This window comes from Streptomyces sp. NPDC007164, from assembly GCF_040634135.1.
GTDB classification, from domain to species: domain Bacteria; phylum Actinomycetota; class Actinomycetes; order Streptomycetales; family Streptomycetaceae; genus Streptomyces; species Streptomyces sanglieri.
Genome location: NZ_JBEYFB010000031.1, coordinates 57,672 through 109,896, shown reverse-complemented (window position 1 = coordinate 109,896; position 52,225 = coordinate 57,672). Strand labels below are relative to the sequence as shown.

At 71.6% G+C, this 52,225-nt stretch carries 43 protein-coding genes and 1 riboswitch; of the genes, 32 read left to right on the top strand and 11 right to left on the bottom strand.

Going from position 1 to position 52,225, the window contains the following annotated elements; genetic code table 11:
* From ABZ622_RS30070 to ABZ622_RS30010, 13 genes are all read left to right on the top strand, one after another.
* On the top strand, positions 1-244 hold a 244-nt coding region (locus tag ABZ622_RS30070; protein ID WP_360548469.1), incomplete at its 5' end, for a hypothetical protein.
* A 105-nt stretch (positions 245-349) separates the two neighbouring features.
* The gene (locus tag ABZ622_RS30065) at positions 350-2,176 is read left to right on the top strand and encodes a beta-N-acetylglucosaminidase domain-containing protein (RefSeq protein ID WP_360548467.1); all 1,827 of its coding nucleotides are present in this window, start codon (positions 350-352) and stop codon (positions 2,174-2,176) included.
* A 200-nt stretch (positions 2,177-2,376) separates the two neighbouring features.
* Entirely contained in the window at positions 2,377-3,345 is a 969-nt protein-coding gene (locus ABZ622_RS30060) for an NADPH:quinone oxidoreductase family protein (protein WP_360548465.1), read from the top strand.
* Positions 3,342-4,529, top strand: coding sequence for an acyl-CoA dehydrogenase family protein (locus tag ABZ622_RS30055; protein ID WP_360548463.1), 1,188 nt, complete (start codon positions 3,342-3,344; stop codon positions 4,527-4,529). Before ABZ622_RS30060 ends, ABZ622_RS30055 begins: the two co-directional genes overlap by 4 nt.
* On the top strand, positions 4,526-5,656 hold the full coding sequence (locus ABZ622_RS30050; RefSeq protein WP_360548461.1) for an acyl-CoA dehydrogenase family protein: 1,131 nt from the start codon (positions 4,526-4,528) through the stop codon (positions 5,654-5,656). The genes ABZ622_RS30055 and ABZ622_RS30050 overlap by 4 nt, the downstream gene beginning before the upstream one ends.
* 166 nt (positions 5,657-5,822) lie before the next feature.
* Positions 5,823-7,424, top strand: a complete 1,602-nt coding sequence (locus tag ABZ622_RS30045; protein WP_360548459.1) for an ABC transporter substrate-binding protein — start codon at positions 5,823-5,825, stop codon at positions 7,422-7,424.
* A 23-nt stretch (positions 7,425-7,447) separates the two neighbouring features.
* Positions 7,448-8,413 (top strand): ABC transporter permease, encoded by a 966-nt coding sequence (locus ABZ622_RS30040; protein ID WP_266920641.1) that lies wholly within the window; start codon positions 7,448-7,450, stop codon positions 8,411-8,413.
* Entirely contained in the window at positions 8,406-9,263 is an 858-nt protein-coding gene (locus ABZ622_RS30035; protein ID WP_360548457.1) for an ABC transporter permease, read from the top strand. The genes ABZ622_RS30040 and ABZ622_RS30035 overlap by 8 nt, the downstream gene beginning before the upstream one ends.
* A 152-nt stretch (positions 9,264-9,415) precedes the next feature.
* Positions 9,416-10,333, top strand: a complete 918-nt coding sequence (locus ABZ622_RS30030) for an ABC transporter ATP-binding protein (protein WP_360548475.1) — start codon at positions 9,416-9,418, stop codon at positions 10,331-10,333.
* Positions 10,326-11,021 carry an ATP-binding cassette domain-containing protein gene (locus ABZ622_RS30025; RefSeq protein ID WP_360548455.1) on the top strand — a complete coding sequence of 232 codons (696 nt, stop codon included), beginning with the start codon at positions 10,326-10,328 and terminating at the stop codon, positions 11,019-11,021. The genes ABZ622_RS30030 and ABZ622_RS30025 overlap by 8 nt, the downstream gene beginning before the upstream one ends.
* 72 nt (positions 11,022-11,093) lie before the next feature.
* Positions 11,094-11,243 (top strand): RICIN domain-containing protein, encoded by a 150-nt coding sequence (locus ABZ622_RS30020; protein ID WP_360548453.1) that lies wholly within the window; start codon positions 11,094-11,096, stop codon positions 11,241-11,243.
* 134 nt (positions 11,244-11,377) lie between these two features.
* Positions 11,378-12,262: a phosphatidylinositol-specific phospholipase C/glycerophosphodiester phosphodiesterase family protein gene (locus tag ABZ622_RS30015; RefSeq protein WP_360548451.1), complete on the top strand. Its 885-nt coding sequence runs from the start codon at positions 11,378-11,380 to the stop codon at positions 12,260-12,262.
* Between the two features lie 166 nt (positions 12,263-12,428).
* The gene (locus ABZ622_RS30010) at positions 12,429-12,623 is read left to right on the top strand and encodes a hypothetical protein (RefSeq protein WP_124720290.1); all 195 of its coding nucleotides are present in this window, start codon (positions 12,429-12,431) and stop codon (positions 12,621-12,623) included.
* 36 nt (positions 12,624-12,659) lie between these two features.
* On the opposite strand, the gene ABZ622_RS30005 is transcribed toward ABZ622_RS30010, so the two are convergent.
* Positions 12,660-13,649 (bottom strand): LacI family DNA-binding transcriptional regulator, encoded by a 990-nt coding sequence (locus ABZ622_RS30005; RefSeq protein WP_360548473.1) that lies wholly within the window; start codon positions 13,647-13,649, stop codon positions 12,660-12,662.
* Positions 13,650-13,935: 286 nt separating this feature from the next.
* On the opposite strand from ABZ622_RS30005, the gene ABZ622_RS30000 reads away from it, so the two are divergent.
* The 4 genes from ABZ622_RS30000 (at position 13,936) to ABZ622_RS29985 (ending at position 19,365) form a co-directional block, all read left to right on the top strand.
* Positions 13,936-14,862 carry a sugar ABC transporter permease gene (locus ABZ622_RS30000; protein ID WP_360548448.1) on the top strand — a complete coding sequence of 309 codons (927 nt, stop codon included), beginning with the start codon at positions 13,936-13,938 and terminating at the stop codon, positions 14,860-14,862.
* Positions 14,863-14,867: 5 nt separating this feature from the next.
* Complete coding sequence (locus ABZ622_RS29995; protein WP_360548446.1) at positions 14,868-15,809, top strand: carbohydrate ABC transporter permease; 942 nt, start codon at positions 14,868-14,870, stop codon at positions 15,807-15,809.
* Between the two features lie 117 nt (positions 15,810-15,926).
* Entirely contained in the window at positions 15,927-17,267 is a 1,341-nt protein-coding gene (locus ABZ622_RS29990) for a sugar ABC transporter substrate-binding protein (protein WP_360548444.1), read from the top strand.
* 43 nt (positions 17,268-17,310) lie between these two features.
* The gene (locus tag ABZ622_RS29985) at positions 17,311-19,365 is read left to right on the top strand and encodes a beta-galactosidase (protein WP_360548442.1); all 2,055 of its coding nucleotides are present in this window, start codon (positions 17,311-17,313) and stop codon (positions 19,363-19,365) included.
* A gap of 113 nt (positions 19,366-19,478) precedes the next feature.
* Here ABZ622_RS29985 and ABZ622_RS29980 read toward each other — a convergent pair whose 3' ends face one another.
* Together ABZ622_RS29980 and ABZ622_RS29975 are read right to left on the bottom strand one after the other, a co-directional pair.
* Positions 19,479-20,177, bottom strand: coding sequence for a response regulator (locus ABZ622_RS29980; RefSeq protein ID WP_360548440.1), 699 nt, complete (start codon positions 20,175-20,177; stop codon positions 19,479-19,481).
* Positions 20,174-21,772 (bottom strand): sensor histidine kinase, encoded by a 1,599-nt coding sequence (locus ABZ622_RS29975; RefSeq protein WP_360548438.1) that lies wholly within the window; start codon positions 21,770-21,772, stop codon positions 20,174-20,176. Before ABZ622_RS29975 ends, ABZ622_RS29980 begins: the two co-directional genes overlap by 4 nt.
* A 219-nt stretch (positions 21,773-21,991) precedes the next feature.
* Here ABZ622_RS29975 and ABZ622_RS29970 point away from each other — a divergent pair, with 219 nt between their 5' ends.
* The 3 genes from ABZ622_RS29970 to ABZ622_RS29960 are packed head-to-tail and all read left to right on the top strand — an operon-like array spanning position 21,992 to position 24,747.
* Positions 21,992-22,807, top strand: a complete 816-nt coding sequence (locus ABZ622_RS29970) for an ABC transporter ATP-binding protein (RefSeq protein ID WP_360548436.1) — start codon at positions 21,992-21,994, stop codon at positions 22,805-22,807.
* Positions 22,797-23,660 (top strand): ABC transporter permease, encoded by an 864-nt coding sequence (locus ABZ622_RS29965; protein ID WP_360548434.1) that lies wholly within the window; start codon positions 22,797-22,799, stop codon positions 23,658-23,660. Before ABZ622_RS29970 ends, ABZ622_RS29965 begins: the two co-directional genes overlap by 11 nt.
* A 52-nt stretch (positions 23,661-23,712) precedes the next feature.
* Entirely contained in the window at positions 23,713-24,747 is a 1,035-nt protein-coding gene (locus tag ABZ622_RS29960; RefSeq protein WP_360548432.1) for an ABC transporter substrate-binding protein, read from the top strand.
* A gap of 63 nt (positions 24,748-24,810) precedes the next feature.
* On the opposite strand, the gene ABZ622_RS29955 is transcribed toward ABZ622_RS29960, so the two are convergent.
* Both ABZ622_RS29955 and ABZ622_RS29950 read right to left on the bottom strand, forming a co-directional pair.
* On the bottom strand, positions 24,811-26,112 hold the full coding sequence (locus tag ABZ622_RS29955; RefSeq protein WP_360548430.1) for a hypothetical protein: 1,302 nt from the start codon (positions 26,110-26,112) through the stop codon (positions 24,811-24,813).
* The gene (locus tag ABZ622_RS29950) at positions 26,109-28,130 is read right to left on the bottom strand and encodes a transglycosylase domain-containing protein (protein ID WP_360548428.1); all 2,022 of its coding nucleotides are present in this window, start codon (positions 28,128-28,130) and stop codon (positions 26,109-26,111) included. Before ABZ622_RS29950 ends, ABZ622_RS29955 begins: the two co-directional genes overlap by 4 nt.
* 460 nt (positions 28,131-28,590) lie before the next feature.
* Here ABZ622_RS29950 and ABZ622_RS29945 point away from each other — a divergent pair, with 460 nt between their 5' ends.
* From ABZ622_RS29945 to ABZ622_RS29915, 7 genes are read left to right on the top strand one after another with little or no spacing between them, the layout of a single operon-like run.
* The gene (locus ABZ622_RS29945) at positions 28,591-29,625 is read left to right on the top strand and encodes a pyridoxal-phosphate dependent enzyme (RefSeq protein ID WP_360548426.1); all 1,035 of its coding nucleotides are present in this window, start codon (positions 28,591-28,593) and stop codon (positions 29,623-29,625) included.
* A gap of 2 nt (positions 29,626-29,627) precedes the next feature.
* Positions 29,628-30,854 carry an MFS transporter gene (locus tag ABZ622_RS29940; protein WP_360548424.1) on the top strand — a complete coding sequence of 409 codons (1,227 nt, stop codon included), beginning with the start codon at positions 29,628-29,630 and terminating at the stop codon, positions 30,852-30,854.
* Between the two features lie 56 nt (positions 30,855-30,910).
* Entirely contained in the window at positions 30,911-31,984 is a 1,074-nt protein-coding gene (locus ABZ622_RS29935) for an ornithine cyclodeaminase family protein (protein ID WP_360548422.1), read from the top strand.
* 11 nt (positions 31,985-31,995) lie between these two features.
* Entirely contained in the window at positions 31,996-32,811 is an 816-nt protein-coding gene (locus ABZ622_RS29930; protein ID WP_360548420.1) for a class I SAM-dependent methyltransferase, read from the top strand.
* A complete protein-coding gene (locus tag ABZ622_RS29925; RefSeq protein WP_360548418.1) occupies positions 32,808-36,107 on the top strand; it encodes an amino acid adenylation domain-containing protein in 3,300 nt (1,099 codons plus the stop codon). The genes ABZ622_RS29930 and ABZ622_RS29925 overlap by 4 nt, the downstream gene beginning before the upstream one ends.
* Entirely contained in the window at positions 36,104-37,858 is a 1,755-nt protein-coding gene (locus ABZ622_RS29920; RefSeq protein ID WP_360548416.1) for a non-ribosomal peptide synthetase, read from the top strand. The genes ABZ622_RS29925 and ABZ622_RS29920 overlap by 4 nt, the downstream gene beginning before the upstream one ends.
* Positions 37,855-40,122 carry a M20/M25/M40 family metallo-hydrolase gene (locus tag ABZ622_RS29915; RefSeq protein WP_360548414.1) on the top strand — a complete coding sequence of 756 codons (2,268 nt, stop codon included), beginning with the start codon at positions 37,855-37,857 and terminating at the stop codon, positions 40,120-40,122. Before ABZ622_RS29920 ends, ABZ622_RS29915 begins: the two co-directional genes overlap by 4 nt.
* Positions 40,123-40,175: 53 nt before the next feature.
* On the opposite strand, the gene glpK is transcribed toward ABZ622_RS29915, so the two are convergent.
* The 3 genes from glpK to ABZ622_RS29900 all read right to left on the bottom strand — a co-directional run bounded on the left by glpK (position 40,176) and on the right by ABZ622_RS29900 (position 43,196).
* The gene (gene glpK, locus ABZ622_RS29910) at positions 40,176-41,693 is read right to left on the bottom strand and encodes a glycerol kinase GlpK (RefSeq protein WP_360548412.1); all 1,518 of its coding nucleotides are present in this window, start codon (positions 41,691-41,693) and stop codon (positions 40,176-40,178) included.
* A 46-nt stretch (positions 41,694-41,739) separates the two neighbouring features.
* Complete coding sequence (locus tag ABZ622_RS29905) at positions 41,740-42,585, bottom strand: MIP/aquaporin family protein (protein WP_360548410.1); 846 nt, start codon at positions 42,583-42,585, stop codon at positions 41,740-41,742.
* Between the two features lie 137 nt (positions 42,586-42,722).
* Entirely contained in the window at positions 42,723-43,196 is a 474-nt protein-coding gene (locus ABZ622_RS29900) for a MarR family transcriptional regulator (RefSeq protein ID WP_360548408.1), read from the bottom strand.
* A 57-nt stretch (positions 43,197-43,253) separates the two neighbouring features.
* Between ABZ622_RS29900 and ABZ622_RS29895 the strand changes: the two genes are divergently transcribed.
* Positions 43,254-44,078 (top strand): alpha/beta fold hydrolase, encoded by an 825-nt coding sequence (locus ABZ622_RS29895; protein ID WP_360548406.1) that lies wholly within the window; start codon positions 43,254-43,256, stop codon positions 44,076-44,078.
* Between the two features lie 13 nt (positions 44,079-44,091).
* Here the strand turns inward: ABZ622_RS29895 and ABZ622_RS29890 are convergent, their stop codons facing one another.
* Positions 44,092-44,496 (bottom strand): metalloregulator ArsR/SmtB family transcription factor, encoded by a 405-nt coding sequence (locus ABZ622_RS29890; protein ID WP_360548404.1) that lies wholly within the window; start codon positions 44,494-44,496, stop codon positions 44,092-44,094.
* A 101-nt stretch (positions 44,497-44,597) separates the two neighbouring features.
* On the opposite strand from ABZ622_RS29890, the gene ABZ622_RS29885 reads away from it, so the two are divergent.
* From ABZ622_RS29885 to ABZ622_RS29875, 3 genes are all read left to right on the top strand, one after another.
* A complete protein-coding gene (locus tag ABZ622_RS29885; protein ID WP_360548402.1) occupies positions 44,598-46,574 on the top strand; it encodes a heavy metal translocating P-type ATPase in 1,977 nt (658 codons plus the stop codon).
* Between the two features lie 188 nt (positions 46,575-46,762).
* Positions 46,763-47,182: a hypothetical protein gene (locus ABZ622_RS29880; protein WP_360548400.1), complete on the top strand. Its 420-nt coding sequence runs from the start codon at positions 46,763-46,765 to the stop codon at positions 47,180-47,182.
* Between the two features lie 103 nt (positions 47,183-47,285).
* Positions 47,286-47,960 (top strand): DUF305 domain-containing protein, encoded by a 675-nt coding sequence (locus ABZ622_RS29875; RefSeq protein ID WP_360548398.1) that lies wholly within the window; start codon positions 47,286-47,288, stop codon positions 47,958-47,960.
* Positions 47,961-48,050: 90 nt separating this feature from the next.
* On the opposite strand, the gene ABZ622_RS29870 is transcribed toward ABZ622_RS29875, so the two are convergent.
* The gene (locus ABZ622_RS29870; protein ID WP_360548396.1) at positions 48,051-49,715 is read right to left on the bottom strand and encodes an ATP-binding cassette domain-containing protein; all 1,665 of its coding nucleotides are present in this window, start codon (positions 49,713-49,715) and stop codon (positions 48,051-48,053) included.
* Positions 49,716-50,257: 542 nt separating this feature from the next.
* A riboswitch (cyclic di-AMP (ydaO/yuaA leader) is annotated at positions 50,258-50,443 on the top strand.
* 4 nt (positions 50,444-50,447) lie between these two features.
* Between ABZ622_RS29870 and ABZ622_RS29865 the strand changes: the two genes are divergently transcribed.
* Positions 50,448-50,945: a transglycosylase SLT domain-containing protein gene (locus ABZ622_RS29865; protein WP_360548394.1), complete on the top strand. Its 498-nt coding sequence runs from the start codon at positions 50,448-50,450 to the stop codon at positions 50,943-50,945.
* 55 nt (positions 50,946-51,000) lie between these two features.
* Here the strand turns inward: ABZ622_RS29865 and ABZ622_RS29860 are convergent, their stop codons facing one another.
* Positions 51,001-52,158 (bottom strand): FAD-dependent monooxygenase, encoded by a 1,158-nt coding sequence (locus ABZ622_RS29860; RefSeq protein WP_360548392.1) that lies wholly within the window; start codon positions 52,156-52,158, stop codon positions 51,001-51,003.
* Positions 52,159-52,225: the final 67 nt, after the last annotated feature.

The window sequence follows — 52,225 nt, the reverse complement described above, 5'->3', positions numbered from 1 at the left end:
CGGGGCCGACACCGGCGCGGTGCTGCGGATGTCTCTCGGCCCGCTCGACGAACGGGAATGCGTCGAAGAACTGGCCCGCGACCTGCCGCAGCAGCAGTTGCGCGAGCTGCTGGTGGACGAGGTCTTCGCCGTTGACGAGGACGAGGACGAGGGCAAGGAAATGATGCACCGGCGTCTGCTGTTCGCCCGGCTCCGCGAGGGCCTGCCGGTCTTCCGCACGGACGCGCAAGCCGAGGCCCACTGAGCGCATGCACCCGTCGGCCTGGCGGCCCGCCCCAGCCAACCGCGCCTCGCACTTCCCCCACCGAATCCGCCTGACCAGGCACTTCACCCCACGGAGCAACCACAGATGGCCGATGACGAATCCCAGAGCGGCCCGTCAGTACCCCCCGCCCTCACAACGGTGCACTCACCGGCGGGGTACCGCCTCATCAGCGCCCAAGAGGCGGAGGAGCGGTTCCGGGTCTCCGCCGACATCGGCTACCCGTACGCCGAGTTCGCCGACGAGGAGTTCATCGCCACCCACCCGGGCGCCCAGCCGCTCCAGATGGTCCCGACCGAGTACTACAACGTCTCCGCCTCGCCGTACAAGAAGGCGCTCTCCGAGCAGCTCGACCCCAATGTCCTGGTCGAGTGGACGGGCGTCGGCGTCGTCGCGCCGACCATGACCGTCGCACAGGCCGAGGCCGCCCGCACGGTCTTCAACCACCCGATCCTGACCTGGGACAACTACCCGGTCAACGACTACGCGACGAACCGGCTGCTGCTCGGCCCCTTCAGCGGCCGCGAGAAGGGGCTGCCCGGCAGGCTGGCCGGGATCACGGCGAACCCGATGATCCAGCCGTATGCCTCGAAGCTCGCGCTGTACACCGTCGCGGACTACTCGTGGAACGACGCCGCGTACGACCCCCGCACCTCGTGGGGCGAGGGCCTGAAGGAGTACGCGGGCGGCGACCCGCGCACCCGGAAGGCGCTGCGGGCCTTCGCCGACGTGAACTACAGCTCGGCGCTCAACAAGGACCAGGCCCCCGAACTGGCGGCGGAGTTCGCCCACTACTGGAAGTCCGGCGACGCCGCCCGGCTCGCCTCCGCGCTCGGCGAGCTCGGCGCGGCCCCCGGACGGCTGCGCGACGGCCTGCCCGACCGGGGCTTCATCGCCGACTCCGGCCCCTGGCTGGACGCCACCGGGTCCTGGGCCACCGCGGCCCGCACCGCCCTGCGCATGGTCGAGGCGGCCCGCGCCGGAAAGGGCGCGCAGGCCTGGGAGCTGCGGCAGCAGCTGCCCGCGCAGGTCACCGAGGCGAAGTCCTTCACCTACACCGGGCTCGACGGGCGCAAGGTGCCGGTCCTCGTCGGCGACGGCGTCCTGGACCGGTTCATCGACGCGGCGAACGCCGAGCACGACCGGATCCTCGGCGTGAGCGGCCGGCCCACGGCCTCGACGAACCTGGGCACGTACCAGAGCAACTCCGTCGCCCGGATGCTGGACGGCGACGACTCCACCTACTTCTGGAGCGACGGGGCGCCCGCCGCGGGTGACGCGATCACCGTGGACCTCGGCCGGGTCCGGGACATCGGCTCCGTCGCCCTCGCCATGGGCAAGCCCGGCAGCACCGAGGACTACCTCCACGCAGGGGTGCTCGAGTACTCGTCCGACGGGCAGAGCTGGCAGCAGCTCACCGCCTTCTCCGGAAAGCCGGACGTCACCGCGACCGCCCCCGCCGGAACCGAGGCGCGCTACGTACGCGCCCGGGCCACCGCCGGCCAGGACAGCTGGCTCGTCGTCCGGGAGTTCAGCGTCCCGACCGAGGACGGCGCGGTGACCGGTGGACCGCCGGCCGAGGCCGGATCCGCGCTGCGTGCGGCATCCGACGGGGACCCGGGCACCGTCTACCGGGCGGCCCGTGCACCGGAGGCCGGGGAGACACTGGAGCTGGGGCTCGTCACGGCACGCGCCGTGCCTGCCGTCACCCTCCTCCAGCCGGCCGGGTCCGCGGCCCGCGCCGACATCCAGCTGCGCGGCACCGACGGAACCTGGCGGACCGTCGGCACGCTCGACGGCCCCTACACCCGAGTGGACACGGCGGGCCGCACGGCCGACGCGGTGCGGCTCGCCTGGCGCGCCGGGTCGCAGGCGCCACGGATCGCCGACATCGTGGTGGCCGGCCAGGGCTGACACCCGCGCCCGCCCCGCGCCAGGTCTGCCCCGCGCCCGCCCCGCGCCAGGTCCGGCCCGAGACTCCTCGGTCCGGACCGGGCGCACCCATGTCCGGTTCCGGCACGAACCGGCACCGGCAGGTTGTTCCCAGAGGGGCAAGCGACCGCTTAGTATGCGCCGGAGTAGTGGTAATGCCGACAGTGTTGTGGAGGCCCCTCATGCAGGCATGGCGAGTGCACCGGAACGGCGAGCCGAGCGAGGTGATGCGGCTGGAGGAGACGGACCGGCCCACGCCCGGCGACGGGCAGGTGCTCATCGAGGTGCTCGCGGCGAACATCAACTTCCCCGACGCGCTGCTCTGCCGCGGCCAGTACCAGGTGCGGCCGCCGCTGCCGTTCACCCCCGGCGTGGAGATCTGCGGCCGGACGGCGGACGGGCGGCGGGTGCTCGCGACGCCCGCCCTGCCGAACGGCGGTTTCGCCGAGTACGTCGTCGCGGACGAGGCGGCACTGCTGCCCGCCCCGGACGCCCTGGACGACGCCGAGGCGGCTGCCCTGCACATCGGTTACCAGACGGGATGGTTCGGCCTGCACCGCAGGGCGCACCTCCGCGCGGGCGAGACCCTCCTGGTCCACGCGGCGGCCGGCGGGGTCGGCAGCGCCGCCGTACAGCTCGGCAAGGCCGCCGGAGCCACCGTCATCGGTGTGGTCGGCGGTCCCGAGAAGGCGAAGACCGCCACCGGGCTCGGCTGCGACCTGGTCATCGACCGCCGCAGCGAGGACATCGTCGCCGCGGTCAAGGAAGCCACCGGCGGACGCGGCGCCGACGTGGTGTACGACCCGGTCGGCGGCGACGCCTACGCCAAGTCCGTGAAGTGCATCGCCTTCGAGGGCCGGGTGATCGTCGTCGGCTTCGCGAGCGGTGTCGTCCCCACCCCGGCGCTGAACCACGCACTCGTCAAGAACTACTCGATCACCGGACTCCACTGGGGCCTGTACAACACCAAGGACCCGGCCGCCGTCCGGGCCTGCCACGAAGAACTCACCCGGCTCGCCGCACAGGGCGTCATCAAGCCGCTGATCAGCGAACGCGTCGGGCTGGCCGGGGCCGCTTCCGCCGTCCAGCGGGTCGCCGACGGCACCAGCACCGGCCGGATCGTCGTCCTCCCGTCAGGAGCCGCCCGATGACCACGCCCGACGCGGCCGGACTCCGCCGCCGCACCCAGGACCTGCTCGCCGCGCACCCCCCGGCCACCACCGGCCGCACCGAGTTTCTCAGGGCCCGGTTCGACGCCGGACTGGCCTGGGTGCACTACCCGGCCGGCCTCGGCGGCCTCGACGCGCCGCGCTCCCTGCAGCCGGTCGTCGACGCCGAACTCACCGCGGCGGGCGCCCCCGACAACGACCCGCGCCGGATCGGGATCGGCCTCGGCATGGCCGCCCCCACCGTCCTCGGCTACGGCACCGACGAGCAGAAGCGGCGCTTCCTGCGGCCGCTCTGGGTCGGCGAGGAGATCTGGTGCCAGCTCTTCAGCGAACCGGGCGCCGGCTCCGACCTCGCGGCCCTCGGCACCCGCGCCGTCCGCGACGGCGAGGACTGGGTGGTCGACGGGCAGAAGGTCTGGACCTCCAGCGCCCATCTGGCCCGCTGGGCGATCCTCATCGCCCGCACCGACCCGGACCTGCCCAAGCACCGCGGCATCAGCTACTTCATCTGCGACATGACCGACCCCGGCGTCGAGGTCCGGCCACTGCGCCAGATCACCGGCGAGGCGGAGTTCAACGAGGTCTTCCTGACCGGCGTACGCATCCCCGACAGCAGGCGCCTCGGCCCGGTCGGCGAGGGCTGGAAGGTCGCACAGACCACGCTGATGAACGAACGGGTCTCCATCGGCGGGGCACGCATCCCGCGCGAGGGCGGCATGATCGGCCCGGTCGCCCGCACCTGGCGCGAACGCCCCGAACTGCGCAGCCACGACCTCCACCAGCGGCTGCTCACCCTCTGGGTCGAGGCCGAGGTGGCCCGGCTCACCGGCACCCGGCTGCGCCAGCAGCTCGTCGCCGGACAGCCCGGCCCCGAGGGCTCCGGAATGAAGCTCGCCTTCGCCCGGCTCAACCAGGAGATCAGCGGCCTGGAAGTCGAACTGCTCGGTGAGGAAGGGCTGTTGTACAGCGACTGGACCATGCGCCGGCCGGAGCTCGTCGACTTCACCGGCCGGGACGCCGGGTACCGCTACCTCCGCTCCAAGGGCAACTCCATCGAGGGCGGCACCAGCGAGGTGCTGCTCAACATCGTCGCCGAGCGCGTCCTCGGCCTGCCCGCCGAGCCGCGCAACGACAAGGACGTCCCCTGGAAGGACCTGGCCCGATGACCGCACCGAACGAAGAGACCCACGCCCCCGATCTGCTGTACTCGGAGGCCGAGGACGATCTGCGGGCAGCGGTCCGCTCGCTGCTCGCCGACCGGAGCGACGCGCCGGGGGTGCTCGCCCGCGTCGAGTCCGGCACGCCGTACGACCCGCAGCTGTGGAAGGCCCTCGCGGCCGACATCGGTGCCGCTGGGCTGCTGGTGCCGGAAAGGCTCGGTGGGCAGGGCGCGAGCCATCGCGAGGCCGCGGTGGTGCTGGAGGAGCTGGGCCGCAGCGTCACTCCCGCGCCCTATCTGACCAGCGCGGTCGTCGCCACGGAGACCCTGCTCGCACTGACGGCACAGGAGGGGCCGGCCGCCGGACTCCTCGGTGAACTCGCCGCCGGCCGCCGGGTCGCGGTGCTCGCCGTGCCGTTCGCCGCCGCGCGGCCCGGCGCCGCACAGCCGGTGGGCGTGGTGGCCGACACGCTGGAGGGCACCGTGACCGGCGTCGCCGACGCGGCCGCCGCCGATGTGCTGCTGGTGCCCACGACCGACGGCCTGTACGCGGTCGAGGCGGGCGCCGGGGGTGTCGCCGTCGAGCCGCTCGTACCGCTCGATCTGACCCGGCCGCTCGCCGCCGTCACCCTTCGCCGGACGGCCGGAACCAGGCTGGCCGACGGCGCGTCCGCGGTCGCCGCCGTGCGCCGGGGCCTGCTGGCGGGCGCCGGACTGCTCGCCTCGGAACAGCTCGGACTCGCCGAGTGGTGCCTGACCGAGACGGTCCGCCACACCCGGGAACGGCACCAGTTCAACCGGCCGGTCGGCTCGTTCCAGGCGCTCAAGCACCGCATGGCGCAGCTCTGGCTGGAGGTCGTGTCGGCCCGCGCCGCCGCGCGCAACGCCGCGGACGCCCTCGCGACCGGCAGCCCCGACACGCCGTTGGCGGTGGCCGTCGCGCAGGCGTACTGCTCCGGGGTCGCCGTGCACGCCGCCGAGGAGTGCGTCCAGCTGCACGGCGGCATCGGAATGACCTGGGAGCACCCGGCACATCTGTACCTGAAGCGGGCCAAGGCCGATTCGATCGCGTACGGCACGGCAGGACAGCACCGCGGGACCATCGCCGGTCTCGTGGAGCTGCCCGCACCGTAGGTCTGGCAACAACCCGCGGAATCGCGGAACTTGGAGCGGAGGTGCGTGAAGGCGCGCCTCCGCTTCGCTGTCGCCCCGTCCGGCGGGGTACCGGGCACCCCTTTGCCTGCTGTTTAATTGCGAATGTTTCGCAATTACTTTCGATCTTCAACAAGGGGTGCAGAGTATGACGGCCCGATCGATACGGGGAGCGGCCGCCGCGACGCTGGCGACCGTGCTGTTGTCGACCGCGACGGCCTGTTCGCAACCAGGAGGCCCGGACGGCGGCTCCGGATCGGGCGCGGCGGACTCCGCGGTGGTCGGCATCGCCTATGAGCCCGACAGCCTCAGCCCGCTGCTCGGCTACGGCAAGGACGGCAACTCCAAGATCTTCGACGGGCTGCTCACCCTCGACGACGGCATGAAACTGCGGCCGGCGCTCGCCACCGCCCTGCCCGAGGTGAGCGACGACGGACTGACGTACACGTACCGGCTCCGCAAGGGCGTGAAGTTCAGCGACGGCGAGCCGTTCGGCGCGAAGGACGTGGTCTTCACCTACCGGACCATCCTCGACAAGAAGACCAACAACGCCTCCCGCACCGAACTCGACGCGGTGAAGAGCGTCGAGGCGGCCGGCGACGACACCGTCGTCTTCACGCTCAAGTACCCCTACGCGCCCTTCGCCCAGCGCACCGTCCTGCCCATCGCCCCCGCACACATCGCGGGCAGGCAGGACGTCAATACCGGCGAATTCACCACCCGTCCCATAGGCACCGGACCCTATCTGCTCACCAAGTGGTCCAAGGGCGAGAAGATCGCCTTCAAGGCAAACCCCGGCTACTGGGGCGGCGAGCCGAAGGTGAAGAAGTTCACCATGGCGATCATCAAGGACGACGATGTGCGCGCCACCCGGCTGCGCTCCGGCGAACTCGACGGCGCGATCCTGCCGCCCAACCTGGCCAAGGGCTTCGCCCGCGGCAGCGGCACCCGGACGTACGCCGCCACGACGTACGACTACCGCAATGTGACCCTGCCGACCCACAACAAGGTCACGGGCGACATCGCCGTCCGCCGCGCGCTCGACGTCGCCGTCGACCGCAAGGCCATGGTCGACTCCCTGCTCAACGGCGAGGGCAGGCCCGCCTACGGCCCCGTCCCCACCGACAGCGAATGGTTCACCAAGGGCACCGAACGCCCCCACGACCTCGCCGCCGCGAAGAAGATCCTCGACGACGCCGGATGGAAGCCGGGCAAGGACGGCATCCGTACCAGGGACGGCGTACGCGCCGCCTTCCCGCTCTGGTACCTCACCGGCGACAAGCTGCGCCAGGACCACGCGCTCGCCTACGCCTCCGACGCCAAGAAGGCCGGCATCGACATCACCACCGAGGCCGGGACCTGGGAGGTCATCGAGCCGCGGATGAAGCAGGACGCGGTCCTCGCGGGCGGCGGAACACCCGCCGACCCCGACTTCGACCAGTACACCCTGCTCACGTCCTCACTCGCGGGCGACGGCTTCAACAACATGGCGTGGTACGACAACAAGGCCGTGGACCGGGCCCTGGAATCGGGCCGCCGAAGCGGTGACAGCGCCGAACGCAAGGCCGCCTACGACACCGTCCAGCGCGAACTGGTGAAGAACCCCGGCTACACCTTCCTCACCCACATCGACCACATCTACGTCGTGAAGGACCGCTTCGGCCCGCTCACCACCCAGGTCGAACCGCACGACCACGGACTGGCGTCCGGACCGTGGTGGAACGTCGAGGACTGGACGCCGAAGAAGTGAACCACCGCCTCCCCTGGGGGCCGATGGGCAGAATGGCGGGACGGCGGGCACTGCTCGCCGTCCCCGTCCTGGCCGCCGTGACGTTCGGTGTCTTCGCCGTCGCCGCCGCCTCCCCCTTCGACCCGGTCAAGGCGTACGCGGGCACCGCCGGCCTCACCGCCTCGCAGGAGAACCTCGACCAGCTGCGGGCCAACCTCGGCGTCGACCAGCCGCTCGTCGCCCGCTGGTGGAACTGGCTGACCGCCGCGCTCGGCGGCGACCTCGGCGACTCCGCCGTGATGCGCCAGCCGGTCGCCGACGTCATCGGCGAACGCCTGGGCTGGTCCGTACTGCTCGCCGCGACCGCCTTCGCCGTCGCCGTCGTCCTCGGCACGGGCCTCGGCGTGCTCGCGGCACGCAGGCCCGGCCGCCTGCTCGACCGGTGCGTCGGCTCCGCCGCGTACACCCTCGAAGCCGCCCCGGCCTTCTGGCTCGGACTGCTCGCCATCTGGCTCTTCGCCCTGGAACTCGACGTGCTCCCGGCCGGCGGCCTCACCGACGCGGCCAGCGACACCGTCACCCCCGGTCAGGTCGCCACCCACTTGGTGCTCCCCGCGGCCGTGCTCGGGATCTCCCAGCTGCCCTGGTTCTTCCTCTACGTGCGCCAGGGCGTCGCGGACGCGCTCGACGAGGACCCGGTGCGCGGCGCCCGCGCCCGCGGACTGCGCGAACGCACCGTACTGCTCGGCCACGCACTGCGCTCCGGAATGCTGCCCATGCTCACCCTCATCGGCTCCCGCGTCCCCGAACTCATCACCGGCGCCCTGCTCGTCGAGACGGTCTTCAGCTGGCCCGGCATCGCCGCCGCCACCGTGCAGGCAGCCACCTCCGTCGACTTCCCGCTGCTCGCCGCGCTCACGGTGCTCGCCACCCTGGCCGTCGTGCTCGGCAACCTGCTCTCCGATCTGCTGTACGCGATCGCCGACCCGAGGGTGGGCTTCGATGGCTGACATCGCTCAGGGATCCACCCGCCGGACCACTCGCCGCGTCCGGGTGGCCGCCTCCGCCGGGATCGTCGGCGCGGTACTGCTCGCGGTCCTGCTGGTGCCGCCACTGGTCCAGCTCGACCAACAGGCCGTCGACCTCGCCGCCAGACTCCGGCCACCGTCCTGGGAGCACCCGTTCGGCACCGACGACGTCGGGCGCGATCTGCTGCTGCGCTGCGTCTACGGGCTCCGTGTCTCGCTGCTCGTCGGCATCGTCGCCGGGCTCACCGCGACCGTCATCGGGACCGCGGTCGGCGCCCTGGCCGCGGCGTTCGGCGGCTGGACCGACCGCGTCGTCATGCGGTTCGTGGACACCTTCTCGTCCGTGCCCCATCTGCTGCTCGGCATCTTCATCGTCGCGATGTTCCGGCCCGGCGTCGGGCCGGTGATCGTGTCCGTCGCCCTCACCCACTGGCTGTCGACCGCGCGGATCGTCCGCGCCGAGGTGCTGTCGCTGCGCTCCCGCCCGTTCATCGACGCGGCGGTCTCCGGTGGCGCCTCGCGCGGCCGGGTCGTCGTGCGGCACCTGCTGCCCGCCGTGCTGCCGCAGGCCGGCCTCGCCGCGGTGCTCATGGTGCCGCACGCCATGTGGCACGAGTCCGCGCTCTCCTTCCTGGGGCTCGGACTGCCCACCCACCAGGCGAGCCTGGGCAACCTCGTACAGACGGCCAGGGGCTCGCTGCTCGCGGGGGACTGGTGGCCGACGCTCTTCCCCGGCCTGTTCCTGATCGTCCCGACCCTCGCGCTGGCCGGACTCGCCGGAGCCTGGCGGGAACGGATCAACCCGCGCCGCCGATCGGAGCTGATGCTGTGAGTACCGCCCCCGGCCCGAAGCCGCCGGTGAGTCCCGCTTCCGAAACGAAGCCGCCGGTCGATGGCGGCTCCGGCCCGAAGCCGCCGGTCGGCGCAGGCTCCGGTCCGAAGCCGCCGGTGCTCTCCGTGCGCGGGCTCTCCGTGCGATTCCGGATGCGCGGCGGGCGCCACATCGCCGCGGTCAGCGACGCGCGCTTCGACCTCGCCGCGGGGGAGTGCCTGGCCCTGGTCGGCGAGAGCGGCTGCGGCAAATCCGTACTGGCCTCGGCGCTGCTGGGACTGCTCCCCGGCAATGCGCGCACCTCGGGCTCGGCGCTCCTCGGCGACGGCACCGAACTCCTCACCGCCGGTGAACGGACCCTCGCCCGCACGGTACGGGGCCGCCGCATCGGACTCGTACCGCAGAGCCCCGCCGCACACCTCACCCCGGTCCGCACCGTCCGCGCCCAACTGGAGGAGACCCTGCGCGAGCTGACCGGCACCCGCGGGTCCGCCGTGCGTCCGGCAGCCGAACGGGCCGCCGCCCGCGCCGCGTTCCCGGCCGGACACCTGGACCGGTATCCGCACGAACTCTCCGGCGGCCTCGCCCAGCGGGCCGCGACCGCGCTCGCCCTGATCGGCGACGCGCCCCTGCTCCTGGCCGACGAGCCCACCACCGGACTCGACCGCGACCTCGTCGAACGGACCGTCGACGAACTGCGCCGCCACACCGACGGGGACCGGGCGCTGCTGCTCATCACCCACGACCTCGCGGCGGCCGAGCGGATCGCCGACCGGGTCGCCGTGATGTACGCGGGCCGCATCGTCGAACTCGCCGTCGCCGAGCGGTTCTTCGGGGAGCCGGGACCGCGCCACCCGTATGCGCGCGGTCTCCTGGACGCCCTGCCGGAGCGCGCCTTTGCACCGATCCCCGGCATGCCGCCGGAGCTCGGGGCACTCCCCGAGGGCTGCGCGTTCGCGGCCCGCTGCGGCCGCGCCGACGACCGGTGCGCCGTACTGCCCCCGTTCGACGGCCGTCTCGCCTGCCACCACGAGGTGCGGGCGGACGGGGAGGAGCCGGTCCGTGCTTGAACTCATCCGCGTCACCGCCGGATACGACCCCCGCGATCCCGTCGTACGCGAGGCGTCGCTGAGCATCGCGCCGGGGGAGTCGGTCGGACTGCTGGGGCCGAGCGGCTGCGGCAAGTCCACCCTGGCCAGGGTCGCCGCGCTGCTGCACCGCCCGTACGCGGGCACGGTCGTGCTCGACGGCGAACCGGTACGCGGCTGGCGGCACGCCGCCCCGCGTGCGCAGCGCACCGCCGTCGGCGTCGTCTTCCAGCAGCCCCGGCTCTCCGCCGACCCCCGGCTCACCCTGCGCGAACTCATCGCCCAGCCGCTGCGGTCCACCGGTCGCCGCGCGCAGGTGCCGGACCGGGTGGCCGCGCTGGCACCCGCCGTCGGGCTCACGGCCGAACTGCTCGGCCGGCGCCCGCACGAGGTCAGCGACGGCCAGTTGCAGCGCGCCTGTCTGGCGAGGGCACTGGTCCTGCGGCCACGATGGCTGATCTGCGACGAGATGACCGCGATGCTCGACGCCTCGACGACCGCCGCACTGGTCGAGGTGGTGGAGACCTACCGGCGGGAGTCCGGGGCCGGACTGCTGGCCGTGAGCCACGACCGGGTGCTCCTGGAACGCTGGTGCGACCGCACGGCCGGCTGGCGGTCGGTGTGCGGGACGGACGGCACGGCGCAGGAGTCCATGAGCCCGGCCCCGTAAGTCCATGCCCCGACACCTGACTCGCCGTCACTCTTGTGGATGAGTCCATGACAAGCGAGTGACACTCGTCCGGTGAAGGAGCAGGGACATGCAACGAGCACGCGCCACCCGGCCACCAACAAGTGCCTCGACGCCTACGGCGGCGGCAGCGCCAACGGCACCCCGCTCGGCATCCACACCTGCACCGGCGCCGCGAACCAGCGCTGGACGCTCCCGGCCTGATCAAGAAAACGGCAGTCGACGGGCGGACGACGACCGGGGCAACTCTTGTGCGGGCCCTGCCCGTCGAGGTGGTCACCGCCGCATACTCGGTCGCGTCCGCCCGTCCGGTCCACCGCTCTCTCCCGGGAGAATCCATGGCGTCCCCGACCCGCCGAACCGTCGTCACCACCGCACTCGCCACCGCGGCCGCAGGCGCGTTCCTGCCCACCCGGACGGCCGCCGCCCTCGACACCGCCGCCCCGTCCCCGGCCGCGCGGCACCACCGCACCCGCGCCCTGCGCAGGGCCCACGCGCACAACGACTACCTGCACCCGCGCCCCCTGCACGACGCGCTCGCGCACGGCTTCACCAGCGTCGAGGCCGACATATTCCTGGTGGACGGGGAGCTGCTCGTCGCCCACGAGGCCACCGACCTCGACCCCTCCCGCACCCTCGCGTCGCTCTACCTCGACCCCCTGCTCGCCAGGGTCCGGGCCAACCACGGCACGGTCCACCCCGGCTACCGCGACCCCGTGCAGCTGCTGATCGACATCAAGACCGACGGGGCCGCCGCCTACCTCGAACTCGACCGGCAGCTCCGGCACTACCGGCGGATGCTGACGTCGTACCACCACGGCCGGGTACGGCCTGGCGCGATCACCCCCGTGATCTCGGGCGACCGCGCCGCCCGCGTCCCGATGGAGGCGCAGCGCACCCGGTACGCCTTCTACGACGGCCGGCCCGAGGACCTCGGCACCGCGGCCGGCGCCTCGTTCATTCCGCTCATCAGCAGCAGCTGGACCGACGACTTCAGCTGGCTCGGCGCGGGCCCCTTCCCCGCGGCCGAGCGGGACAAACTGCGCGCGCTCGTCGCCGCTGCCCATCGTGGCGGTCGGCGGATCCGCTTCTGGGCCACCCCCGACACACCGGGCCCGGAGCGGGAAGCGCTCTGGGCGGAGCTGCTGGCCGCCGGGGTCGACCACCTCAACACCGATGACCTGGCGGGACTTGAGCGCTTCCTGCGCACCCACGACCGGTAGGGCCGGACCGGGACCGCACGCCCCCGCGGCCGGCCGGACGTGACGCCCCGAGCGTGACAGCCAGTCAATACCCGGATGGCGGACACGCCGGTCGTCCGGATGGCTCCTCCGCTGCGCCACACTGGCCGCCGAATGCCGCATTCCGGCGCGGCGGAGGAGGTTGGCCATGGCCATTTCGATCTCACTGGTGCTGCTTCTGCTCATCCTCGCGGTGATCTTTCTCCGCAACGGAGGGCTGAAGATCTCGCATGCGCTGGTCTGCGCCATGCTCGGGTTCTTCCTCGCGGGTACGAGCATGGCGCCGACCATCCAGGACGGCCTGGCGGCCACGGCCGACGTCGTCAGCAGCCTCAAGCCCTGAGGCCGCCGGACACCGTGTGACGCGCCGCCGCTCCGGCTACCGGACCGGCGGCGCAGCCGTGCTCCGCCGCACCACGAGCCGCGTGGGCACGAGCGTGGTGCCGCGCTCCGTCCCGCTCTGGCGGACCTGCCGCAGAACCCCCTCCACGCAGCGGCGCCCCACCTCGGCGAAGTCCTGGTGGACGGTGGTCAGCGGCGGCAGGAACGAACCGGACTCCGGAATGTCGTCGAAACCGATGACGGACACATCCTGCGGCACCCTGCGGCCGCTCTCCTGAAGTGCCCTCAACAGACCCAGCGCCATCTGGTCGTTGGCGGCGAACACGGCCGTGCAGTCGTCCTGTGCGGCGAGGTGGAGACCGGCGCGATAGCCCGAATCGGCGGACCAGTCGCCACGTACGAGCGGGGGCGTCCGGCGTTCCTCGTCGGCGAGGGCGGCGCGCCAGGCATCGGCCCTGCGCTGGGCGGCGTACGACTCCTCGGGGCCCGCGAGATGCCACACCGTACGGTGCCCGAGGCCGAGGAGATGGCGCACGGCGTCACGGGTGCCGCCCGCCTGGTCGGTGTCGACCACGGTGTGACGGTCCCCGGCGTCCGAGTCCGCCACCACGACCTTGACGTGCGGCGGCAGGGACAGTCGGGCCGTGTCCAGGAGGTGGACCTCCATGATGACGATGACCGCGTCCACGGCGAGCTCGCCCAGCCGGGAGAAGGCGCCGCGCACCTCGTCCTGCGTGGGCACGGCGACCGGCAGCAGTGTGACGGCGTACCCCTCCTGCGCGGCCGACGTGGCGATGGCTTCGAGGGTGCGGACGTTCCCGGTGCTGGAGAGCGAGAAGGTGATGACGCCGATGGTGCGGAACTCGCCGCGCTTGAGGGCGCGGGCGGCGCTGTTGGGCCGGTAGCCGAGCTCCTTCATGGCGGCGAGCACCTGCTGCCTGGTCTCCTCGTTCACGCCGGGGAAACCGTTCGAGACGCGGGAGACGGTCTGCGAGGAGACGCCCGCGACCCGGGCCACATCGGCCATGGACACGCTCTGCTTCCGGCGGGCCGCCCGGGGCGTGGTCCCCGTCCCGGCTCCTGGAGCGCCCTGCGCCGGGGTGCTGTCCGCTGCTTCCACCGTCTCCCTCTCCAACTGCCGTCGTCCGGAACGACTCTTGACCGCCGCCCTGGGGCAGTGTAGACATTCCGCCATCAGATGTTTACGTAAACATAACACCCCAGGGCTCTTCCGGGGCTGCGATGTTTACGCAAACATCGGGCCAGTGCACGGCGCCCGGCGCCGGTGTCGAGACGGATGAGCGAGGAACGACATGACGACGCTTCACCCGCCGGCGGCCGCCCGGCGGCGCCCGGCCCGGCCGCCGACCCGGCGCAGCCGCCGGTCCTGGACCGGCTGGGGCTTCATCGGCCCCTTCGCCCTGGTCTTCGCCCTGGTCTTCCTGGCCCCCCTCGCGTACTCCGTCTACCTCAGCCTCTTCCGCGACCAGCTCATCGGCGGCACCCACTTCGTGGGGCTGGACAACTACCAGCAGGCCCTGCAGGACGCCCGGTTCTGGGACGGGGTGGTGCGGGTCGGACTCTTCCTCCTCGTCCAGGTGCCGATCATGCTGGGGATCGCGCTGCTGGTAGCGCTCGCCCTGGACAGCGGCCGGCTGTACGGGAAGGACTTCTTCCGGATCTCGGTGTTCCTGCCGTACGCGGTGCCCGCCGTCGTCGCCTCACTGATGTGGGGCTTCATGTACGGCACCCGGTTCGGGCTGGTCGGCGACATCAACGAGGCGTTCGGCGTGAACCTGCCCGACCCGCTCTCCTCCGGCCTGGTCCTCGCCTCGATCGGCAACATCGTCACCTGGGAGTTCGTCGGCTACAACATGCTGATCCTCTACTCCGCGCTGCGCGTCGTCCCGCACTCGCTCTACGAGGCCGCCGAGATCGACGGCGCCGGCCAGTGGCGCGTGATATCGGCGATCAAACTCCCGGCCATCCGAGGCGCCCTTGTCATCGCCACGATCTTCTCGGTCATCGGCAGCTTCCAGCTCTTCAACGAGCCGGCCATCCTCCAGAAGCTGGCACCGAACGCGATCACCACCGACTACACCCCGAACTACTACACGTTCTCGCTGTCCTTCTCCGGCCAGCAGCACAACTACTCCGCGACGGTCGCCATCGTCATGGGCGTGATCACCATGGTCGTCGCCTACGTCGTCCAGCTGCGCGGCATGCGCAAGGGAGCGTGAGCCCGATGACGGGACCGAGCACCACCACCGCCACCCGGCCCACGACACCGCCGGGGACCAGCGTCCCGCGGCTGCGCACCCCGGGCCGCCGTCACAACCCCGCCCGCCCCAAACGCAGTGTGCTGCTGACGGTGCTCACCGCCGTCGTGCTGCTCTACAGCCTCGTGCCGCTGCTCTGGCTGCTGATCAGCGCCACCAAGACGCAGAACGGCCTCGCCCATTCCTTCGGCCTGTGGTTCGACGCGGACTTCGCCCTGTGGGACAACATCACCTCCACACTCACCTACCAGGACGGCGTCTTCGTCCGCTGGCTCCTCAACACCCTGCTCTACGTGGTCGTGGGCGCGGGCGGTGCGACCCTCCTCGCGGTCCTCGGCGGGTACGCGCTCGCCAAGTTCGACTTCCCGGGAAAGCGGGGCGTGTTCGCGGTCGTCATCGGCGCGGTCGCCGTGCCCGGCACGGCCCTCGCCGTCCCGACCTTTCTGATGTTCAGCAAGATGGGCCTGACCGACACCCCGTGGGCGGTCGTCGTCCCGTCGCTGATCTCACCGTTCGGCCTGTACCTGATGTGGGTGTTCGCCACCGAGGCGATCCCCACCGAACTGATGGAGGCCGCCCGCATCGACGGCGCGAGCGAGCTGCGCACCTTCTTCCGGGTGGCCCTGCCGCTGCTCGCACCGGGCACCGTCACCGTCCTGCTCTTCACCACGGTCGCGACCTGGAACAACTACTTCCTGCCGCTGATCATGCTGAAGGACCCCGACTGGTACCCGCTGACCCTCGGCCTCGACAGCTGGAACAAACAGGCGTCCACGGCGGGCGGCGAGGCCGTCTTCAACCTGGTCATCACCGGTTCGCTGCTCACCATCGTGCCGCTGATCGCCGCCTTCCTGCTGCTCCAGAAGTACTGGCAGTCCGGACTCGCCGCCGGAAGCGTCAAGGAGTAGAGCCCGCTCCGGAGCTGCTGCCGACAACCACGAAGGCCCCCGGGCAACCACGAAGAACCCTCCGGGCAACCACGAAGAACGCCCCCCGAACAACCACGACGAAGTGGAAACACAGCCATGCCCAAGAACACTCGCCGCATCGTGCGCGGCATCGGTCTCGTCTGCGCCCTGGCCCTCGGTGTCACCGCCTGCGGTGGCTCCGACGACGAAGGATCGAACCGGAAGCCGGTCTCCCGGGCCGACGTCCGGGCCGCGCTGAAGAAGGGCGGCACCGTGACCGTGTGGGCCTGGGAGCCCACGCTGAAGCAGGTCGCCGCCGACTTCGAGAAGAAGTACCCCGGGGTCCACATCGAGCTGGTCAACGCCGGCACCAACAACGACCAGTACAAGGCCCTCCAGAACGCCATCTCCGCGAAGAAGGGCGTCCCCGACGTCGCGCAGATCGAGTACTACGCGCTCGGCCAGTACGCCCTGACCAAGTCCGTCACCGACCTGAAGCCCTACGGCGCGGACAGGCTCGCCGACTCCTACTCGCCGGGCCCCTGGAACTCCGTGAAGTCCGGCGACGGCGTCTACGGACTGCCCATGGACTCCGGCCCGATGGCGCTCTTCTACAACAAGAAGGTCTTCGACAAGTACGGGATCGCCGTGCCGACCACATGGGACGAGTACGTAGAGTCCGCCCGCAAGCTCCACAAGGCGAACCCGAAGGCGTACATCACCAGCGACCTCGGCGACGCGGGCCTCACCACCAGCCTGCTGTGGCAGGCCGGCTCGCACCCGTACAAGGTCGACGGCACCGAGGTCGGCATCGACTTCACCGACGCGGGCGCCAACAAGTACACCGGGACCTGGCAGAAGCTCATCGACGAGAAGCTCGTCGCGCCCGTCGCGGGCTGGAGCGACGACTGGTACAAGGGCCTCGGCGACGGCACCATCGCCACCCTGCCCACCGGCGCCTGGATGCCCGCCAACTTCGCCTCCGGAGTGAAGGACGCCGCCGGTGACTGGCGCGCCGCCCCGATGCCGCAGTGGACGAAGGGCGCGAACACCGGCGCCGAGAACGGCGGCAGCTCCCTCGCCCTGCCCACGCTCGGCGAGGACAAGGAACTCGCCTACGCCTTCGTCGAGTACGCCAACTCCGGCGCCGGCGTGCAGACCCGCATCAAGAACGGCGCGTTCCCCGCCACCACCGCCGACCTGGACTCCGACGCGTTCCAGAACACCACGTTCCCCTACTTCGGCGGCCAGAAGGCCAACAAGATCTTCGCCGAGGCCGCCCGGAACGTCCCCACCGACTGGAAATACCTGCCCTACCAGGTGTACGCCAACTCGATCTTCAACGACACCGTCGGCAAGGCCTACATCTCCGGCACCCACCTGTCGCAGGGCCTGAAGACATGGCAGGACGCCTCGGTCAAGTACGGGACGGAGCAGGGCTTCACCGTCCAGAAGTGACCACGCGCCCGCCCGCCGCACCCGTTCCACCGGAAGGACCCGCATGACCTCCCCCCTCCCGCCCCGATTCCCGTACGCACCGGGCAGCGACGGCACTCCACGCCTCGTGTACGGCGCCGACTACAACCCCGAGCAGTGGCCGCGCGAGGTGTGGGAGGAGGACGTCCGGCTGATGCGCGAGGCCGGCGTGAACACGGTCTCCGTGGGCATCTTCTCCTGGGCCCGCCTCCAGCCCGACGAGAACACCTGGGACTTCGGGTGGCTCGACGAACTCATGGAGCTGCTGCACTCGGGCGGCATCGGCGTCGACCTGGCCACCGCCACCGCCTCCCCGCCACCCTGGCTCACCACCGCGCACCCGGAGATCCTGCCGGTGACCGCGTCCGGTGAGACGGTGTGGCCGGGGGCGCGGCAGCACTGGCGCCCCACCTCGCCCGTCTTCCGGACCCACGCACTGCGCCTGGTCCGGGAGCTGGCGACGCGCTACGCGAACCATCCGGCCCTGGTCGCCTGGCACATCAACAACGAACTGGGCTGCCACAACGTCTACGACTACTCCGACGACGCGGCCCGCGCCTTCCGCACCTGGCTGCGCCGCCGCTACACCACCCTCGACGCGCTCAACCACGCCTGGGGCACCGCCTTCTGGTCCCAGCGCTACAGCGACTGGGCGCAGGTCCTGCCGCCGCGGCTCGCGGCCTCGCACCCCAACCCCACCCAGCAGCTGGACTTCAAGCGGTTCTCGTCCGACGCGCTCAAGGAGCATCTGCGCGCCGAGCGCGACGTGCTGCGCGAGATCACCCCGGACACCCCCGTCACCAGCAACTTCATGGTGATGGGCGGCACGAAGGGCATGAACTACGCCGACTGGGCGGCCGAGGTCGACTTCGTCTCCAACGATCACTACACACAGCCCGGACCGCAGGACCGCGACGAGCTTTCGTTCTCCGCCAGCCTCACCAGCGCGATCGCCGGCCACCGGCCCTGGTTCCTCATGGAACACTCCACCAGCGCCGTCAACTGGCAGCCCGTCAACCTGGCCAAGAAGCCGGGCGAGCTGGTCCGCGACTCGCTGCTGCACCTCGCGCACGGCGCCGACGCCGTCTGCTTCTTCCAGTGGCGCCAGTCGGCGGCCGGGGCCGAGAAGTACCACTCCGCGATGGTCCCGCACGCCGGCCCCGACAGCGAGGTGTTCCGCGCGGTCACCGCTCTCGGGCGGACGCTGGAGACACTGGCCCCCGTCGCGGGCGCCGCGCGCGAGCCCGCCCGGGTCGGCATCCTCTTCGACTGGGACTCGTGGTGGGCGAGCGAACAGGACTCGCACCCCACCGCCCGTCTCGACTACCGCCAGGAGGCGCTGGACTGGTACTCCGCGCTCCTCGCCCTCGGCGTACGGGCCGATGTCATCACACCGGCCACCGGCCTCGATGCGTACGACCTGCTGATCGCGCCCGTCCTGCACATGGTCCCGGCGGCCCTCGCCAAGGAGCTCACGCGCTACGCCGAGACTGGCGGTCACCTCGTCACCACGTACTTCTCCGGCGTCGTCGACGAGAACGACCACGTCTGGCTCGGCGGCTACCCGGGCGCCCTGCGCGATCTGCTGGGCATCCGCATCGAGGAGTTCGGCCCGCTGCTCGACGGCGACACGGTCGGGCTGGACAACGCAGCCACCGGCAGTCTGTGGACCGACCGGATCACCGTCGACGGACCGGACGTGGAGGTCCTCGCCCGCTACCGCACCGGTACGTACGCGAACCGGCCGGCCGTCACCCGCCGTCCGTCGGGCCGGGGCTCGGCGACGTACGTCTCCACCCGCCTCGGCACCGACGGGCTGACCGCGCTGCTGCCGGAACTCCTCGGCCGGGCAGGGGTGGCGAGTGAACTGCCCGAGTCCGCGCGGGGCCACGTCGAGACGGTCGTCCGACGCGACGCCGAGAACCGCTATCTGTTCCTGGTCAACCGGACCGAAGAGCCGGTGCCGCTGCCCGGCCTCACCGGGGACCTCCTCGCGGGCGGCGCCGGACAGGGCGCCGGGACGGAACTCGTCCTGCCGCCGCGGGGCGTGGCGGTGCTGCGAAGCCCCGTCACCTCCTGACCGCTCCGCCCTGCCGTTCCTCCGTACGGCCCGCACACGGGACGACCCGGCCGCCCCACTCGGGCGTCGGTCAACGGTGGAGGGGCACGGGCCCGGGCGCTCGGGCCCGCCCCTCAACTCGCCTTCGCCCACGCGTATCGGTGCTCGGGACGGCCCGTGTCGCCGTACTTGAGGCTCAGGCTGATGCGGCCCGCGCCCTGAAGGTACTTGAGGTAGCGCTGGGCGGTGGAGCGGCTGAGGCCGGCCCGGGCGGCGACCTCGTGCGCGGACAGCGGGCCCTCGGCTGCCGACAGGACATGGCGGATGACATCCGCGGTGGGCGCCGAGTGCCCCTTGGGCAGCCCGGCCGCGGAGCCGGACTCCGTGGTGCGCAGGGCGCCGAAGATCTGGTCGACCTGCTCCTGCCCGGCCTCGCCCCGGCCGCCGCCCACACCTTCGAGGGTCCGGCGCAGGGCCGCGTAGCTCTCCAGCTTGGACCGCAGACCGCTGAAGCTGAACGGCTTGACCAGGTACTGGAGTGCGCCGTACCGCATCGCGGTGCGCACGGTCGCCACGTCGCGGGCCGCGGTCACCATGATCACATCGGCCGGATGGCCGAGCTGGCGCAGCCGGCGCACCAGCGTCAGCCCCGTCTCGTCCGGCAGATAGTGATCGAGCAGCACCAGATCGACATGGTCGCGCTCCAGGAACGACAGCGCCTGAGCGGCGGTGTGCGCACGGGAGATGACCCGGAAGCCGGGGACCTTGGCCACGTACGCGGCATTGATCTCGGCAACCCGGAAATCGTCGTCCACCACCAGGACATCGATCATCGCGACTCTCCCACTTCTGTCAGCGGCCGGACGGTGAGGGCCTCGGGCAGGACCACGGTGAAGACCGCGCCGCCGCCGGCCCGGGCCGTGACGCGGGCCGCGCCACCGTAGCGCTCGGCCAGCCGGCGCACCAGCGCCAGGCCCAGGCCGCGTCCGCGGTGGGCGGGGGACTCCTTGGTGGACCAGCCCTCGGTGAAGATCCGCTCACGCATCCCGGGAGGCACCCCCGGACCGTTGTCGCTGACCCGCAGCACCGCCGTACCGCCCTCGGCCAGCAGCTCGACCTCGATGATCGTGGCGACGTCCAGCGCGTTGTCGATCAGATTGCCCAGCACGGTCACCAGATCGCGCGGGTCCACCACCACGTCCGGCAGCCGGGTGCCCGGCGAGATGCGCAGGGACGCGCCCCGCTCCGCCGCGATGGCCGACTTGCCCACCAGCAACGCGGACAGCAAGGGGTCGCTGACCCGCTCCGCGACCTGTTCCGCCGAGGCCCGGTGACCGCTGGTCACCTCCTCGACGAACTCCACCGCCGCATCGTGTCTGCCCAGCTCCAGCAGCCCCAGCAGGGTGTGCAGCCGGTTGGCGTGCTCGTGGTCCTGGGCACGCAGCGCGTCCAACAGGCCGTGTGTGGAGTCCAGTTCACGGCCCAGGAGCTCCAGCTCGGTGCGGTCGCGCAGGGTGACCACCGCCCCGCCGTCGCCGGTGGGCATGCGGTTGGCGATCAGCACCCGGCCCCGGCAGACGGTGATCAGGTTCGCGCCGTCGACCCGCCCCGTCAGCACCTGTGCCGTACGTCCCGGTGGCAGCACCTCGCCCAGCGCGCGTCCGACCGCGTCCTGGTCCAGATCGAGCAGCCGCTGCGCCTCGTCGTTGAGCAGCCGGATCCGGCCCCGCGCGTCCAGCGCGAGCACCGCCTCACGGATGCTGTGCAGCATGGCCTCGCGCTCGTCCAGCAACGCGGAGATGTCGGCGAAGGCGAGCCCGTGCGTGCCGCGCTGGAGCCGCCGCGAGAGGGCCAGGGCGGCCAGCACCCCGACGGCGAGCGCCGCTCCGGAGTACAGCAGCAGACCCGGGATCGCGCCCAGCAGCCGGTCGTGGACGCTGTCGTAGGCGATGCCCACCGACACGGCGCCCACGATGTCCTGCCGCCGGTCGCGGAGCGGGACCTTCGCACGCGCCGACCGGCCCAGGGTTCCGTCGTCGATCTGCATGATCTCCCGGCCGCCCAGCGCCGTGCTGGGGTCGGTCGAGACATGCCTGCCGATCTGCGCGGTGTCGGTGTGCGACCAGCGCACCCCGCGGGTGTCCATCACGACGATGTACAACGCCCCGGTGGCCCGCCGGATCCGCTCCGCCTCGGCCTGCACCGGTCCGCCGGGGCTGGGGTCGGTGCTCCTGAGATCCCGGACCAGACCGGGTTCGGCGGCGGTGGTCTGGGCGATGGACAGTGCCTGGTGCATCGCCTGGTTGTCGAGCTGATGGCTGAGCGGGGCGAGGAAGAGCCCCGTGACGAGCATGATCACGCCAGTGGTGATGACCACCTGGGTGAGGAGGACCTGGGCGAAGACACGGCGCGGCCAGTGAATGCGCATGTACTCGCCCTCTGCCTTCCGCCTGCCAGGAACACGATGCTCCGTTTCGTCCTCGTGTGAACGCAACGTAAACGTCGCGCTCGCCGATGACCAGTCCTCGTGGCGCATTCGTTGCCGGGGCCGTGAGCAGAACGGGCAGAACCCCGGGATATGAGCAGAACCCCGAGTTGTGGGCGCAAGGGTGCCCGCGTCGTCGGGGCGCCTCTAGCGTCCCGCTCCATGAAAAGCGAAACGAGCCCCGCCATCGAACTGCGGGGGGCGAGCAAAGCGTTCCGGACCCCGTCGGGGGCGCTCCACACCGCCGTACGGGATCTGGACCTCACCATCGGGCGCGGCGAGTTCGTCGCCGTGGTGGGCCCCACCGGATGCGGCAAGTCGACCACGCTGACTCTGGTCAGCGGTCTGGAGGAGCCCACCGAGGGCGAGGTGCTGGTGGCCGGCGAGCCGGTGCGCGGCATCGGCGACAAGGTCGGCTTCGTCTTCCAGCAGGACGCCGTCTTCCCCTGGCGGACCGTGCTGTCCAACGTGATGGCGGGCCCCCGCTTCCGCGGCGTGCCCAGGCCCGAGGCGAAGGAGCGGGCCCGGGAGTGGCTCGCCAGGGTCGGCCTCTCCTCCTTCGAGGACCGCTACCCCCATCAGCTGTCGGGCGGTCAGCGCAAGCGCGTCGCGCTCGCGGCCACCTTCGTCAACGACCCCGAGATCCTGCTCATGGACGAGCCGTTCTCCGCGCTCGACGTGCAGACCAGGGCCCTGATGTCGGACGAACTGCTGGAGCTGTGGGCCGGCACCGGCGCCTCCGTCGTCTTCGTCACCCATGACCTGGAGGAGTCCATCGCGCTGGCCGACAAGGTCGTGGTCATGACCGCGGGACCGGCCACGGTCAAGGAGGTCTTCGAGATCGACCTGCCCCGCCCCCGCAAGGTCGAGCAGGTGCGGCTGGAGCCCCGGTTCGTCGAGATCTACCGGGAGATCTGGTCCTCGCTCGGCGAAGAGGTCCGCATCACCCGCGAGAGGGGTGCCCTCGATGTCGCCTGAAACCATCACCGCGAGCGCCGCCGTGACGAGGACCGAGCGGACCCGGGCCCGGGCCAGGGCCGCCAGGAACCGCAAGTACCTGGTGACCGCGAGCCGGATCGCGGTGCTCCTCGCGGTCGTCGGGCTGTGGGAATGGCTGGCCCGTACGGCGGTCATCGACCCGTTCAACTTCTCCATGCCGTCCAGGATCTGGGACCAGATCCGCACCTGGGCCGTCGACGGAACCGCCCAGGGCTCCCTCTGGGAGCAGATCTGGTACACGCTCTACGAAGCGCTGCTCGGCTGGGTCATCGGTGTGATCGCCGGTGTGCTGCTCGGGATCGCGCTGGGCCGTGTCCGGTTCGCCGCCGATGTGCTCGGCCCGTACATCAAGGTGCTCAACGCGCTGCCCCGGATCGTGCTCGCCCCGATCTTCCTCATCTGGTTCGGACTCGGCCCGGCGTCGAAGGTCGCCTCCGCGGTCGTCCTCGTCTTCTTCCCCGTCTTCTTCAACGCCTTCCAGGGCGCACGGGAGGTCGACCGCAATCTTGTCGCCAACTCCCGCATCCTGGGCGCCGGCAACCGCCAGGTGACCCTCCAGGTGGTGATCCCCTCCGCCACCTCGTGGATCTTCACCAGTCTCCATGTGAGCTTCGGATTCGCACTCATCGGCGCGATCGTCGGTGAGTACATCGGGGCCACCAAGGGGCTGGGCCTGCTGGTCGCCGCGTCCCAGGGCACGTTCAACGCCGCCGGTGTCTACGCCGCGATGGTCATCCTCGCGATCGTCGCGCTGCTGGCCGAGGGCCTGCTGACCTTCCTGGAGAAGCGGCTCTTCCGCTGGAAGCCTGCCGACGCCGACACCGCCCGCTGACAGCTCGTCACCATCCCTGCTCCGATCGTTTTTTCACAAGGACGTGAATCAGATGCGTACATCCACCCGGATCCCGGCCGTCGCCCTCGCCGGCGTACTCGCCCTGACCGGCCTGACCGCCTGCGGTGGCGGCGACCCGGCCTCCGGTGGCAAGGGCGACAAGGTCAAGATCATGGTCGGTGGTCTCGACAAGGTGATCTACCTGCCGGCGATGCTGACCGAACGGCTCGGCTACTTCGAGGCAGAAGGTGTGTCGGTCCAGCTCCTCACCGAACCCGCGGGCGTCCAGGCCGAGACGGCTCTGGTCTCCGGCGACGTCCAGGGCACGGTCGGCTTCTACGACCACACCCTCGACCTCCAGGTGAAGGGCAAGCAGGTCGAGTCGGTCGTCCAGTTCTCCCAGGCCCCCGGCGAGGTCGAGATCGTCTCCGACAAGGCGGCGGGAGAGGTCCGTTCGGCGAAGGACTTCAAGGGCAAGAAGCTCGGCGTCACGGGCATCGGCTCCTCGACCGACTTCCTGACGAAGTACCTCGCCGTGAGCAACGGCGTGAAGACCAGCGAGTTCACCCCCGTGGCCGTCGGAGCGGGACAGACGTTCATCTCCGCCCTCCAGCAGGGCTCCATCGAGGGCGGCATGACCACCGATCCCACGGTCGCCACCATCCTGGACAAGAAGCTCGGCAGGATCCTCGTCGACATGCGGACCCCCGAGGGCTCCAAGCAGGCGCTCGGCGGCCTCTACCCGTCGTCCAGCCTCTACATGCAGACCGAGTGGGTCAACAGCCACAAGGAGACCGTCCAGAAGCTGGCCAACGCCTTCGTCAGGACGCTGAAGTGGATGTCCACGCACAGCGCCGACGAGATCGCCGCGAAGATGCCCGCCGACTACGCCCAGGGCGGCGGCAAGGCCCTCTACGCGCAGGCGATCAAGAGCACACTGCCCATGTTCACCGAGGACGGCGTCATGCCCGCAGACGGACCCGCCACCGTCGAGCGGGTCCTGAAGGCCTTCAACCCGAACCTGAAGAACGCCGAGGTGGACCTCGCCAAGACGTACACCACGGAGTTCGTCGAGAAGGCGAACTGACCGCAGGTGTCCCCGGCGCCCGGACGGTGCGGCTCCCGGAGCCGCGCCGCCCGGGCGCGCCGCCTACTGCTTCCAGTTCGGCGGCTGGGCCGGGTCGAGGGTCCGCCACTGCGCGAGGACCTCGGGGTCCTGCGCGTCGAGCCAGTCGGTCAGTTCGCGGAAGGACACACAGCGGACCTCCTTGCGGGGGCAGACCTCCCGCATCGTGTCCTCGGCGGCGTCCATGTATATCCCGCCGTTCCAGTCCTCGAAGTGGTTGCCGATGAACAGCGGTGCACGGCTGCCGTGGAACACCCGGTCGAAGCCCGCGACGTACGCGTCCCGTGCTTCCTTGCGCCACGTCTCGTACTTCGCGGGGTCGCCCTCGGTGCTGCCCTCGGACTGGTTGTAGAGGAAGTTGAAGTCCATGGACAGCACCTGGAAGTCCTTGCCGGGGAACGGCAGCATCTGCAACGGCAGGTCCCAGACACCGTTCTTCTTGGACGGCCAGACCTGGAAGTCGCCCGGTGAGCTCGCGTCGTAGCGCCAGCCGAACGGCTTGGACGCCGGGAGCAGGGTCTTCTGGCCCTCCAGGCAGGGGGCTCGCCCGCCGACGACCTCACGGGTGGGGTCGAAGGGGAGCGGGTCGAGGTCCTTGAAACCGGTGTTCGTCTTCCAGTTCTGCACGAAGGAGTAGAACTGCCCGATCTCGCTGATCCACTCGTCCTTGCTCCAGTCCCCACCGCCCTTCTTCTCGCAGAAGTGGCCGTTGAAGTGCGACCCGATCTCGTTGCCCTCCCGCCAGGCGTCGCCGAGCTGCTCCAGCGTCATCCGGATGTGCTCGCGCGTCGGGTACGAGATGGCGGCGGAGCCGGCCTTGTGCTGCGGCGGGTGGTAGAGGTCCCGCTTCTCCTTCGGGAGCAGATAGATGCCGGTGAGGAAGAACGTCATGTGCGCGTTGCTCTCCTTCGCCGCACGGCGGAACCGCGAGAAGAGGTGGTCGTCGCCCTCCAGCGCGCCGTCCCACGAGAACACCACGAACTGCGGCGGCCGCTCGCCCGGCTTGAGCCGCTCGGCCTTGAGCTGGGAGGGCTGCGGACCGGTGTACGACGTGGAGCCGTCGCCCAGGATCTTGACCTTTCCGTCCCACTCCTCATCGGCGTTCTTGCCGCCCTCGCGGTGCTCCCGGGCGGTGGGTGTGGGCGCGGCGACGGTTCTTGTGCCCTGCTGCGGGGTCCGGTCGTCCGAGGCGTCGTCGGACACCAGCGGGACGAGCGCGGCAGCGGAACCCGACACCACGAGACATGCCGCGAGCCCCAGGACGATACGGGGCGTGAGGCGGGCCCGTATTCGGCGGGCGGTGGACTTCACTCTGTTATCCGTCACTTCGTCGTGGCTTCCGTGTATGTGTTCCAGATCTGGGCCGGGAGCTTGCCGTCGTCCTTCCGGCCACCGGCCAGTCCCTTGAGCGGCAGCGGCGCGAGACTCTTCGTCAGGTCCATGCGGTAGAGGACGACGGCGGTGGACGCGGCCGGTCCGTATCCGACGTACCAGCGCGCGGTGTCGTCCTCGGTGGTTCCGGTCTTGGTGGCGACCGGCGCGATCCCGTCGCCGGGCCGGGTGAGCGACCTGGTGACCGCGTCGGCGACGTCGGACCGTACAGCGCGCCTGGGCCGCGGCAGGTCGAGCCGGACCGGTTCGCCGTTGCGGGTGACCTTGCCGACCGAGTACGGATCCGTGTGCACCCCGTGGGCGGCGAACGTGCCGTACGCGTCTGCCATCCGGATGGCGCTGGGGGTGGAGTTGCCCATCGCGAACGCCGGGACGGGCGGGCCGAAGCTGGAGGGGAGCAGCCCCGACGCCTCGGCCGTGCCGCGGACCAGCTTCAGCCCCGCGTCCATGCCGAGCTGGAGGAAGGGGGAGTTCACGGACTTCGCCATGGCGTCGTGCAGGCTGATCCGGCCGAAGGACTTGTCACCGTCGTTGTTGCCCTTGACCATCTTCCCGCTGCGGTCCCAGTAGGGGCCTTCGGGTGTGATGACGGGTATGTCGTCGTCGCCGTCGTACTCGGTCGCCGGTGTGACGGTGGAGCGTGGGCCGTTGCGTTCGTGCGTCACGCCGTGCTGGAGCCCGGCGGCGTAGACGAAGGGGGTGAACGCCGAACCGGCCGGGACGGTGCCCGCGTTGGATTCGTTGAAGGCCTGCTTCTCGAAGTCCGGTCCGCCGTACACCGCGAGGATCCGGCCGTCCGGGGCGACGGTCGACGCGCCGAAGCGGACGAAGCGGTCGGCCTTGCGCTGCCGGGGATCGAGGGCCTTGCGCGCATCGCGGACGGACCGGGTGAGGGCGGTCATCCGCGGCTTCTCGAACGTCGTGTAGATCTGGTAGCCGCCGAGGTCGAAGCGTGCGTCGGAGATGTGGCCGGCCCGCTTGGCGTACGACTCGGCGAGCTGTACGAGATAGCCGTCCTGCCCGCCCGCGCTGTTGGGCCGGTGCGGGGGCTTCGGCTCGGGGAAGGTGGTGTACGTGGCCCGTTCGGCCGGGCTCAGCCTGCCGATCTCGACCATGCGGTCCAGCGTCCACTTCCACCGCTCGACGGCCCGTTCACGGTTGCGGGGATTGACTGCCGGGTCGTACAGCGAGGCCCCCTTGAGCAGGGAGGCGAGGAAGGCGCCCTCGCTGGCGTTGAGCTGGGTGACCTCCTTGCCGTAGTAGGCCTGCGAGGCGCGCTGGAGACCGTAGGTGCCCCGGCCGAACCAGCTGGTGTTCAGGTACTCCTGGAGGATCTTGTCCTTGCTCAGCCGGCGGTCCAGCTTGACCGCCAGCAGCATCTCGGTGAACTTCCGCGAGAAGGACTGGTCCTGCGACAGATAGACGTTCTTCACGTACTGCTGGGTGATGGTCGACCCGCCCTGGGTGTCCCCGTCGCCGACCGTGCGCCACAGCGCGCGGGTGATTCCTTGTGTCGATATGCCGTGGTCGGAGTAGAAGTCGGCGTTCTCCGCCGCCAGTACGGCCCATCGGACATGGTCGGGGATCTTCGACAGCGGCATCTCCTGGCGGCTCACCCAGCCGGTCCGGGCCATCGGCGTGCCGTCGGCCCAGTAGAAGACGGTGTCCTGCTGGGTGGCGAAGGCGTTGAGGTCCTCGGGTATGTCCGTACGGGCGTAGGCGACCCCCACCACGGTCGCCAGTGCCGCGGTGAACATCAGCACCGAGCCCAGGGCCAGTCGCCACGAGGGCACCCATCTTCGCCAGCCGCGCCGGCCCGCGCGTGGGTAGTCCGGTCTGCGCGGCCTGCGGGTGAGTGGGCGCTTCTTCGTCTGCTTCCGGCGCCCCGTCCCCGGGACCAGCACCGCTCGTGCGGCCAGCGCCGCCCTGCTGAATCTGTTGTGCTGTGTCATTCCGTCCAGCCATGACAGGCCGGGCCGGCCGCAGACCGCGACCGCGCCCGTGCAGTGGTCATTGAACGTCCGCCGCCACACGCCGGCACATCGACGCCAACAGATCAAAGGCCAAAGCATGACCGAGAGTTCTGTCGCGAAGTCACGTAAAGATAACAGGCCCTCGGGAGAGGTCGTGCAGGTCGCGCCCTTCGGAGTCGCGGCCCGGCGACGAACCGGCCAATTCGACTCCGCGCGTTCGCCCCGGGCCCGCCGCGGCACCGGACCGTACCTCGGCCTTCACCGGCCCGCGGACGGAACCGGCGGGGCGTCAAGCGCTGTTCTGGCCAACGGCGACACGCGTGCGCCGCAGTGCCGTGGTGACATCGGGGGCCGCCCGCCTATGGTCTGAGGGCGCGCAGCCGGGCCGGCCGGTCGCTCCATCGCCTTGGTCGAACGACGCATCGCACAGGGAGAAGCCGTGTCGCGTGTCAATCCCGTTCTGGCACGGGCCCTCCGCACAACTCCCTTACTCCGCCTGGACGTCGCCCACCGGGGCCGGGTCCGGCGTCTGGGACTGAAGCTGGAGGACCACGGCCCCACCGGATCGGTGAAGGACCGCAGCGCCGTCGGCCTGTTGCGGTCGCTGCACGACGAACGGCCGCTCGTCCCCGGCACGGTGGTGGTGGAATCCACCTCGGGCAACCTGGGCCTCGCCCTGGCCCGGCTGCTGCCGACGCTCGGCTGTGACTTCCTTGCCGTGGTCGACCTCAAGACCCCGCACTCCACCCGCCGCAGCCTCGCCGACAGCGGAGCGCGGGTCATCGTCGTCGACCGGCCCGACGGACTGGGCGGCTATCTGCTGAGCCGGCTGAGCCGGGTGCGCGAACTGTGCGCGGACAACCCCGGGTACCGCTGGCCCGACCAGTACGAGAACTGGGCCGCGCCCGCCATCCACCGGCGCATCACCGGACCCGAACTCACCGAGCAGGCGGGACCGGAACTCGGCGCGGTGTACGTACCGGTCTCCACCGGCGGCACCCTCGCGGGCATCAGCGCACACCTGCGCGAGCACCGGCCCGACGTGACCGCGATAGCGGTGGACGTACGCGGCTCACTGGCCGTCTCGGGCAGTGCCGGACGGCGCCTGGTCCCCGGCATCGGAGCCAGTCGGCCGTCCGTCTTCCTGAGGACACCGCACAGCTACGACCGCGCGGTGCACGTCGACGACATCGAGGCGATCGCCGTCTGCCGGATCATCGCCGAGGACATCGGGCTCGCACTCGGCGGCTCCAGCGGCTGCGCGGTCCGCGCGATGCTGACCGATCAGGAAGCGGCCGGGACCGACGGCCGGCTCGCGGTCTGCCTGGCCGCGGACGGTGGAGCCAAGTACCGCGACACCCTCTACTCCGACAACTGGGCGAACGAACAGGGTGTCGCCAAGGAGATCACCTCCGCCGTGGAACAACTGCGCAGCGAAGGACTCTTCTTCGACCGGAAGCACCAGGAGCACTGAACATGGGCACCAGCACCACCCTCGACCGGCAGCGGACGCGCCCCGGCCACCGGCAGTTCCTGCCGCTGGTGCAGGCCGCCACGCTGATCGAGTGGACCGGAACGGGACTCTTCCTCGCCGTCTCGACCATCTACTTCGTCAAGGTCGCCCACCTCGGCACCGCGACCGTCGGCACCGGCCTGACCATCGGCGGGGCCGTGGCCCTCGCCGCCGCCGTACCCATCGCCCGGCTGGCCGCACGCCACGGGCCGAAGCCGGTACTGATCGGTGTGATGCTGCTGCGCGCCCTGGCCACCATCGGGTACCTGTGGGTCGACGGCTGGTGGAGCTTCCTCCTCGTGGTCTCCGCCATCGCCGTCACCGAGCAGTCCTCGCCCCCACTGGTCCAGTCGTACGTCGGCGCGCGCGCCCCGGAGAGCCTGCGCGCGAAGGTCATGGCCGTGCAGCGCACCGTCGTCAACCTCGGCATCAGCCTGGGCGGGCTGATCGCCGGAGTCGCCCTGGGCTCCGGATCGCCCGGAGCCTTCCGGCCGCTGCTGATCGGCGGCGCGCTCGCCTATGTCGCGGTGGCCGCGGTGTACGCCACCGCGCGGCGTGAGGAAGCCACGGCCGTGGCCGGCGGCGCCCGGGTGGCGGAGCTGCTGAAGGACCGCAGGCTGCTCGGCTTCACCGCGTACAACGCACTGGTGTCGCTCTGGATGCCGGTCCTCAACGTGGCCTTCCCGCTCTGGCTCGTCACCGAGACCGACGTACCGGAGCGCTACGTCGGCATCCTGTACGCCGTCAACACCGTGCTGTGCATCGCCCTCCAGTACCCCCTCAACCGCTGCTACAGCACCACCCGCCGGTCCTGGTTCTCCTACGCGGCCGCGGCGCTGCTGCTCAGCGGCGGCGCCCTCGCCTTCGCCGCCGCGCCCGGCTTCGGGGCGCGCCGGGCACTGCTGGTGCTCGGTACCGCTGTCGTCCTGCTGACCTTCGCCGAACTGCTCCAGGTCGGTGCCTCGTGGACCCTCTCCTTCGACCTCGCGCCGGAGGGGGCGCGCAGCGCCTACCTGGTGCTGTTCAACACCAGTCGCACCGTGGCCAACCGGGTCGCCGGCCCGGTGCTGATGACCGGCGTCGTCCTCGCCCTCGGCACCGCGGGCTGGATCGTGCTCGCCGGTGTGCTGCTGCTCGGCGCGTTCGTCCCCTTCGTGATGCTCCGCGCGGCGCCCGCCACCGACGGCTGAGCCCGCCCCGTACCGCCCCACCGCAACCGCCCCCTCGCCAAGGAGCCCCGCCCGCCATGGACTTCGAGCAATACCCCGACAGCCACTTCCGCCATCTGACCCGCGCGGACGTCATCGAGGCCGCCCGCGACGTGGACATCGTGGCGGCGGTGGCCGAGGCGCTCCGGCTGCACTCCGCCGGACACTCCGTCCTCCCCGAGGAGGCCTACCTCGGCTGGACCACCCCGCAGGGAGACGCCGCCAGGCTGCTGGCCATGCCCGGTGCGCTCACCGAGGAGGGGCGGGCGCCGGTCATCGGCATGAAGACCATCAACGCCTCGATCGGCAACCCGGCGCGCGGCATACCCCGCGCCCAGGGCTTCACCCTGCTCCTCGACCCGGAGACCGCCCGCCCCCGCGCACTGATGGAGGCCGCCTACATCAGCGCGATGCGCACTGCGGCGGTGACCGCGCTCGCCGTGCGCCACCTCGCGGTGGCGGAGCCGCGCGGACTGGCACTCCTCGGCTGCGGCGCCCTCGCACAGGCACACATCGCGCTGCTGCTGCGCACCGTGCCCACCCTGCGCCGCATCACGCTGTACGACGTGGCACCCGACCGGGCGAAGTCCGTCGCCCACCACATCGCCACGCTGCCCGGAGCGGCGGACATCGAGACGGCCGTCGCCGACGGGCCGCGCGAGGCGGTCCGGGACGCCGACGTCGTCGTGCCCGTCACCACGGTGACCCGGGGATACATCGAGCCGGACTGGCTGCGGCCCGGCGCGCTCGTGTGCCATGTCTCGCTGGACGACCTCACCGAGGCCGCCGTGCTCGCGGCCGGCACGGTGATCGTCGACGACTGGAGCCTGGTCCGGGACGACCCGCGTCGGCTGCTCGGCCGGATGCACCGGGCGGGCACCCTGCTCGGCCCCGACGGCACCCCGCGCCAGGGAGTGACCGCGCGGCCCGGTGCCCGCCCCGTCGACGGCACGCTCGGCGACGTGATCGCCGGACGGCACCCGGGCCGCCGCGACCAGGACGAGATCGTCATCAGCAACCCGTTCGGGATGTCGATCCTCGACGTCGCCGTGGCCGACCGCATCCACGCCCGTGCCGAGGCCGCCGGTCTCGGCACCCGGCTCACGCTCTGAGGGGGATCCGCATGACGATCGATCAGCACATCCAGGAGATCAACCGCACCATGTGGTCGTACGGCGAGTACCGGCACGTCGCCGATCTGCTGCGACCGGGCGCCGTCGAACTGGTCGACCGGCTCGCCCCCGCCCCGGACACCGTCCATCTCGACATCGCCACCGGCAACGGCAACGTCGCCCTGCTCTCCGCCCGGCGCGGCTGCTCCGTCACCGGGCTGGACCTCACCGACGAGTTCTTTCCCGACGCCCGCGAACGGTTCGCACAGGCCGGCGTCAAGGTGGAGCTGCGCCGCGGCGACGCCCAGGAACTCCCCTTCACCGACGCCTCGTTCGACCTGGTGACCTCCACCTACGGGATCCAGTTCGCGCCCGACCACGCCGCCTCCGGAGGAGAGATGGCCCGGGTACTGCGGCCGGGCGGCCGGATCGGCATGTGCAACTGGACGGCGCGCAGCTGGACCGCGCACTTCCAGGAGATCCTCTCCGCCTACTTCCCCTCGCCCAACGGGCATCAGGGACAGCCCATGCTGTGGGGATCACCGGACTACCTCGCCGAACTGCTCGGCCCCGCTTTCACGGTCACCTCCGAACGACGGGAACTCTTCTACCCGTTCGCCACGGCCGAGGACCTGGTGACCTTCTTCGAGAACTGCTTCGGACCCTGCATCGCGGCGAGGAACACCATCTCGCCGCCCTCGCGATGGAAGGAACTGCGCGCGGAAATGGTCGAGATGACCGAGGGATTCCACACCACGGACGAACGCGGCACGGGCGTGCCCGTCGAGTACCTGCTGGTCACGGCCGAGAAGCGGGCGGTCCGGTGATCGGCCTGCCCGAGCACTACCCGCGGCTGCCGCTGGCCGCGGGGGCGCGGGAGCGCGCCGTCGCCGCGGCACTCACCCGCCGCGAACCCTACGAGCTGGGCGACGGGGTGCACGCCCACGTCGAGCGGTTCGCCGCCGCGCACCCCGACCGGACCGCGATCGAGGACGGCGAGACATCCCTCGGATACGGCCGGCTGGCCGACCTGACGCGACGCACCGCCGGACAGCTGGCGGCCGCCGGGATCTCGCGGGGGCAGATCGTCGCGGTCGGCGGCCGGCGCGGCGCCGACGTCATCACGGCGTTCCTCGCCCTGGAGCTGCTGGGCGCCGTCTATCTGCCGGTCGACGCGGGCTGGCCCGCCGCCCGGGTCGAATCCCTGCTCACCGACAGCGGCGCCGTACTGCTGCTGACCACCGGCGAACCGGCGGACAGCGGGGAGCTGGTCAAGGGCGCCCGCGCCGCCGGTGTACCCACCACCACACCGCGACCGGCGGACCGTCCGTACCCCCGGACCGTGCCGCCCGCCCCCGACGAGGTGCGCTACGTCCTCTACACCTCGGGTTCGACCGGCCGCCCCAAGGCCGCGATCGTCGAGCACCGCGGGATGCTCAACCACCTCTGGGCCAAGGTCGACGACCTCGGGCTGAGCGCCGACGACCGGCTGGCCCAGACCGCGCCGCTGAGCTTCGACATCTCCGTCTGGCAGATGCTCGCCCCGCTGCTGGTCGGCGGCCGGGTCCAGATCTTCGCCGACGAGCAGGCACAGGACGGCGCCCTGCTGCTGGCGGAACTGCGCGGACGCGGAACCACGGTGCTGGAGACCGTTCCCACACTGATCCGCTTCCTGCTGGACGCCCAACAGGGCGCGGGAGCGCGGCCCGGCATGCTGCGCTGGATGATCGCCACCGGCGAGGCGCTGCCACCCGCCCTGGCCCGGCGGTGGCACGACACCATGCCGGGCATCCGGCTGCTCAACGCCTACGGCCCCACCGAGTGCTCGGACGACGTCACCCACGCCGAACTCGGCCCACCGGCCGCCGGAGTACGCCATCTGCCGATCGGCTCGCCCATCGGCAACGCCGACCTGTACGTGCTGCGCGAGGAGAACGGGCAGTGGCACGCCTGCGCGCACGGCGAGACGGGTGAGCTGTTCGTCGGAGGGCTCGTCGTCGGCCGCGGCTACCTCGGCGACCCGGAGCGCACCGCACTCGCCTTCTTCACCGACCCCTTCTCCACCGACGGCGGCCGCCTCTACCGCACCGGGGACGCCGTTCGCGTACTGCCCGACGGCCAACTGGAGTACCTGGGCCGGGTGGACCGGCAGGTGAAGCTCGGCGGCGTACGCATGGAACTCGCCGAGATCGAGGCGGTGCTCGGCGGCCACCCCGGCGTCGCCGCCTGCGCCGTCGTCGTCCACACCCCCGACGACACCGGGGCCCTGGTCGCCAGGGAGAGCGCGCACACCCCGGCGGCCTCCCAGCCGCCCCGGCTCGTCGCCTATGTCACCGCCTCCGGCGACGAACCGGCCGAGGAGTCACTGCGCGCCCGGCTGAGCGAGCGGCTGCCGGCGCCCATGGTGCCGCACACCTTCGTCGTACTGCCCCGGCTCCCGCTCACCCGCAACGGCAAGACGGACTACAAGGCCCTGCCCGCACCACCGCGCCGCAGCCGCCCCGACACCCGCCCGTACACCCCACCGCGCGGCGGGGCGGAGAGTGCGATCGCGGACGCCGTCGCCGGACTGCTCGGCACCGGCCGGGTCGGCAGGCACGACAGGTTCCTCGAACTGGGCGGCGACTCGCTGCTCGCCATGCGACTGGTCGCCGCCCTGCGCGGGACGGGATCGGCGGCCGGGCTGCGCGACGTACTGCGCGACGGCAGCCCCGCCGCACTCGCCGCGCTCGGCCAGGACCGGCAGCACACGACCGGCGTCCGCACCGTGACGGTACGGGACGACGGGCCGCGCACCCGGCCGCTCACCCCGCAGCAGGCGGGCGTGTACTTCCACTGGCGGCTCGACCCGCTCAGCCCCTACTACAGCTACCAGGGCTCCCTGGAGCTCGACGGGCCCCTCGACGTGGCACGGCTGGGCCGGGCCTGGCAGCTGCTGCTCGCCGAGAATCCGCTGCTCCTCGCCCGGTTCGCCGAGACCGACGAGGCCGACGGGCGGGAAGTCGTGCACCACTACCCGCACTGGGAGGTTGCGTTCCCCGCCAGCGCCCGGGACGTCCGCGCCGAGGAATTCCGCACGGTGGCCGCCGAGGAGGCGGCCAGGCCCTTCGACCTGCTCACCGAACCGGCCCTGCGGACCGGGCTGTTCCGGCTGCCCGGCGGACAGCACCGGCTCCTGGTCACCATGCACGAACTGCTCCTCGACGGCTGGGGAGCGACCGTGCTGTTCCAGCGGCTGGCCGAACTCTACGAACAGCGGCCCGACGCACCCGACCCCGAACGCGCCACCCGCTACGACCGCTATCTCGACCACCTGGCCGAGCGGCTGGCCACCGAGGAGGTCGCCGAGGCGGGGGAGTACTGGCTGCGCCGGCTCGCGGGCGACCTCCCGGCACTCGGAATCGCACAGAAGCAGCGCCCCGCCACCCCCACCTACCGCGGCGAGATCACCGAGGCCGTCCTGGACGAGCAGCTGTCCCGGCAACTGCACGCCACCGCACTGGCCGCCTCCGCCACCGTCTTCGTACCGCTGCTGGCCGCCTACGCACTGGCCCTGAGCTACTACGGCGACGCCGACGAAGTGGTCGTCGGCGCCCCGATGGCCGGGCGGGAACGGCCGGAGACCGCCGATGTGCCCGCCTTCACCCTCGCCATGCTGCCGCTGCGCCTGGACATCGACCCGGCCGCCACCCTCACCGAATTCACCGCACAGGTACGGGAGACGGTGTACGACGCGTACGCCGCCGCCGAGTACCCCTTCGGCTGGACGCTGCGAAGGCTCTCGGCCGCCTCACGCAGCTCGTCGGCGACTCCGGTCTTCCAGACCATGCTCAACATGCTGCCCTACCCGGCGCGCGCCACCACCGCGTCGGACGTCCGGTTCCGCTTCGTCGAACTGGACACCGGCTACACCAAGTACGACTGCGCCCTGTACGTCCAGCCGCACGGCCCCGGCTGGCTGCTGCTCCAGTACGCCTACCAGCAGGAACTCCTCGACGCACCGGCCGCCCGCAACGTCCTGGAATCAACCCTGATCGCGCTGCGGGCCCTCACCGACCCGCGGCGCGCCGAGCACACCACCGTTCGTTCCCTCGATCTGCTGCCCGGAGACGATCACCGATGACCACGCCGACCCTGCTGGAACGCTTCGCCGAACAGGTGGCGGCCCACCCCCGGGCCGTCGCCCTGCGCCACACCGGCACCGGCGTCAGCTACCGCGAACTCGACGAATGGAGCGGCCGGCTGGCCGCCCGCCTCACCGCCAAGGGCACCGGCCCCGGTTCGCTGGTGGCACTCGCCGCCCAGCGCGGCCCGGCCGCCGTCGCCGGGGTGCTCGCCGTACTGAAGACCGGCGCCGCCTACCTCGGGCTGGACCCCGCGATCCCCGTGCGACGGCAGCGCCGGATGGTGGAGGAGACCGGACCGCACTGTGTGCTCGCCGAGCCCGGACTCGACCAGTTCCCCACCCTGGAAGCACCCCGCGTCACCCTGGCACCCCTCACCGAGGGACCACTGCACCAGGCCCCGGAGCAGGAGCCCGACGAGGACGCGCTGTTCCACATCGTCTACACATCGGGGACGACCGGAAACCCCAAGGGCGTACGCATCAGCCACCGTTCGGTCCGCGGCCGGCTCGAATGGATGTGGCGGGACCACCCGTTCCCCGAGAACGCCGTCCTCGCCGTCCAGAAGTCCCTGGCACTGGTCGCCTCACCCTGGGAACTGCTGGGCGGACTGCTCAGGGGCGTCCCGTCCGTCGTGCTCGCCACCGACGAACTCCTCGACCCGGCGCTCTTCGCCGCCGCCGTCCGGGAGGAACGGATCACCCACCTCTTCCTGACCCCGCAGCTGATCGCCGGACTGCTGGCGGAGAGCGCCGGACACCCCGCCGGACACCGGCCGGTCCTGGTCACCAGCGGCGCCGACACCCTGCCCGTGGAAACCGTCCTGCGCTTCCGCGAGGTCTGGCCCGACGCCACCCTGCTCAACCTGTACGGCATGACGGAGACCGCCTCCAACGTCGCCGCCTACGACACCGCCCGACTGCCCGCCGACGCCGAACGCGTCCCCGTCGGCAGCCCCGTGGCGGGCGCCTCGCTCACGGTCCGCGACCGGCTCGGCCGACGGCTGCCGCCCGGGGCGACCGGAGAGGTGTGGGTGTCCGGGCCGCCGCTGGCCCTCGGCTACGTCGGCGGCGACGGCGAGGACCGCTTCACCACCGACGACGCCGGAGTCCTCCACTACCGCACCGGCGACCGCGGCCGCACGCTCCCGGACTCCGGGCTGGAGATCACCGGCCGCGCCGACAACCAGATCAAGGTGCGCGGCTACCGCGTCGAGCTGGAGGAGATCGAGGCCACCCTGCGCAAGGCACCGGACGTCACCGACGCGGGGGCCTACGCGGAGAGCGAGGACGGCGAGACACGCATCGTCGCCTGTGTCACCGCCGACGAGGAGACCACCCCCGCCGCGCTGCGCGCCTATCTGCGCGACCGGCTGCCCGACTACATGCTGCCGGCCCGGATCCAGCAGGTACCGCGGCTCCCGCTGAGCACCAACGGCAAACTGGACCGCACCGCCCTGCGGACGCTCGTGGCGGGCATCGGACAGGAACGGGCCGCCGGATTCACCCCGTCCGACGCCACCGAGGCCGCCGTCGCCGCACTCTGGCACGAGCTGCTCGGCGCACCGCCCGCGTCGGCGGACCAGAACTTCTTCGACGCCGGGGGCCACTCCCTGCTCGCCGTACGACTCGCCGGCCGGCTCGCGGCGACGGCGGGCCGCCGGGTCCCGCTGCGCCGCATCCTCGGCGCCCCCACCGTCACCGCGATCGCCGCACTGTGCCGCGAGATCCAGCAGGAGGAGCAGATATGAACGACCCATGGCTGACCGTGCCGGGCGAGCAGCCGCAGGGCACCGGCACCCTCGCCGTCTGCTTCGCACCCACCGGCGCCCACGGCTCCACGTTCGCGGGCTGGCGCGGCCGGCTGCCCGAGGACATCACCCTCGCGTTCGTCGCGCCGCCGGGCCGCGGCACCCGTGTCGACGAGGAACCCGTCACCGACATGGCCCTCTACGCCGACGCGGCGGCGGCCGGGATCCGTGAATTGCTGGGCGGGCGACGGCTGGTGCTGATCGGGGTCAGCCTCGGCGCCCTGCTGGCGTACGAGACCTGCCGCCGGCTGCTCGACGCGGGGGTGCCCGTGACGAGGCTCTGCGCCGTGGCGGGACAGTGCCCCGGCGACTTCGACGGCCGGGGCGAGGACGTGACCGTCGAGGACGCCCGCGCCTTCGTCGCCGGGACCGGACTGACCGACCCGGAACTCCTCGCCGACCCCGAGTTCGAGGAGGTGCTGCTGCCTCCCGTCATCGCCGATCTGCAACTGGCCGCCCGCTACGACGGCCGCCGCGGAGCCGTTCCGCAGGTCGACCTGCGCGCGGTGTGGGCCTCCGACGACCCGCACGTGCCCGAGGTCACCGTGCGCCGCTGGGCCGAGTGGACCCGCGGCGAATGCACCCTGCTGTCCGTCGAGGGCGGCCACTACGCCCACCAGGAGAACCCGGGCGCGGTCGTCTCCGCCTGCCTCGACGGTCTCCCCGGAACCCGGCCGTCACGCCGCTCGGTGCTCGGCGCCGGGGCGACCGCTGTCGCCTCCACAGTGCTGGGCCTGGGCGCGGTGGCGTCGGCGGCTCCCGCGGCGCGGGCCGCCGGGACGACCACAACCGCCACCGCCTCCTACGACGGAGACCCCACCGACCCCGTCGGCCTGGCCGTCGCCATGATCCGGCAGAACACCAGCAACCCCGGGGACGGCGCGGTCACCCTGCCGCTCGCCCGGATGCTCCAGGGGATCTTCGGCGCCGCCGGGGTCGCCACCGAGATCGTGCCCACCCCGAAGGACGGCAACGTCCACTTCTTCGCCCGGATCCCCGGCCGCGGCCCGGCCGGGAAGAAACCCCTGGTCCTGCTCGGCCACTCCGACGTGGTGCCCGCCATCGGCGACCGGTGGGAGACGGACCCCTTCGCCGGTCGGATCAAGGACGGCAAACTCTACGGGCGCGGCTCCCTGGACATGAAGGGCGTCAACGCCGCCTTCGTCGCCGCACTGCTGCGCCATGTCCGGGAGGGGGCGTCCTTCGACCGCGACATCGTCTTCTGGTCCGACTGCGACGAGGAGCAGGGCCCGTACGGCGTGCGCTGGTTCCTCACCGAGCACCCCGGCAGGGTGGCGGCGGGCGTGGTCATCACGGAGGGCGGCTGGGTGCTCAACCAGCGCGACGGCGCCACGCCCATGATCGCCTCCCTGACGTGCAACGACAAGCGGTCCCTGCTGCTGCGCCTGGAGACCGTTTCGTACGCCACCCACACCTCCAAGCCGTTCTCCGGGCAGGCGGTGATCCGGCTGGGCGAGGTGCTCGAACAGCTCGGCCAGTGGCGTGCCCACATCCGCCCCAACGCACTCTCCCGGAGATACTTCGCCGAACTGGCCGAGGCCACCACCGACCGGCACTTCGCCCGGGCGCTGCGGGAGATGCTCGACGCCCGCACGGACCGGCAGCGGGACCGGGCGGGGGAGAGCGTGGTGCGGCTCAGCGAGACCCCGGAGCTGCACAACGCGATGCTGCGGACCACGCTCGCCTTCACCGCGGCGCAGTCCGGGTACTACCCGAGCATCGTGCCGGGCACGGCGACCGCGGAGTTCCGGGCCGCCTTCCTGCCGGGCGCCGAGGACCCCGGACGCACCGTCGCCGAACTGCGCTCGCTGATCGGCAACCGGGCGACGCTGAGCGTGGTCGGCAATCCCGGTGAGAACGAGCAGCAGGCGCTGGACCGGCTGCGCGGCTACCTGGCCACCCCCGACTCCGACCACGACACCGATGTGTTCCGCGCCTGGCAGAGCGCCGTACGCCGGACCCATCCCGGAGTACGCGCCACCGCCTGCCAGTTCGAGGCGGTCACCAGCGCGGTGCCGTTCCGGGAACAGAACGTACCCGTGTACGGCATGTACCCGTTCACCGTGAACCGGGACATGCTCAAGCGCATGCACGGCACCGACGAACACATCGGCGTCGAAGCACTGCGACAGGGCACCGAGACCGTCTACCAGCTCCTGGCCGGACTGCGAACGAACCACTGAGCCGCGGGGCGGTCCGTGCGGGCGGACCCGGCAGGGCACGCCCGCACGGACCGTCATTCCACGCTGACCCAGTCGAGGGTGCGCTCCACCGCCCGCTTCCAGTTCGCGTAACCCTCCGTGCGCTGCTCCTCGCTCCACTGCGGTTCCCAGCGCTTCGACTCCTGCCAGTGCTCGCGCAGTTCGTCCAGGTCCTGCCAGAAGCCGGTGGCCAGACCGGCGGCGTAGGCGGCACCGAGCGCGGTCGTCTCGGCGACCACCGGACGGCTGACGGGGACACCGAGCACATCGGCCTGGATCTGCATGCACAGGTCGTTGGCCGTGACCCCGCCGTCGACCTTCAGCACGTCGAGATGGACACCGGAGTCCTGCTCCATCGCCTCCACCACGTCCCGGCTCTGGTAGCAGATCGCCTCCAGAGTGGCCCGCGCCAGATGGCCGTTGGTGTTGTATCTCGCCAGTCCGACGATGGCGCCCCGGGCGTCCGAGCGCCAGTACGGGGCGAAGAGCCCGGAGAAGGCCGGCACGAAATACATCCCGCCGTTGTCCGCGACGGACCGGGCCAGCCGCTCGCTCTCCGCCGCATCGGTGATGATCTTCATCTGGTCCCGCAGCCACTGCACCGCCGACCCGGTGACCGCGATCGAACCCTCCAGGGCGTAGACCGCCGGACTCTCCCCGAACCGGTAGGCGACCGTGGTGAGCAGCCCGTGGTCGGACCGGATGAGCTTCGTACCGGTGTTGAGCAGCAGGAAGTTGCCGGTGCCGTACGTGTTCTTCGCCTCGCCCGGCTCGAAGCACACCTGCCCCACGGTCGCCGCCTGCTGGTCGCCGAGCACCCCGGTGACCGGGACCGCGGCCCGCAGCGGGCGGGAGGTCCGGGTGCGGCCGTACGCCTCCGCGTCGGAGGAGGGGTTGATGGCCGGGAGCATCGCCCGGGGGACACCGAAGATGTCCAGCAGCTCGTCGTCCCAGTCGAGCGTATCCAGATTCATCAGCATCGTCCGGCTGGCGTTGGTCACATCGGTGGCGTGGGTGCCGCCGTCGGGGCCGCCGGTGAGATTCCACAACACCCAGCAGTCCGTGTTCCCGAACACCGCGTGCCCCCGCTCCGCGGCCTCGCGGACCCCTTCGACGTTCTCCAGGATCCACTTGATCTTCCCGCCAGAGAAGTAAGTGGCCGGCGGGAGCCCCGACTTGCGCCGGATGACCTCGCCGTGCCCCTCGTTCTCCAGGGCCTTGGCGATCGAATCGGTGCGGGTGTCCTGCCACACGATGGCGTTGCAGTACGGGCGGCCGGTGCGGGGATCCCACACGACGGTCGTCTCGCGCTGGTTGGTGATGCCGATGGCGTCGAGATCCGTGCCGCTGAGACCGCCGGTGCGCAGGGCGTTCTGCATCACCGAGTTGGTGCGTTCCCAGATCTCCACCGGATCGTGCTCCACCCAGCCGGGGCGGGGCAGGATCTGTTCGTGCTCCAACTGGTGTCTGGCCACCTCGTTGCCACCGTGATCGAAGATCATGAAGCGGCTGCTGGTGGTGCCTTGGTCCACTGCGCCGATGAAGTCCGCCATGGCATGCTGCCTCTCCTGAGTCCCGGCCCGGTGATGGAACCGGGCCTCACTTCTCCGGCGGTAGCGGGATGCTCCCCTCCGGCTCGGCTTCCGCCGAGGGCAGGAAACGGCTGATGAAGACTTTGTAGAAGAAGGCCCCCAGCGGACCGCCGACCAGCGGGCCCACGATCGGCACCCAGAAGTAGAAGTTCCCGTACTGATCCCGCCACGCCCCGCCGTAGCCGGTGAGGAAGCTCGCGAGCCGGGGGCCGAGGTCACGGGCCGGGTTGATGGCGTATCCGGCGTTGGTGCCGAACGCCATGCCGATGGCCACCACGATGAGACCCACGACGAACGGTCCGAGATTGGCACCCGGCGGGGTGTTGAGGAGGTCGGTGACCGCGAAGATCAGCAGCACCAGGATCGCGGTGCCGATGATCTGGTCCCGGAGCGCTCCCCATTCGGTGACCGGGAGCGCGGTGTTTCCGTTGGCGGGCAGGGTGGAGAACACCGTCTGCGTCTTGATGGTGTGCCCCGGGTCCGCCTTCGCCAGCGCCTCGGTGTAGTTCCACCGCACCAGCAGCGCCGCGACGAACGCCCCGGCGACCTGGGCGAGCGAGTACGGCGCCACCTTCTTCCAGGGGAAATCCTTGAACGCGGCGAGGGAGAGGGTCACGGCGGGGTTGAGATGGGCTCCGCTGAGCCGGCCCGCCACATAGACACCCAGGGTGACTCCGAGACCCCATGCCCAGGCGATGCTGTCGTGATTCCCGAGGCCGCCCGGCGGATCGGTGAGTGCGCCGCCCGCCGCCACCTGGGCCACCACACCACAGCCGAAGAGGATGAGAATCATCGTGCCGAGGAATTCCGCGGAGAGTTCCCCGACGAGTCCCGACCGCTTGAGCCGCTCCATGTGGATCTCGCTTCCTGTCGATTCACGACCTCTGCGGCACAGATCCACATCTGAGCGTAGACGGGGGCAGTTGGATCCGCATTCGGTGGCGGACGTGCCGGTTGCCGCCCCTTCCCGGGCGGGAACCGTGCCCGCTCTCAGTCGATGTCGACGTGGTCGAAGACCTCCAGCATCCGGCCGAGCACCCGTACACAGGCCGTCACATCGGCGTCGGTGAGCCCCCCGTCCACCTGGCGCAGCAGCGACTCCTCGCGGGCCAGGGCCGCGAGGATCGCCGCCCGTCCGCTCCCGGTCAGCCGGACCAGCGACGACCGCTGGTGCGCGGGGTTCGGGATGATCTCGACCAGCCGCGCCGCGGCGGCGTCGTTGACCATGCGCTGCACGAACTGCCGGCTCAGCGCCTGTGCCCGGCCCATCTGCGGGACCGTCATGGGTCCGTTCTCACGCAGCAGATCCAGTACGGCGCGTACCCCGACGGAGAGGCCCTCGACCGGGGCGGCCTGCTCCACCTTTCGCTGCACACGCCGGTAGAGCGGGCCGACCAGGGCGAAGACCTCCGTCAGCCGCTGGGCCAGTTCCTCGGGTGTCAGGGGCGGGTCGATGTCAGTCATCCGGCAATTATGACACCTCAGTTGTCAATGTGGCCGGAGAATGGCACCTTGGTTGTCATGAATGCTGCTTCCGAGCTGAACTTCATCGAGACCGGGGACGGGCGCCTCGTCCACCGCGACATCGGCGAGGGCCCGCTGCTGGTACTGCTGCACGGCGGCTTCGTCGACCACAGGATGTGGGACGACCAGGTGCCGGAGCTCGCCCGCCGTCACCGCGTGATCGTCCCGGACGCCCGAGGACACGGCGGATCCGCCAACGCGACCAGGCCCTTCCGCCATGCCGACGACGTGGCCGCACTGCTGCGCCGGCTCGACGCCGGGCCCGCGGTCCTGGCCGGACTGTCGATGGGCGCGGCCACCGCGGTCGACACCGCGCTCGAACACCCGGACCTGGTGCGTGCGCTGGTCGTCAGCGGGGCGGGGACCAGCGAGCCGGAATTCGGCGACCCCTGGTGCGGGCAGGTCCTGGCCGCACAGGCCCGCGCGCTGGGCGGGGGCGACATCGAGGGGTGGCTCGACGCCTTCATGCTCTTCGCGGCGGGCCCGCACCGCACGCTCGACGAAGTCGACGGCACCGTCGTGCGACGGGTGCGCGAGATGGCGGCCCGGACGCTGTCCAAGCACCGCGGCGACGAACCCGACCTGCGGGTGCCCGTCCCCGACACCTGGACGCGGGCGGCCGGGATCGAGGTCCCGGTCCTGGCGGTCAACGGCGGCATCGACGGGGCGGACCAGCTCGCCATGGCCCGGCGCCTGGTGCGGACGGTAGCCGACGGGCGGGAGGTGATCGTCGAGGGCGCCGCCCACTACCCCAACATGGAGGACCCGGACGCCTTCGGCGAGATTCTCGGGGACTTCCTGGCGGGTCTGCGCGCCCGGTAGGGCGGTGCCGGGGTCAGCGGGGGGCGGCGGCCGCCGCGCCGTCCGCCTCCGCGGCGGCCCGCGCCGGGGTGTCGTGCAGCCCCAGGCGCAGGTGCTCGACGTGGAAAAGGGCCTGGTCGAGGAGCTCGGCCACGTGGTTGTCGTACAGCGCGTAGATCACCGAGCGGCCCCGTCGCTCCCCGGTGACCAGGCCGAGGTTGCGCAGCAGCCGCAACTGGTGGGAGCAGGCGGACTGCTCCATGCCGACCGCGTCGGCGAGCTCCGTGGCGGGGCAGGGGCCCTCCTGGAGGCGGGCCAGGATGCGGAGCCGCGACGGGGTGGCCAGGGCCTGCAGGGTGGACGCCACATCGCCGGCCCCCACCGCGTCGAGGCGCTCGCGCGCGGTGGCAGCGGTCTTCGCGTCAACTCCGTGGCCCATGCCCTCATCCTACGGAGATCCATGCATGAATGGATGTTCATGTGATCCTGTATGGTGCGGGGGTCGAACCACTCCGCCCTCTCGCGTGAAGGATCACGCCCATGTCTTCCACCCTCACCCGCCCGGCCGCGCCCACCGGCCCGGCCCGAACGGGGGCCGATGGGCGGCGCACCCGGATCCTGGACCTTCCGGAGGCCCGCTGGGCCGCGGCGGCGCTGCTGCTGTTCCTGGCCGCGATGCCCCTGCACCTGCTCGGCGCTCCGTGGTGGGCGTGGGGCCCGCTGTACGCACTGACGTACGTCGCCGGCGGCTGGGAGCCGGGCCGGGAAGGGCTGAGGACGCTCAGGGAGAAGACCCTCGACGTCGACCTGCTGATGGTCGTCGCGGCGCTCGGCGCGGCGGCGATCGGCCAGGTGCTGGACGGCGCCCTGCTGATCGTCATCTTCGCCACCTCGGGAGCCCTGGAGGCGGTCGCCACCGCGCGGACCGCGGACTCGGTACGCGGACTGCTCGACCTCGCCCCCGCCAGGGCCACCCGCCTCGGCGCCGGAGGTGCCGAAGAGGCCGTGCCCACCGAGGAGTTGCGGGTCGGGGACGTGATCCTGGTGCGTCCCGGCGAACGCGTCGGGGCCGACGGCCGGGTCCTCGACGGGGCGAGCGAGGTGGACCAGGCAACCATCACGGGCGAACCGCTGCCGGTGACCAAGGAGTCCGGCGACGAGGTCTTCGCGGGAACCCTGAACGGCACCGGGGCGCTGCGGGTGACCGTGGAGCGCGACCCGTCCGATTCGGTGATCGCCCGGATCGTCGCCATGGTGGAGGAGGCATCCGGGACGAAGGCCCCCACCCAGCTGTTCATCGAGAAGGTCGAACAGCGGTACTCGATCGGCATGGTGGCCGCCACCGTCGCCCTGTTCGCCGTGCCCCTGGCCTTCGGCGCGGCACTGCAGCCGACGCTGCTCCGGGCGATGACCTTCATGATCGTGGCATCGCCGTGCGCCGTGGTGCTGGCCACGATGCCGCCGCTGCTGTCCGCGATCGCCAACGCCGGACGGCACGGGGTCCTCGTCAAGTCCGCCGTGGTGATGGAGCGCCTCGGTCGGATCGACGCCGTCGCGCTCGACAAGACCGGCACCCTGACCGAAGGCACCCCACGGGTGACCGACATCCGTCCGCTTCCGTCCTCGGGCCTGACCGAGGACGCCCTGCTCACCCTGGCGGCGGCGGCCGAGCACCCCAGCGAACACCCCCTCGCCCGTGCCGTCACCGAGGCCGCCCGCAGCCGGGGGCTCGTCCTTCCCCCGACGGCGGGCTTCAGTTCCGCCCCGGGCACCGGCGTCACCGCCACCGTGGCCGGCCGCACGGTCGCCGTCGGGAGCCCGGCCCGCCTGCTGGACGTCCGTCCCGGTGCCGCCGAACCGGCCGCCGAACTCGCCGCACGCCTGGAGGAGGACGGCCGTACCGCCGCACTGGTCGTCCTGGACGGCACACCCGTGGGCGTCCTGGGCATCGCCGACCGACTGCGCGCCGATGCCCGCTCCACCGTCGCCCGCCTCACCGGACTCACCGGCCGAACGCCGGTCCTGGTCACCGGGGACAACCCGCGCGCCGCCGCCCGGCTGGGCGCCGAGGCCGGGATCGCGGACGTACGGGCCGGTCTGCTGCCGCAGGAGAAGGCGCACACGGTCAGGGGGATGGAGAGCGTCGGGCACAAGGTGCTCATGGTCGGGGACGGCGTGAACGACGCCCCCGCACTGGCCGTCGCCCACACCGGCATCGCCATGGGCCGGGCGGGCTCCGACCTCGCCCTGGAGACCGCCGACGCCGTCGTGGTCCGCGACGAACTCGCCGCCGTCCCCACCGCCGTGGCGCTCTCGCGGCGATGCCGCCGCCTGGTCGTGCAGAACCTGGTGATCGCGGCCGTCTTCATCACCGGCCTCGTCGTCTGGGACCTGGTCGGCACCCTGCCGCTCCCGCTGGGCGTCGCCGGGCACGAGGGTTCCACCGTCATCGTCGGCCTCAACGGTCTGCGCCTGCTCCGCGAGGCCGCCTGGACGAGAGCCGAGAGCTGCCGCTGAACCCGGGGCGGGCATCGACGCGGCTGTTCGGCCGCCGTGCCCTCTTCGAGCGGCACGCCGCCGGCGAACCGGTCAAGGGGTCCGGCAGGGGACGGGGCGTCGGCGGACGGGAAACCCGGTGGGGGTATCGTCGGGGGCGCACACCGCAGGACCCGTCGACCCGTACGACCGAGCAATGCGAGGCAGCCGTGGATCGCGGACGGACACGAGCACCGGGAACGTCCCGGCTGCTGGTGCTCTGTGCCGTCCTGCTCGGGCTGTTCCTCATGCACGGAGCACCCGCGAGCGCCGCGGACGGCTGCCACGACGCGATGGCCGTGACGGCGTCCGCACCGGGGTCCGTGCCGGTGAGCGCGGGCCACTTCGCCGAGCGGGGCGAGCACGGTCCGGTCCGGGCGTCGGACGCGATGTCCGCGATGAACGGCGAGTCATGCGTATTCACCCATGCCCGTGACCGGGTGCTGCCGCTGTTGACGGCGCTGGGACTGGTGCTCCTTGCCGTCCCGGTGCTCACCGGGCGCCGTACGGCCGTACGGGGTCCGGCCCGGCGGGGACCGCCGTTCGCCGGAAGAGAGTTGCTGCTCCAGGTGTGCGTCGCGCGGACGTGACAGGACCGCGCCGGTCCACGGCCCTCCGGGGCCGGACCGGCCGGACGAACCTGCCCCTTTCGCGCGCCACGGACGTGGCGCAGCCACCTGGAAAGAACCTGTGATGTCCGCTTCCCGTTTCTCCGCAGCCCGCCGCCGCACCTTCGCGGCCGCCGGCACCGTCGCCGTCCTCGCTCTGGCACTGACCGCCTGCGGCTCCTCCGACGGCTCGAAGTCCGACGGCTCGTCCATGCCCGGCATGGACCACGGCTCGGCGGGTGCCTCCGCACCGGCCGCCCCCGGAGGCAAGTTCAACGACGCCGACGTGAAGTTCGCGCAGCAGATGATCCCGCACCACCAGCAGGCCGTCGAGATGGCGAAGCTGGCCGACGGCCGTGCCGCCGACCCCGAGATCAAGAAGCTGGCCACCGCGATCGAGAAGGCCCAGGACCCCGAGATCAACACGATGAAGGGCTGGCTGACGTCGTGGGGCAAGCCGCTGCCCTCGTCCTCGTCCTCGATGGGTGACATGCCCGGGATGGACCACGGCTCGGACGGTTCCGGGATGCCCGGAATGATGTCCGGCAAGGACATGGACGGTCTGGCCGCCGCCAAGGGCAAGGACTTCGACAAGAAGTTCGCCCAGCTCATGATCGGGCACCACCGGGGCGCCGTCACCATGGCCGAGGACGAGCAGAAGAACGGCGACAACGCCGAAGCGAAGAAGCTCGCCGGCGCCGTCGTCGCGGCCCAGACCGCCGAGATCGAGCAGATGAACAAGATCATCGACAGGCTCTGATCCCGGCAGGGGTGCGGGCCGTGGCCGTGCGGCGGCCCGCACCCCTTCTCCCGGTCCGGCCGGCACGGGAAACACCTCGCCGCCGACCGCTCAGCCGGCGGGCTCTGGCGCCGCGAGCAGCTTGGCCACCTCCTCCGCGCTCGTCTCCCGCAGTTCCTCGTCGACCAGCAGCCACCTGGTGATGCCGACCGATCCGAGGAAGGCCAGGTCGTGACTGGCGATCAGGAGCGCGCCCTCGTAGGCGTCGAGCGCACCGGTCAGCTGACGCACACTGGCGATGTCCAGGTTGTTGGTCGGCTCGTCCATCATCAGCAGCTGCGGGGCCGGTGCGGCGAGCATCGTCGCCGCGAGGGCGGCACGGAAGCGTTCCCCGCCCGACAGGGTGCCCGCAGGCTGCTCCGCGCGCTTGCCCCGGAACAGGAAGCGGGCGAGCTGGGCGCGGATCTGGTTGTCGGTGACCCCGGGCGCCGTGCGGGCCACGTTCGCCGCGACGCTCAGTTCCTCGTCCAGCACATCGAGCCGCTGCGGAAGGAACCGCACCGGTACGAAGGTCCTGGCCTCGCCGGACAGTGGGGCCAGTTCACCGGTGAGGGTGCGCAGCAGCGTCGTCTTTCCGGCGCCGTTGCGGCCGACGAGCGCGATCCGCTCGGGCCCGTTCACCTGGAGGCTGCCCTCGCGCAGTCCTCCGAACCGGGGGCGCAGGCCGTGCAGGCTCAGTACGGTGCGTCCGGCGGGCACCGCCGTGTGCGGGAGGCTCACGCGGATCTCGGCATCGTCGCGGACCGCGTCGGCGGCCTCCTCCCGGCGCTCGCGCGCCTCGTCGAGGCGTTCCTCGTGGACGCCTCGAAGCCTGCCCGCCGACTCCTGCGCCGATCGCTTCCGGCGGCCGGCCAGGATCTTCGGCAGGCCGCCCTCGGCCTCCGCCTTCCGGCCGTTCTTCTGACGCCGGGCCAGCTTCAGGTGGGTCTCCTCCAGTTCGCGCTTCTGGCGGCGTACATCGGCCTCGGCGGCCCGCAACGTCCGCCCGGCGGCCTCCTGTTCGGCGGCCACGGCCTCCTCGTACGCCGACCAGCCACCGCCGTACCAGTTCACCGATCCGGTGCGCAGTTCGGCGATGCGGTCCACGCGTTCCAGCAGTTCGCGGTCGTGGCTGACCACGACCAGCACCCCCGAGCGCCAGGAGTCGACGGCCTCGTAGAGCCTGCGGCGGGCGAACGCATCGAGGTTGTTGGTGGGCTCGTCCAGGAGCAGGACGTCGGGGCGCTCCAGCAGCAGCGCGGCCAGCCGCAGCAGGACGGTCTCCCCGCCGGACAACTGGCCCACGGTGCGGTCGAGTTCGACGCCGCCGAGGCCGAGCGAGCCCAGTGTCGCCAGGGCCCGTTCCTCGACGTCCCAGTCGTCACCGATCGTCTCGAAGTGCTTCTCGTCGACGTCCCCGGCCTCGATGGCGCGCAGCGCCTCGCGCCGCTCGGCGATGCCCAGGGCCCGGTCCACCCGCAGTGTTGTGTCGAGCGTGATGTTCTGCGGAAGGTGGGCGAGGCTGCCACCGACGGTCACCGACCCCTGGGACGGGCGCAGTCGACCGGCGAGCAGTCGCAGGAGGGTGGACTTGCCCGCGCCGTTGTTGCCGACGAGGCCGACGCGTCCCCGGCCGATGCTGAGCGAGAGCCCGTCGAGGACGGTGGTGCCGTCCGGCCACCGGAAGGTCAGGCCGGAGCAGGTGAGGGAGGCGTGAGGGGTGGTGGGGGTCGCCATGGTGTTCCTCGCATTCGCAAGCGCAGTGAAGGGGGGCTTCGTATGCGAGCACCACGCGGCGACCGGGCGATGGAAAGGGGTGCGGCGACCCTGAGGATCGAGGGACGGCTCATGCACCGAGGTCGCATCCACGCGGGGTCACGGGCAGCGCGAAGCACTGCTACGGCGTGACGGGCGTACGGGCAAGGCCGTACGGCGCGATGTTCGCGAACCTCAGATGCGCAACGTCCACCTCAATCGGAGACAACAGGACTTCGAAACTGTAAACGACGGGGCGAAGGAAACGCAATGTCACCGGGTCCGGGAGCGGACACCGGGACGCGTGGGTGAAATGCCCGCATTTGTGAATTCGTGGCGCGAGTCACGTCCGGCCCGCCGGTTGCCGTGCCCCGCGCTTCGGTTCCCTTTCCGCACAAGGGGAGCGGGTTGTGCGATGTGAGGTGGATTACCGAAATTCCCATTACTCGATCTTGTGAGTGAATTGCATTCGGAAATTGGGGTCTTGTCCCTTTCGGCTCTTCTCGCCTACGGTCACCGTCAATCCGGACGGAACGCCGAATCCTGCCGCTGTCCGGCAATCCCACCACTCGTGTACGGCAGGAGCGGGGAACCCAGGTAAGCCGCCGGTCCGGAATCCGGAACGGCTCGGGGTGAAGGCGCGCAAATGCGCGGCCAGGCATCTCCAGCCTGAACCCGACAGCTCACCTCGCAGGCGACGGAGAGGAATCCACCATGCCCGCAACGGGTACGTACCGTCGTCGCAGGTCCACCACGCTGACCCGCGGTTTCGTCGCCGTGGGCACGGGCGCGGCCGCCCTGCTGCTTCCCCTGCTCGGCGCCCACACCGCCGCGGCGGCTCCGGCGCAGTCCGCCGCCGTCACCGCCCCCGCCGCGCCGTCCGCGACGTACACGGACAATCTCGACGGCTGGATCAAGGAGTCGCTGGCCGTGATGGCCGAGCACGGCATCCCCGGCAGCTACGAGGGCATCCACCGCAACGTCATGCGTGAGTCGTCCGGCAACCCCCGGGCGATCAACAACTGGGACTCGAACGCCGCCGCCGGGACGCCCTCCAAGGGCCTCCTCCAGGTCATCGAACCGACGTTCCGGGCCTACCACGTGCCCGGGACCGCGATGGACAGCTACGACCCGGTCGCCAACATCACGGCCGCGTGCAACTACGCGGCCGCCAAGTACGGCTCCATCGACAACGTCTTCGGGGCCTACTGACGTGGCCCGACCGCTGACGTGAGCACACCACCGCCCGGCCGGGTCCGTCCCGAGGTCAGCCCAGCCGCGGCGGTGTCCAGTCGGCATGGCGCAGGACCGCGCGGACGGTGACCCGGGACGGCGCGAGTCGCAGCGCCGTATTGCGCAGGGCGACGGCCACCGGCCGGGACAGTTGCTGCCCCATCCGGCCGGCCTGCCGGGCGGCCCGCGCGACCGACTGGCTCCGGGGCCGGCGCTCGGCGTCGTAGCGGCCGAGCGCCGACTCGACGCCGGCCCCGGTGGACAGCGCGGCGGCCAGTGTCGCCGCGTCCTCCAGCGCCTGACAGGCCCCCTGGCCGAGATTCGGGGTCATGGCGTGCGCGGCGTCGCCGAGCAGCGCGATCCGGCCCACCGCGTAGGAAGGGAGCGGAACCACCAGCTCGTTGACGTCGTGATGCAGTACGGCATCGGGCCGGGTCGCCGCCAGCAGGGCGGGAATGGGGTCGTGCCAGCCGCCGAACCGGCGGCGCACCTCGCCCAGCGGATCCGGGTGGCGGACGCCCGCGGGAGCGTTGAGCACCGCGTGCCACTCGGCCCGTCCGTCGGCGAAAGCGATGTGACCGAACTCGGCCCCCGGCCCCCAGGTCAGCTCGAAGTCGCTACGCAGATCGACCGGCGACCCGGTGATGGCGCGCAGCACCGTCGACCCGCTGTAGGCCGGACCGGGGTGCCCCGGGAAGAGCCGGGCGCGCAGCCTGCTGCCGATTCCGTCGGCGGCCACCACCAGATCCGCCCCCAGTTCGGTGTCACCGGCGGCCAGGCGCACCCGCGAGGCGTCGGACCGGTCGACGGACGTCACCTCGGCCCCGACGAGCAGGGATTCGGGAGGCAGCGCCGCGCGCAGCAGCCGGTGCAGCTCGGCCCGGGGGATGCCCACGATCGGGGTCCCCAGCTCGCGTTCCAGCACGGTTCCGTCCATGCGGGCCAGCTGACGGCCGTCCGGCGTGCGGGTGCCGCCGGTGTACTGGGGCCGGGCGGCCGCGCGCACCGCCGCGCCGACACCGAGGACGTCCAGCGCGCGCAAGCCGTTCGCGTGCAGGGAGATGCCCGCACCCGCGTCGTCGGGAGTGCGGGCGCGCTCGACGACCGTCACCTCCCAGCCGATGAGCCGCAGCCCGATCGCGGCGGCCAGTCCGCCGATGCCACCGCCGACAACCACCGCGCTGTTGCCCATGCCCGGTCCCCTCCCGTGCCCCGTCATGACCTTCTACATCTGTAGAAGGAGAGTACTCCCCTCCTCT

Bases quoted from the DNA above. Each gene is read 5' to 3' on its own strand.
- ABZ622_RS30065 (WP_360548467.1), top strand. From the start codon at position 350: ATGGCCGATGACGAATCCCAGAGCGGCCCGTCAGTACCCCCCGCCCTC.
- ABZ622_RS30060 (WP_360548465.1), top strand. From the start codon at position 2,377: ATGCAGGCATGGCGAGTGCACCGGAACGGCGAGCCGAGCGAGGTGATG.
- ABZ622_RS30055 (WP_360548463.1), top strand. From the start codon at position 3,342: ATGACCACGCCCGACGCGGCCGGACTCCGCCGCCGCACCCAGGACCTG.
- ABZ622_RS30050 (WP_360548461.1), top strand. From the start codon at position 4,526: ATGACCGCACCGAACGAAGAGACCCACGCCCCCGATCTGCTGTACTCG.
- ABZ622_RS30045 (WP_360548459.1), top strand. From the start codon at position 5,823: ATGACGGCCCGATCGATACGGGGAGCGGCCGCCGCGACGCTGGCGACC.
- ABZ622_RS30040 (WP_266920641.1), top strand. From the start codon at position 7,448: ATGGGCAGAATGGCGGGACGGCGGGCACTGCTCGCCGTCCCCGTCCTG.
- ABZ622_RS30035 (WP_360548457.1), top strand. From the start codon at position 8,406: ATGGCTGACATCGCTCAGGGATCCACCCGCCGGACCACTCGCCGCGTC.
- ABZ622_RS30030 (WP_360548475.1), top strand. From the start codon at position 9,416: ATGCGCGGCGGGCGCCACATCGCCGCGGTCAGCGACGCGCGCTTCGAC.
- ABZ622_RS30015 (WP_360548451.1), top strand. From the start codon at position 11,378: ATGGCGTCCCCGACCCGCCGAACCGTCGTCACCACCGCACTCGCCACC.
- ABZ622_RS30010 (WP_124720290.1), top strand. From the start codon at position 12,429: ATGGCCATTTCGATCTCACTGGTGCTGCTTCTGCTCATCCTCGCGGTG.
- ABZ622_RS30005 (WP_360548473.1), bottom strand. From the start codon at position 13,649: ATGGCCGATGTGGCCCGGGTCGCGGGCGTCTCCTCGCAGACCGTCTCC.
- ABZ622_RS30000 (WP_360548448.1), top strand. From the start codon at position 13,936: ATGACGACGCTTCACCCGCCGGCGGCCGCCCGGCGGCGCCCGGCCCGG.
- ABZ622_RS29995 (WP_360548446.1), top strand. From the start codon at position 14,868: ATGACGGGACCGAGCACCACCACCGCCACCCGGCCCACGACACCGCCG.
- ABZ622_RS29990 (WP_360548444.1), top strand. From the start codon at position 15,927: ATGCCCAAGAACACTCGCCGCATCGTGCGCGGCATCGGTCTCGTCTGC.
- ABZ622_RS29985 (WP_360548442.1), top strand. From the start codon at position 17,311: ATGACCTCCCCCCTCCCGCCCCGATTCCCGTACGCACCGGGCAGCGAC.
- ABZ622_RS29980 (WP_360548440.1), bottom strand. From the start codon at position 20,177: ATGATCGATGTCCTGGTGGTGGACGACGATTTCCGGGTTGCCGAGATC.
- ABZ622_RS29975 (WP_360548438.1), bottom strand. From the start codon at position 21,772: ATGCGCATTCACTGGCCGCGCCGTGTCTTCGCCCAGGTCCTCCTCACC.
- ABZ622_RS29970 (WP_360548436.1), top strand. From the start codon at position 21,992: ATGAAAAGCGAAACGAGCCCCGCCATCGAACTGCGGGGGGCGAGCAAA.
- ABZ622_RS29965 (WP_360548434.1), top strand. From the start codon at position 22,797: ATGTCGCCTGAAACCATCACCGCGAGCGCCGCCGTGACGAGGACCGAG.
- ABZ622_RS29960 (WP_360548432.1), top strand. From the start codon at position 23,713: ATGCGTACATCCACCCGGATCCCGGCCGTCGCCCTCGCCGGCGTACTC.
- ABZ622_RS29950 (WP_360548428.1), bottom strand. From the start codon at position 28,130: ATGACACAGCACAACAGATTCAGCAGGGCGGCGCTGGCCGCACGAGCG.
- ABZ622_RS29940 (WP_360548424.1), top strand. From the start codon at position 29,628: ATGGGCACCAGCACCACCCTCGACCGGCAGCGGACGCGCCCCGGCCAC.
- ABZ622_RS29935 (WP_360548422.1), top strand. From the start codon at position 30,911: ATGGACTTCGAGCAATACCCCGACAGCCACTTCCGCCATCTGACCCGC.
- ABZ622_RS29930 (WP_360548420.1), top strand. From the start codon at position 31,996: ATGACGATCGATCAGCACATCCAGGAGATCAACCGCACCATGTGGTCG.
- ABZ622_RS29920 (WP_360548416.1), top strand. From the start codon at position 36,104: ATGACCACGCCGACCCTGCTGGAACGCTTCGCCGAACAGGTGGCGGCC.
- ABZ622_RS29915 (WP_360548414.1), top strand. From the start codon at position 37,855: ATGAACGACCCATGGCTGACCGTGCCGGGCGAGCAGCCGCAGGGCACC.
- glpK (WP_360548412.1), bottom strand. From the start codon at position 41,693: ATGGCGGACTTCATCGGCGCAGTGGACCAAGGCACCACCAGCAGCCGC.
- ABZ622_RS29905 (WP_360548410.1), bottom strand. From the start codon at position 42,585: ATGGAGCGGCTCAAGCGGTCGGGACTCGTCGGGGAACTCTCCGCGGAA.
- ABZ622_RS29900 (WP_360548408.1), bottom strand. From the start codon at position 43,196: ATGACTGACATCGACCCGCCCCTGACACCCGAGGAACTGGCCCAGCGG.
- ABZ622_RS29895 (WP_360548406.1), top strand. From the start codon at position 43,254: ATGAATGCTGCTTCCGAGCTGAACTTCATCGAGACCGGGGACGGGCGC.
- ABZ622_RS29890 (WP_360548404.1), bottom strand. From the start codon at position 44,496: ATGGGCCACGGAGTTGACGCGAAGACCGCTGCCACCGCGCGCGAGCGC.
- ABZ622_RS29885 (WP_360548402.1), top strand. From the start codon at position 44,598: ATGTCTTCCACCCTCACCCGCCCGGCCGCGCCCACCGGCCCGGCCCGA.
- ABZ622_RS29875 (WP_360548398.1), top strand. From the start codon at position 47,286: ATGTCCGCTTCCCGTTTCTCCGCAGCCCGCCGCCGCACCTTCGCGGCC.
- ABZ622_RS29870 (WP_360548396.1), bottom strand. From the start codon at position 49,715: ATGGCGACCCCCACCACCCCTCACGCCTCCCTCACCTGCTCCGGCCTG.
- ABZ622_RS29865 (WP_360548394.1), top strand. From the start codon at position 50,448: ATGCCCGCAACGGGTACGTACCGTCGTCGCAGGTCCACCACGCTGACC.
- ABZ622_RS29860 (WP_360548392.1), bottom strand. From the start codon at position 52,158: ATGGGCAACAGCGCGGTGGTTGTCGGCGGTGGCATCGGCGGACTGGCC.